This is a genomic window from Cryobacterium sp. TMT2-17-1, assembly GCF_004402765.1.
Lineage (GTDB): Bacteria > Actinomycetota > Actinomycetes > Actinomycetales > Microbacteriaceae > Cryobacterium > Cryobacterium sandaracinum.
Genome location: NZ_SOGC01000037.1, coordinates 1 through 57,671, shown reverse-complemented (window position 1 = coordinate 57,671; position 57,671 = coordinate 1). Strand labels below are relative to the sequence as shown.

Sequence of the window (57,671 nt, the reverse complement as noted above, 5' to 3'; positions counted from 1 at the left end):
GCTCCTCGACGTACTTGCCGTGGATGGGGTGGTCGATATCGAGCCCCTCCGTGTCGGCGAGCACCTTCAAGTCGGCGAGCGGGGTGGCCGGCGAGATCACGTAGCCCACGGCCGCGGACAGGCTGTCGTACATGCCGATGCGGTCCCAGTCGCCGCCCAGGTCGAATTCGGTGCCGTCGGCCCAGGTCACCACGTGCGAGCCGGCGATGGCGAACGCGGCATCCTGAATCAGTTTCTGGGTGAGGTCGGCGATCGAGTTGTAGTCGCCGTAAGCCTCGTAGGCCTCCAGCATCGCGAACTCCGGCGAGTGGGTGGAGTCGGCGCCCTCGTTGCGGAAGTTGCGGTTGATCTCGTAGACCCGGTCGATGCCGCCGACCACGGCGCGCTTGAGGAACAGCTCCGGCGCGATCCGCAGGAAGAGGTCGGTGTCGAACGCGTTGCTGTGGGTCGTGAACGGGCGAGCGGATGCGCCACCGTGCATGACCTGCAGCATCGGCGTCTCAATCTCGATGAAGCCCCGCTCCGTGAAGGTGTGGCGCAGGCTAGCGACGGTCTGCGAGCGCTGGATCACGCTGCGGCGGGCCTGCTCGCGAATGATCAGGTCGAGGTACCGACTGCGCACGCGGGTCTCCTCGCTGAGCGCGGTGTGCAGGTTCGGCAGCGGCAGCAGCGCCTTGGCGGCGACCTGCCACTCCGACGCCATGACGGAGAGCTCGCCGCGGCGGGAGGAGATGACCTCGCCGGAGACGAAGAGGTGGTCGCCGAGGTCGACGAGGTCTTTCCAATCGGCGAGGGATTCCTCCCCCACCGCCCCCAGGGAGATCATGGCCTGGATGCGGCTGCCGTCCCCGGACTGCAGGCTCGCGAAACAGAGCTTGCCGGTATTGCGCAGGTGCACGACGCGGCCGGCGAGGCCGACGATGACGCCGGTGACGGCATCCGCTTCGAGGTCGCCGAACTGCGCACGCACGGCGGGGATCGTGTCGGTGACGGGCACGGACACCGGGTAGGCGCCGCCGGCGGGACTGGTCGCGGCGGCGTTCAACCGTTCACGCTTGGCCAGGCGCACGACCTTCTGCTCGTTGGTCTCGGCCTCCGCCGCTGCGGCGGCCACGATTTCGGCCTCGGTCGGTGCTGGGTTCTGCTCGCTCATGCGGTTCTCCGTGGCAGGTGGCGGCCGGGCGATGCCCGGCGCTCCCGCGCGTGCTCATTGATGTGACGACGTGTTGATGAAAGGTCGGGCTGGTGAGGGTCTGGCTGGTGACGGTCGTGCGGGTGGTGCGGCCTAGGGAAGGTCCAGGGCCACGTTGTCGATCAGCCGGGTGTGACCGACCAGCGCGGCGACCAGCATGCGGGCCGGGCCGTGATGCTCGCCCCCGACCGGAAGGAAGGTCCGCGGGTCGACGACAACGAGATAGTCCAGTTTAACCAGCGGCTGCACGTCGATCCGCGCGTGGGCGGCCTGCAGTGCGGCGCCGACCCCCTGGGCGGCGACGGATGCTGCGGCCTCGAGCCCCGCGGACAGCGCCCGGGCGGCGGCGCGCTGCGCCGGTTCGAGCGCGCGGTTGCGGCTGGAGAGGGCGAGGCCGCCGTCTTCGCGCACGATCGGGACGACCTCGATGCGGGTGCGGAAGTTGAGGTCGGCCAGCATCCGTTCGACCAGGAAGACCTGCTGCGCGTCTTTCTGGCCGAACACGGCCACGTCGGGGCCGACGATGTTGAACAGCTTCGCGACCACCGTCAGCATGCCGTCGAAATGCCCGGGGCGCGCAGCGCCCTCGAAGAGGCTGCCGACCGCGCCGGCGACAACCCGGGTGGAAGCGGCGCCGTCCGGGTACATCAGCTGGCTGGTTGGCGCGAATACGAACGGCACGCCCTCCGCGGCCAGAGCCGCGACATCGGCCTCGAGCATGCGCGGGTAGCTGCCGAGATCTTCCCCGACCCCGAATTGCAGCGGGTTGACGAAGATCGACACCACGACGATGTCGCCGAGGCTGCGAGCCCGGCGAACCAGGGTCAGGTGCCCGGCGTGCAGGGCCCCCATGGTCGGGACCAGCACGATGCGTGGTCGCCCGAGCCCGGCCTCGCCGCGCCCGGCGCGCGCGCTCTCGATGCGGCTCTGCGCGTCGGTCAGGCGGCTCCGCAGTTCCTCGATGCTGCCGATGACTGCTGGTTTGGTGAGCACGTTCACTCGTCCTCCGGTGTGTTGCGGTTGTGTCATTCGTCGAAACCGTCCTGGTCGCGGGTGTCGAGCGCGTCCAGCGCGTCGAGCTGGGAGAGGTCGAGACGGTCGGGGCTGGTTCGGGCCAGCGCGTTCTCCATGGCGGACCGCATCAGCGGCGCGATCACCGCTCCGGGGTGCTCGATGCCGATGCCGGCCAGCAGCCCGGTGGCCTGCTCCACGATCGAGGTGGAGAACGCCGTGGCGGTGTCAACGGCCTCGGCATAGGCAGCCCGGTCGGCCTCCGCGACGATCACGGGCTCGCCGCCCATCTCCACGACCAGCGCCTGCCCGATCGGCAGCACTGGCGTGGGCGCCGTCACCGCGAAGTAGCTGTCGGCGAGGCGGGCCAGGTCGATGCTGGTGCCGGTGAAGCTCATGGCCGGGTGGATGGCCAGCGGGATTGCGCCACCGGCCAGCGCCGGGGCCAGCACCGAGGTGCCATACCGGGCCGAGGTGTGCAACACAAGCTGGCCGGCCTGCCAGGTTCCGGCGGCCGCGAGCCCGCTGACGAGGCTCTCGAGCTGGGCGTCGGGCACGGCGATGATGACCAGTTCGCTGCGCTCGACGATCTCGGGAACGGTGAGGATGGGCGCGCCCGGAAGAATCGCCTCGGCCCGGTCGCGGCTGGACTGCGAGATGGCGGAGATCCCGACGATCGCGTGGCCCGCGCCGGCGAGGGCGGCGCCGAGGATGGGGCCGACCCGGCCGGCACCGATGATGCCGATTCCGAGGCGTCCGGGACGCGGCGTCATTCGATGACTCCGTTCGGTTGCTTCCAGGTGGGTTGGGCCGCGGTCGGCTGGTCCTGGATCGGCTGGTTCCAGTGGTGGCTGGTGTCGGACTGGGCCGACGAGATGGCCCCGGAGGCGATCCGGTCGAAGAAAACCAGGGCCTCTGCGGCGGCCACCACCCCGAGGTAGGCGGAGACCGGCCCGGCGACGGTGTGCAGCCGGGCGGAGGCGAGGCGCAGCATCCGAGTCACGGGGCCCTGCGAGATGGCGACGCTCTGCAACCGGGCCAGCGGCACCAGCACCAGCTCCCGCGAGATCACGCCGCGCCGGAGCAGAGCGATGCCGCCCACGACGGTGTAGCCGGTGCGGCGCCACGAGAACGGATGCAGCCAGGCCGCCCGGCACGGCGCGTTCGTGAAGCCGTCGTCGCCGCCCTTCGAGCGGAGGCCCCGTTCGATCAGGGCCTGCTGCTCCGCCGAGTCGAACCCGGGCAGGATCAATTCGAGCACCCGGGCGACGTCGGCGAGCGTGCCCACCGGGAGGGTTGTGGTGTTGGCCTCGCCGGCGGCACCCTGGGTGCTGGAGTGGCCGGCCGTGTTGATGCGCACCTGCCACCAGCCGAACGGGCGCCAGAGCAACGGCTGCGAGACGCCGATCGCGTGGACCCGGCCCGGCGGCAGGGTCTCGTTGCTAGTAGTGAGCAGCCCGAAGCCGACCCGCACGCCGTCGGGGGTGCCGGCGATGCTGTAGCGCAGCGACTTGATGACCCTGGTGAAATAGAAGCTGACGCTGGCGATCAAGGTGGGGATGAAGGCTACGAGCAGCCAGTCGCTGCCGCCGGCGGTCACGCCGACGATCAGGGCGATTCCGGCGAGCACGACGAAAACCGTGAAGCCGCTGAACACGACGGATCCGATCAGCCGCCCGGGCGGAATCCGCACCACCGATTCCGGCGGGGCGGCGTCGGGGTCCAGCTCGGGCGCGAAGAGATCCCGGGCCCGGTCGGCGGCGGCGGTCGCGGGAGAGAGGGGTGACGCGGGAGCGAGACCGAGACGGGAGGTCTGGGCCAGCGCGGCATCCGGGGCGGGAACGACCTGCTGCCGCAGTCCGGACGCGAGGCGAAGGATGTCCCGTCGCAGCTGGTCGGCCAGGGTCGAACCCAGGTAGGCCAGTTGCACATTGGCGTCCTGACCGGCCACGCTGACTTCGAGCTTCGCGGCGCCGATCAGGCGAGGGATGAACGGGCGCACGATGTTGACACCCTGGATGCGGTCGAGGCGGGCCCGGCGGTTGCTGCGGAAGAGCATTCCGCTACGCACCTCGACGACCTCCCCGGTGACCCGGAAGGTGTGCATGCGCCAGGACAGGTAGAAGACCGCCAGGATCAGCACAAGCACGACCGCGACCGCGAGCAGCGCCCAGCCGACGACGCCGCGCTCGAGGATCGCGTCGATCGGGTCGCCGCCGTATCTCGGCACCCCGAAGAAGACGTCGATCAGCCGCTCGCGGAGGTTGGCGATGATGAAGCCGAGCACGGCGACGATGAAGATGCCGCCGCGCAGCAGTGGGCTGGCCGGATGCAGCCGGTGCCATTCCCCGTCGGCGAGCGTGGTCACAGCCCGGCCCGGCGACTCTCGGCCAGCTCCACGAGCCGGTCGCGCAGGCTCTCCGCGTCGGCCTCGGCGAGCCCCGGGATGAGCACCCCCGACGAGGCCGCCGCGGTCACGAATTTGAGGTCGGCCAGACCCAGCCAGCGCGCGATCGGGCCGCGCGTGATATCGACCAGCTGCATCCGCCCGTAAGGGACGGACACGAACCGGGTGAACATGATGCCCCGGCGGAAGAGCAGGTCGTCGCGTCGCAGTTGATAGCCGATGGCCCGCACCCGGCGCGGTTCGAAGGCGACACTGGCCCCGGTGATCAACACGATCGCGCCGATCACGTAGAGCGCCCACTGCACGTCGAGGAGCAGCCACACCGCCGCGGCCATGGCCGTGAGCACCAGTCCGAAGACGATCGTGCCGACCGTCTCCACCACCACATAACGCGGGGAGACGCGCTTCCACTCCTCCACGTCGGGGAGGTCCAGTCCTACAGCCGCGTCAGGCACGCACTTCTCCCTGCTCTTGATCGTCGTCATCGGGGGGAAGCGTGCAGAAGTGCTCGGCCACGAGCCCCAGGGTCAGAAGGATCCCGGCACCTACCGCCGTCCCGATTGCAGGCCATAACGATGTTACCGCCGGCACGACCGAGCGGGTCAGGATGTAGAGCACGATTCCCAGTCCGCCGCCGAGCAGCAGCGCCCCGCTCAGCGCCGACGCCTTCGCCAGCAGCGCCACCCGGATGGCCAGGAACGGGTTGACGTGTTTCCGCACCGTGCCGCGAATGGCCTGACGGATCGGCCAAGCCAGCGCCAGGACGCCGATCCCGATCGCGATCAACGCGATCGGCAGGGTGGCCGGGGGCAGGAACATCGCCGAGCCGCCGGCCGCGGCGGCCAGCTCGAGCAGGAACACGACGACCAGGCCCGCCAGACCCAGGGCGATCAGCGCCGACGGCTGCGTACGTTTCACCGGTTGCCGCCCGCGGACGGCAGTGCGGGGTACCGCTGCACGGTGGTGTTGATCGCGCCGAGCAGCGCGCGCACCGGGCCGCGGCCCGGCAGCACTGCGGCCGGGTCGAGGTCCAACCACGGGGCCAGCACGAAGTCGCGCTCGGCGGCCCGCTGGTGCGGGATGGTCAGGCGCTCGTCGTGCAGCGAGGCCGTTCCGAAGACGATGATATCGATGTCGAGGGTGCGGTCGCCCCAGCGTTCGACCCGCACCCGACCGTGGTCGTTCTCGATGGCGTTCACCGCGTCGAGCAGGGTGTGCGGGTGCCCGGTGTAACGGATGCCGACCACCAGGTTCAGATAGCGCGGTGCCTCGTCGTCGACGCCGCCGACCTTCACCGCGGCGGACTCGTAGACCGGGGAGACGCCGGTCAGCTCGAGCCCGGGCACCTGCTCCAGCGCGTCGATCGCCGCGGTGAGGGTGGCCATGCGGTCGCCGAGATTGCTGCCCAGGGCGAGCAGCGCCGGGGTCGCGTCGGTCATGCGCGCGTCCGCACGATCTGCACCGCGACATCCGTGAACGGTACGGAGATCGGTGCCTGTGGTTTGTGCACCGTCACCTGCACCGTGTCGGCGGCGTCGTGCGCCAGCACCGCAACGGCGATGCGCTCGGCGACGGTTTCGATCAGGTCGACCGGGTTGTGCCGGGCAGCATCCGTCACTTCCACGGCGAGCTCGCCGTAGTGGATGGTCTGCGTCACATCGTCGCTCGCGGCGGCACGCCGCAGGTCGAGCCAAACCGTTACGTCGATGACGAAGTCCTGTCCGTTTTCCCGCTCGAAGTCGTAGACGCCGTGGTGCGCGTTGACCCGCAGGCCGGTGAGCGTGATGGAGTCGCTTCTCATGGTCCCATTCTGGCGGAATCCGCCAGTGCCAGCACATTCAGCGCCGTTCGCGTCGCCGCGACGTCGTGCACGCGCACCGCCCAGGCGCCGGCCTGCGCGGCCAGCACGCTGACCACGGCGGTCGGCAGATCGCGTTCCAGCACGCCCGCGTCGGCCGGGAGCACCCCGGCGAGGAACCGCTTGCGAGAGGCACCGACCATGACCGGGAACCCCAGGTCGGCGAAGGCGTCCAGGTGGGCCAGCAAACGCCAGTTGTGATCGGGCAGCTTCGAGAAGCCGAGCCCTGGGTCGAGCACGATCTTCTCCGGCGGCAGGCCAGCCGCGGTGAGCATGTCGACCCGCGAAACCAGCTCGGCCCGCACCTCGGCGACGACGTCGCCATAGACAGCGAGGTCGTCCATCTTCGGGGCGTGCGCCCGCCAGTGCATGGCGACGTAGGTCAGCCCACTGCGTGCGGCGATGGATGCCATCTGCGGGTCCGCCAGGCCGCCGGAGACGTCGTTGATGATCTGCGCCCCGGCGGCGGCCGCGGCGGCCGCGGTGCTCGAATTGAGGGTGTCGACACTGATCGAAAGCCCCTGCCGGGCGAGTTCGCTGATCACCGGGATCACCCGGGACTGCTCCTCGGCGGGCGCGACCCGGCCGGCGCCGGGGCGCGTGGACTCGCCGCCCACGTCGATCAGGTCGGCTCCCTGGGACTGCAGGTCGAGGGCGTGGATGATCGCGGCATCCGTCGATGCCCACCGGCCGCCGTCGCTGAAGGAATCCGGTGTGACGTTGAGCACCCCCATGATCAGGGTGCGCGGCCGGGTCACCGGCCGGAGCCGATCAGGGCCATGATCTCGGCGCGCTTCACGGGTTCGGCGAGGGACCCGCGGCTGGCCATCGTGACGGTCGAGCTGGCGGTCTGGCGCGAACCGCGGGCGGTCACGCAGCCGTGCACGGCGTCGAGCACGACCAGTACGCCGAGCGGTGCGAGCCCGATTTGGAGCGCCTCGGCGATCTCCTCGGTGAGGCGTTCCTGCATCTGGGGCCGGGCGGCGATCGTGTCGACGACAGCCGGCAGCTTGCCCAGACCCACGACCCGTTCGTTCGGCACGTAGGCAAGGTGGGCGATGCCGAGGAAGGGCAGCAGGTGATGTTCGCAGACGGAGCGGAAGGCGATGTCGCGCAGGAGCACCAGTTCACCCGTGTGCGGGCCCACCGGGATCGTGTCACGCAGGTGGTCGACCGGGTCCACCGCCAGCCCGGCGAAGAGCTCACCGTAGGATTCGGCCACCCGGCGAGGGGTCGCCCTGAGGCCCGGACGGGCGGGATCTTCACCGATTGCGGCGAGGATCTCGGCGACCGCGGCTTCGATCCGAACCCTGTCCACTGCCACCCGGGGGCCTACGCGGTGGCAGGACGAGGGGTACGGGCCGGCGTGCGGGCCGGAGTGCGCGCGGCGGTCTCGCCAGCGGTACTGCCATCGGCGACTCCGCTCTCGATGAGGGCCTTGGGGGTCGGCATCGCGATGGGCGGCAGGTCGGAGACCGGACGCTTGTCACTGGACAGCCACTGCGGCCGCGGGGGCAGCTTGACGACGCCCGTGAAGAGCCCGGACAGCGCGTGCTGGTCGAGCGTCTCGTGCTCGAGCAGCTCGGCGGCCAGTTCATCGAGGATGGCCCGGTTCGTGATCAGCACCTGGTAAGCCTCGTCGTGCGCGTCTTCAAGCAGCTGGCGCACTTCGGCGTCGACGCTTTCGGCGACCCGCTCGGAGTAGTCCCGCTGGTGGCCCATGTCGCGGCCGAGGAAAACCTCACCGGAACCCTGCCCGAGCTTGAGCGGGCCGACAGCCGAGCTCATGCCGAACTCGGTGACCATCTTGCGCGCGGTCGAGGTGGCCTTCTCGATGTCGTTCGAGGCGCCGGTGGTCGGGTCGTGGAAGATGATCTCCTCGGCCACCCGACCGCCCATTGCGTAGGCGAGCTGGTCGAGTAGTTCGTTGCGGGTGACGGAGTAGCGGTCTTCGACCGGCATAACCATCGTGTAGCCGAGGGCGCGGCCGCGGGGCAGGATCGTGATCTTGGTGACCGGGTCGGTGTTGCGCATTGCGGTCGCCACGAGCGCGTGGCCGCCCTCGTGGTACGCGGTGATCAGCTTCTCTTTGTCACGCATGACACGGCTGCGGCGCTGCGGACCGGCCATCACGCGGTCGACTGCCTCGTCGAGGGCGCGGTTGTCGATCAGCTGCGCGTTGGAACGCGCGGTGAGCAGCGCGGCCTCGTTGAGAACGTTGGCCAAATCGGCGCCGGTGAAGCCGGGCGTCTTGCGCGCCAGCACCTCGAGGTCGACGCCGGGAGCCATCGGCTTGCCCTTGGAGTGCACCTCCAGGATGCGCTTGCGACCAAGCATGTCGGGCGCGTCCACGCCGATCTGACGGTCGAAGCGACCGGGGCGTAGCAGCGCCGGGTCGAGGATGTCGGGCCGGTTGGTGGCCGCGATGAGAATGACGTTCGCCTTGACGTCGAAGCCGTCCATCTCGACCAGCAGCTGGTTGAGGGTCTGCTCGCGCTCGTCGTGCCCGCCGCCCATGCCGGCGCCGCGGTGACGGCCAACGGCGTCGATCTCATCGATGAAGATGATGGCCGGGGCGTTTTCCTTGGCCTGCTGGAACAGGTCGCGCACGCGGCTCGCGCCGACGCCGACGAACATTTCCACGAAGTCGGAGCCCGAGATCGCGTAGAACGGCACGTTGGCCTCGCCGGCCACGGCCCGGGCGAGGAGGGTCTTACCGGTTCCGGGAGGGCCGTAGAGCAGAACGCCCTTGGGGATGCGCGCCCCGACGGCCTGGAACTTCGCCGGCTCCTTGAGGAAATCTTTGATCTCCTCGAGCTCCTCGATGGCCTCGTCGGCGCCCGCGACATCCGCGAACGTCACCTGGGGGCTCTCCTTGGATACCAGCTTGGCCTTCGACTTGCCAAACTGCATCACCTTGTTGCCGCCACCCTGCATGCCGGCGAGCATGAACCAGAAGAAAGCGCCGATCAGGAGCAGGGGCAGCATGATGCCGAGCAGCGACAGGATCCAGCTGGACTTCGGCACCTCGTCGGTGAAGCCGTCGGCCGGATTGGCAGTGGTGACGGCCGTGATGACCTCTTCGCCACGCGGGGCGACGTAGTAGAACTGGACCTCGCTACCGAGGTCTTTATCCGCCTTGGTCAGGGTGAGGTCGACGCGCTGCTCGCCGTCGACGATCGTGGCCTCGGAGACCTTCCCGTCTTTCAGGAACTCCAGTCCCTGTTGGGTCGGAATCTCTTTGAATCCCGACATGGTAATGAGACTCGACCCTACCCACACAGCAACAATCGCCAGGAGAATGTAGAGGAGCGGCCCGCGCAGTAGCTTCTTGACGTTCATCGTGGTGACAGGCTACCGTGACCGCGCTGGACGAAGACCGTGTGTTCGCCCAAAGCGCTACCAGGCTCAGCTGTAGATGTGCGGGGCGAGAACGCCCACCGAGCGCAGGTTGCGGTAGCGTTCGTCGAAGTCGAGACCGTAGCCCACGACAAACTGGTTCGGAATGTCGAAACCGAGGTATTTCACGTCGATGTCGACGCGAGCGGCATCCGGCTTGCGCAGCAGGGCGCAGATTTCAACGGATTCCGGGCCGCGAGACTTCAGGTTGGACAGCAGCCACGAGAGCGTCAGACCGGAGTCGATGATGTCCTCGACGATGAGCACGTTGCGGCCGAGCAGGTCGGTGTCGAGATCCTTCAGGATGCGCACGACGCCGCTGGACTGCGTGCCGGACCCGTAGGAGCTGACCGCCATCCAGTCCATCGTGATCGGGTGCACGAGTTCGCGCGCCAGATCGGCCATGACCATGACCGCTCCTTTGAGCACGCCGACCAGCAACAGGTCCCTGCCGGCATAGTCCGCCTCAATCAGGCGGCACAGCTCTGCGAGCCGGGTGCGGATCTGCTCCTCCTCGATCAGAATCTCGGTGAGGTCGCCTTCAATGTCGCGGGGTTCCATGGGAGCGGGAGGGTCCTTTACTCGGGGCGTGTCCAGGCGCGGTCAATATCAGCCAGCCGTCCTGCCGTATAACCCTAACGCCTGGCAGGTCAAGCGGCTTCTGCCCGTGCCAGTCGGTGACCAGGCGCAGCACGGCCATCGTGTGCACGCGTTCCAGGGACACCCCGAACTCCCGTTCGACCGAGAATCGGATGATCCGCTGGCGCACCGCGGGCGGATTCGTCTCGAGCCGGCTCGCGTCCAGCCGGATTCCGGCGCCGTCGGCAGAGTCGCTGAGCGGTTCACTCAGCTGCTCGCTGAGACCACGGGCCAGGTCGTCGAGCGCGCTCGAGTCCTCGCGCAGCTGCCCGGCCGTGCGCACGAGTGCTTCGGCCACGCCGGGCCCCAGCTCCCGCTCGAGTACGGGCAGCACGGTCTGGCGTACCCGCACCCGCTGGAAGCGGGGGTCGTCGTTGTGCGGGTCCTGCCAGGGGTGCAGGCCGGCATCCACGCAGAATTGCCGGGTCCGGGCGCGACGGATGCCCAGCAGCGGCCGCAGAATCGGCCCGCCGACCGGCTTCATTCCCTGCAGGCTTGTGGGGCCCGATCCCCGGGCAAGGCCGAGTAGCACGGTCTCGGCCTGATCGTCGAGTGTGTGCCCGAGGAGGATGTGGCTCGCGCCGGTCTCCCGCCGCGCCTGGTCGAAGGCCGCGTACCGAGCGGTGCGGGCGGAGGCCTCCGGACCGCCGGCATCCGTGCCGTGGTCGACCGTGACCCGAAGAACGAGAACCGGGTCGAGGCCGAGTTCCCGCGCCTGCCCGGCCGCGGCCGCCGCGACGCCGGCCGAGCCGGCCTGCAGGGCGTGGTCGACGATGACCGCCCCGGCGCGCAGGCCCGCGCGCGGCGCCTCGAAAGCGGTGGCTGCGGCCAGGGCGAGCGAGTCGGCTCCCCCGCTGAGGCCGACCAGCACCAGGCCGCCGCCGCGGGCCGGGCCGGCCTCGGTGAGCAGGGTGCGTACATGGCGGCGCACATCGGCGATCGCCGGGGTGAGCCTCGGGCGGCGTGGGGACTCCATCCAGTAACGTTATCGACAGACTGTGAACAAGGGAGAGACCAGGCCATGGCCGCATACGACGCAGTAATCGAAATCCCTCGCGGGAGCCGCAACAAGTACGAAGTCGATCATGAGACCGGGCGGGTGTACCTGGACCGGGTTCTCTACACGAGCTTCGTGTACCCGACCGACTACGGCTTCTTCGAGAACACCCTGGGACTCGACGGCGACCCGGTCGACGTCCTGGTCCTGATCGAGTTTCCCCTTTTCCCAGGGGTCGGCCTGTCGGTTCGCCCGGTTGGCGTGTTCAATATGACGGATGACGGCGGCTCAGACGCAAAGGTCATCGCGGTTCCCGCGGGCGACCCGCGCTGGGACTATATCCAGGACGTCACCGACATCCCGGAGTACACCCGCAAGGAGATCGAGCACTTCTTCGAGCACTACAAGGACCTCGAACCCGGCAAATGGGTCAAGACCGAGGGCTGGGGCGACGCCGCGGAGGCCGACCAGATCGTGCGCGACGGCCTCACGAAACTGGCGGAAGAGGGCCACTAGGACGCGTCTCCTGCAGTCCGGTGAGGATTGTCGGCAGAATCGATTCGTGACTCGTACTGCTGTGAGGGCGGGCGTGAGTGAGGTCGGGCTGCCGGGGCTCGTCCCGGGCCTGGATCACGCGCAGACCAGGGATGATCCCGCCGATGTCCAGCCATACCGGGCCCGCGTACCCGCCGGGATGCAGTCGCCCGGCGGGACATGAACCACCTTGGGCCCGGAGATTGCCGAAGGCAGCGTCAGCACCTCGCCAGTGGCCGGAAGACGACACATCGTTAGCGCCAGCGAAGCCATCACGTTCGCGTCGGCTATCGGCTTCCTGGACCAGGGCGTGATCCTGCACGGCACACAGAAGAACCACACGGTCACCCACAAAAGCATCACCCAATTCGAGATCCTCGGCGACACCGCTGAAGCACTACTGAAACAGCACCAATCCGTTGCGATACTTCCGGACTACCGCGCCCACAAGGCACCATCCCGCGCCGCAGCCATCCGAGCACTGTGCGAGAAAATGGCCCAGCGTCTCTCAACCGAGTGTCCGGCCTCCCGGGCGCCCGGGTTTGGCCACGTCGACGTCGAACACGGCCTGCCCTGCTCCTTCTGCGGATCGGCAACCCAGGCCATCACAGCCGATATCCACGGTTGCGGCCGGTGCACTCACCAGATCCGACCACCACGAAATCACGCACTGGCAGCCCCAGAATGGTGCGACTACTGCAACCCGTGAAGTGGCGACCCCACACGTGCTGCCGCCTCGTTCGTCCCCGCGCTCTTCGAGCGGCGACGCCGGGTTGCCACACCCGCAAGCTGTGGCGCGGACTTGCCACTCGCCACGACAAACCCGCCCTCACTTACCGGGGCGGAGCTGTCCTGAGCGCCATCGTGGTGTGGTGACACGAATTCGCAGACACGCCCCGGATGCCCGCGCACCCGACAACCCGGTGATCCGTTTCGCCGGTCAGCCGGGTCGTCCCACGTAGGGAGCCACGTCGCCCGCAGACCAGATGCCGTGGATGCGCACGGGCGAGGACGGGTTCGGAGCCTCGAGGATTTTGCCGCCGCCCACGTAGATAGCCACATGGTAGTAGTCGCCACCCCCGCCCCAGAACACGAGGTCGCCGCGCTGAACTTGATTGAAGGGCACCAGGCGACCCTCGTTGGCCATGGTGCGGTACTGGTTGGTGGCCGAGTGCGAGCCAATGTAGATGCCCGCCGCCGCGTAGGCGGCCTTGGTCAGCCCCGAGCAGTCCCAGACGTTCAGCCCGGAGCCGCCGAGCACGTAGCGGTCGCCGAGCTGCTGGGTGGCGAATGACAGCGCCGTGTCGACCGCTCCGGCGCTCGGGGCCCGGGCCGCCGTGGTCGGAGCCGCCGGGGCCGGAGTCGCAGGAGCCGCAGGAGCTGCCGGGGCCGGAGCCGCAGGAGCTGCCGCGGCAGCGGGCTGTGCCGCCTGGGCCGGGGTGACCGGCCGTGAAGCGGGCTGCTGTGCTGCGGGCTGGGCCGCCGGCTGCCGGGGCGTGCTCTTGCCGCCCGCGGCCTTCTGGGCGTCGGCTGCGGTCTTTTGGGCGGCCGCCGCCTGCGCCCGGGCGAGGGCCGCCGTCGCCGCCTCGGCATCTTGACCGGCTTGGTAGGCGCGTTCGGCCTCGGCCGTGGTGTCCTTCAACAGGGCCAGCTGCGCGAACAGCTCAGTGGAGCGCCGCTGCTCGGTCTCGTAGGCCGTCTCGGCGGCCTGCGCGGCCACATTCGCCGCCTCGTACCTGGCCAGCGATTCCGCGCTGAGCCGGGTGCGTTCCTCGGCAGCGGATGCCGCCTGCTTCCCGAGCGACTCGGAGGTGTTCTTATCCTGCAGTGCTTCGCGGTAGATCGTGTCCGACTGCTCACTCAGCTTGCTCGCGGTGCCGAGCCGTCCAAGCAACTCATCGGAGTTGTCGCCGTTGAGAAACAGGCTCAGCGACAGATCCTGGGCGCCGGTCTTCGCCAGGTGGGCTGCGATCAGGCCAGCCCGCAGCTTCGAGGTCGCGGCACGGGCCTCCGCCGTCTGGGCCTGCCTCGCCAGGCTCGCTTCACGGGCCGTGGCCGCTTCGAGGTCGTCCAGCGCGACCCGGTAGGCCTCCGCCACGATCAGCGAGGCTTTGGTGGCCGCCGCCGCCGAGATCTGCAGGCCCTGGAGCAGCTCGGTAATCGATTCGATCTCGGCCTGCTTGGTGGCCTCGCTGAGCTTGGCCTTCGCCACGTCGTCCCAACTGGGGTAGCCGGGCACGGCGAACGCCGCCGGCGCCGCGACGCCCACGGATGCCGAGACAGCTCCGAGGGCGACCGCCGCGAACAGACGGGAGGGCTTCTTGCGCCACCCCCGTCGGTCGGTGTCCCTAGCCAAGGGAAGCGCCCCGGTCCGACATGAACGGAACCGGGTTGATCTGGCTGCCGTTGGTGCGCACCTCGAAGTGGAGGTGGCAGCCGCTGGCCGCACCGGTCTCCCCAACGCTGGCGATGTTCTCCCCCGCGGAGACGCTCTCGCCGTTGGAGACGAAGATGCCGCCCGAGCGGATGTGGGCATACCCGGTGGAGATGCCGTTGGCGTGCTGGATCAAAACGAAGTTGCCGTAGGTTCCGTAGAGACCGGCGTAGACGACGGTGCCGCTGCTGGCCGCGTAGATTCCCGAGCCGCAGCCGGCGCCGAGGTCCGTGCCGCTGTGGAAGCCCTTGCTGCAGCCCTCGTTGCCGCAGATCTGCGCACGCGGGCCGTAGCCGTCCGTGATGCGCCCGCCGGATGGAACCGCCCAGCCACCGCCGCCGACTGAGCCGCCGGAGCTGCCGGAGCTGCTGGACGAGCCTCCCCCGTTGCTCGGCCTCGCGGCCGCTGCAGCTGCGGCCGCTGCGGCCGCCCGCGCGCTGGCCGCAGCGCGCTCGACGCGCACCCGTTCCGCTTCGATGGCGGCCAGTCGCGCCCGCTCGGCCACTCCGGCCTCGTAGCCGGCCGACGTAGTGGCCTGCGCATCCTGCATGAACGCCAGCTGGGCGTCGAGTTCGACTCTCTTCGCCTCCGACTCGGCCAGGGCACTGGCGGCCGCCTGCGCGGCGGCCTGCGCAGCGACGAGCGCTTCCTCGGCCGCGATGCGAAGCTTCTCGCGCTCGGCTTGGGCGACCTTGGCCTGGTCACCCAGAGACTCGGCCACGTTGGTGGCGGTCTGCGCCTGCTCGTAGACGCTGCTGCTGCGTTCGACGAGCTTACTCATGCTGCCCAGCTTGGACAGGAGCGCATCGGCGTCTTCGCCGCGCCCCTCGCCGTCGAGAAAGAGGTTCACGCTCAGGTCGGTGCCGCCGGTGCGGTAGAGCTGGGCGGCAAGTTGGCCGGCCTGGCGAGTCGCGGTCGCCGCCACCGCGGAGCTCGCGGCGGACTGCGCCTCGAGGTCGGCGGCGCGCCGGCTGGCCTCGTCGAACTTCTCTTGCGCCGCCTGCAGTTCCGCTCCGCGGGCCTCGGATTCGGCTTGGGTCTGCTCCACCTGGGTCTGCAGGTCGGCGATCAGACCCTGGATCTGGCTGACCTGCGCCGAGGCGGCGGCCGTGTTGGACTTGGCGTTCTGCACGTCCTGCCACGTTGGATAGTCGATGGCCTGGGCCGGGCCGGCCGGACCGATGAGGGAAACAAAGAGGGAGAGCGCAGCGACGAAACCGGTCGCCAGGCTGACACGGTGGCGGCGACTGCGCCTGCTGCCCGCGGATCCGTCACCCCCCTTTTCCGCTCGTGCTTCCCGGCTGAAGAGAACTGCCGTGCGCTTCATTACTCCCCGATCGGGCTCGTTACACACATCTGCTACTGCTTGAGACCGGCTCAGAGTAACAACAACAGGGTAAAAACACCCCCCTTGAATCTAGCGGCCCGTCAACCGAAACCTGGGAAATTCACGGGCTCAATGCCTGCGACACCCCCGGAAGGAACACTTTTTGCTCTCGATTTGAGATTCCCGGGCGGTAGACCGTATGCTTATGCGTCGGAAGCCATGAGGTTTATGGCGTCTCGGCCCCATCGTTTAGCGGCCTAGGACGGCGCCCTTTCACGGCGTTAACACGGGTTCGAATCCCGTTGGGGCTACGCATCCTGCAGGTCTGGGATGTGCAAGAATAAGCAAGTACGAAAACAGCTAGACAAAGTTCGACTCTCGTTAGATCTTCTTACGAGGCCCTGTAGCGCAGTTGGTTAGCGCGCCGCCCTGTCACGGCGGAGGTCGCCGGTTCAAGTCCGGTCAGGGTCGCACAGGCAACAAGCCCTTTCGACAGAGAGGGTTTTTTTCCTTGAAGCGGCTTCTCGAAGCCACTTCTGGCCCTGTAGCTCAGTTGGTAGAGCGTTCGACTGAAAATCGAAAGGTCACCGGATCGACGCCGGTCGGGGCCACTGAAGGTCATTCCCAGGCTTCTACTGGGGTGGCCTTCTTTTTTTTTTGCCTCGCAGCCCGGTATCCGTAGGCCGCCCGGGGAAGACTCCGGCTCGCAGCGCGTTCACCTCCCGAACCAAGCCCCCCCCCCCGAAGAGGTCCTAGTAGCTCGCGTCCAAACGGGGGTACATTCCGTGCTGTGACTCGCTGAGAAAACGTCAGATTGTTCGCAGATGTCGTGCGAGGATTCCCGGCAGCGGCGCACGCGGCAGCCACCGCGGCAGCACTTCTCCGACCTGTAACCCGAACTGCAGGGAATCACCGTGAATACGCTTCTTTGTCGTCGATTCCTCCGCCCCCCCGCGGAGCACCCGACCCTTTTCCTGCCACCCGAGGGGCCGTGATGGGAGTCGCGGCGTCGGCCGAGATCGATCCAAGCGCCGTGATCGGCCCCGGTTGCACGATCCGCCCGCTCGTGCAGGTGCGCGAATACGCGCGGCTCGGCCCCGAGTGCGTTCTCGCCCGCGGCGCCTATATCGGACCCGGCGTCGTGGTTGGGCGGCACTGTACGATCCAGGACTACGCGGTCATCTACGAGCCTTCCCTATTGGAGGACGGGGTTTTCGTGGGCGCCGCGGCGGTCTTCACCAATGACACGCATCCTCGGGCCGTGAATCCCGACGGAACGCTCAGGACCACCGACGACCGCGACCTCGTGGGGGTGACCGTGCGTACCGGCGCGTCGATCGGCGCCCACGCGGTCTGCATCGCCCCGCTCACGATCGGACGGTGGGCCATGGTGGCAGCCGGTGCGGTCGTCACCGAGAATGTCCCCGACTACGCCCTAGTGGTCGGCGTGCCGGCTCGGCGCACCGGCTGGGTCGGACGCAGCGGCCTGCCCCTGCGGGCCGAGGGAGACAACCGCTTTGTGTGTCCGGTCACCGGCGAAGATTACACCGAACACGACGGCATACTCACGCGCAACTGACCCGCCCGCTCTACAGCACCGCGTCGGCCGGCGCGAACGTGTCGCAGCTACCGGCGCCGTCGTCGAAGCCGGTCTGGAACCACCGCTGGCGCTGTTCGCTGGAGCCGTGGGTCCAGGCCTCCGGGTTGACCTGGCCCTGCATGGACTCCTGGATGCGGTCGTCGCCGATTGCGGATGCCGCACTGAGCGCATCTTGAATCTGTGCCAAGGTGATGGGCTTCAGGAAGGGCACTCCGCCGGTGTCGCGGGTGTCGGAGGCGGCCCCGGCCCAGGCGCCAGCGAAACAATCGGCCTGAAGTTCGACGCGCACCGCGTTGGAGCCGGCCCCGGTCTGTCCATCCTGGGAGGCTGCGAGGGTTCCATCGAGATTCTGGATGTGGTGGCCCCATTCGTGCGCCACGACGTACATTTCGGCGAGCGGGCCGCCCGACGAGCCAAAGCGGGTGCGCAGGTCGCCGAAGAACGCGGTGTCGATGTAGATGGTCGCATCCGGCGGGCAGTAGAACGGCCCGGTGGCGCTGGTGGCCCCGCCGCACCCGGTTCCGACGCTGTCGGTGAACAGCGCAACCGGCGGCCGCTGGTATTCGGCTCCGCGGGCGGGCAGTTCCTCAGCCTAGAATACGTCGAGGGACGCCGCCGCGCCCTTGATCCGGCACTCGACGTCCTCGTTCGCCTGGGCGCCGGTCGTGCACTCGGGCAGATTCGACACGCTGCCGCTGTCGACGGGCTGCGTGCCGCCGCCGGCCAGGCCACTCAGGTCGACACCCAGGAGCTGTGAGAGCAGAAAGAGGGCGATCGCACCCACGCCGCCGCCCACTGCGATTCCCGCGGTGCGGCCCCTTTTGCTGACCCGGCCGCCGCCGATGTTCGCGTTGTCGTTGAATGTCATGAGAAAAAGCTACCCGTCGAAGTGGTCCGCTGCCGCGATGATGGCGTCCGGGTTGTCGAGCTCGCTAATGGAACATTAGGTGCCCTGCGCACGATGTGCCCGCCCACCGAGATGAGTGAGCTCCGCCCGTCCCCCATTCGGGGTCCGAGCCGACTTGGGCGTTCGGGGGTATGGTCAGCTCGCAAGCAGTTGAAGATTTATCACTTGTTTGTTTGGTCGGGTTGTCTCGTTCCCTAGACAGGCTTTCCCGGGCGAATCCCATCCCGCTCTGTACACCCGAAATGCAGAGGATTCACGTGAAGACGTCCGCGACGTGTCGACCTATTCGTCGACCAATATTCACCGGCCCCACCCAGGCCGAGCGCCGAGCGCTCCACCGCCCCTTGCTGGCGGGGTGAGCAGACGGTGACGGACCCTCAACCGCGCCTGCCCTTCGCGGGGCGCCTTCCCACCGCCCAGCCGAAGCTCGCCCTGGTGCCGGCACCGGCGCTGAAGAACCCAGTCAGCGTCGACGCGAAGTCGTCCGGCCTGGTCTGGGCCAAACAGTTTCGGATGAAACTCTTGATGAGCGACGTGGGCATCGTCACGACCGCGGTCGCGACGGCCCTGATCGTCAGGTTCGGCGGTGAGGGTGCCCAAGCATCCGTCGGCGGATATCGGGCCGACTACTGGTTGGTCGCCCTGCTCATCATGCTCAGCTGGATCGCGACCCTGGGGGTCTTCCACACTCGGGACTCCCGCGTCATCGGGATCGGGGCCACCGAGTACAAACAGGTGATCAACGCGAGCGCGATCACGTTTGGCCTCCTCGCAATCGGTTTCCTGGCATTCCAGGTCGACGTCGCACGCGGCTTCTTCGTGCTCGCACTCCCCCTCGGCATGTGCGGCCTTGTGCTGGAACGCTGGCTCTGGCGCCGGTGGTTGCTGCGCCAGAGGCTTTTCGGCCACTACCTCGCGCGAGTCATCGTGGTCGGAAATCGAGCCGACGTCGAATACGTGGTCGGCCAGATTGAGAATGCCGGCGCCACCTACTACGTGGTGGGGGTGGCACTCGCGAGCGACTCGAAGTCCCCGGTGAAAACCGAAAGCCGAACGATTCCGGTGGTTTCCGACCCGGCACACGTCGCCATCGCGGCCGCCGATCTTGCCGTCGATACCGTGATCGTCGCCGGCCAGCCCAGCTGGGGGAGCGAGTACATCCGCACCCTCGGCTGGCAGTTGGAGGGGACATCCGCAGACCTGGTGCTGTCCAACCAACTCACGGATGTCGCCGGTCCGCGCATCCATTTCCGGCCGGTCGAAGGCTTGCCCCTGATCCACGTTGAGATCCCACAATTCGAGGGGACAAAGCACGTCCTCAAACGCTTCCTGGACATCGGCGTGTCCGGGATCGCACTCCTTGTCTTCTGGCCGCTCCTGGTGGCCATCGCGATTGCGGTGAAGCTCGACTCCCCGGGTCCCGTCCTCTTCCGCCAGGAGCGGTGCGGGCGCAATGAGCGCACCTTTCAAATGGTCAAATTCCGCTCCATGGTGCAGACGGCCGAGGACGACCTGGCAGGCCTGCTCGATCAAAACGAGGCATCCGGAGCGCTCTTCAAGATTCGCAATGATCCGCGCATCACCCGGGTGGGACGTGTGCTCCGCAAGTACTCGCTCGACGAGCTTCCCCAGCTCTGGAACATCCTGGTCGGGAACATGAGCCTCGTGGGCCCGCGACCGCCGCTTCCGGTGGAGGTCGAAGCCTACGAGATCCACGTGCACCGGCGTCTATATATCAAGCCGGGTCTGACGGGGATGTGGCAGATCAACGGCCGGTCGAATCTGAGCTGGGAGGACAGCGTGCGGCTCGACCTCTACTACGTCGAGAACTGGTCGCTGGCCGGTGACCTGATCATCATCTGGCGCACCTTCAAAACCGTCATGCGCCCGGTGGGTGCGTACTGATGAAGAATGCGAAAAACCGATCAACGGAGGAATCACCGTGACAAGGACAGTCGGCTACGCTGGCGGGGCTTTCGACCTCTTCCACATCGGTCACCTCAACATCCTTAGAAACGCGAAGAGCCAATGCGACTATTTGATCGCCGGCGTGATGTCTGACGAGATGCTCCTGGTGACCAAGGGTTCACTACCCGTCGTGCCGTTGGCCGAGAGGCTTGAGATCGTTCGCCACATCGCCTTTGTCAATGAAGCGGTAGCTGAAATCGCCGACAACAAGATGGATACCTGGCGCTCTCTTCGCTTTGACGTCTATTTCAAAGGCGACGACTGGAAGGGCACCGAGAAAGGTCGCCGTCTTGAGCGCCAATTCGCCGAGGTGGGCGTAGAAGTCATCTTTTTCCCGTACACCATCTCGACCTCGAGCACGGCCCTTCGCCTTGCGCTGACGGCCATGTCCACCAATGCGCCCGACAACCAACCGGTTCATGACTTCAGCAACAGCGAGCGATAGGACAACCATGATTCCGAAACGGGCACTCATCACCGGTGTAACCGGCCAGGACGGCTCCTACCTGGCCGAGTTCCTCCTGTCGATGGGCTACGAGGTGCACGGACTCAAACGCCGCTCATCGCAGCTCAACACACAGCGAATCGATCACATTTATCAGGATCCGCACGAGCGCAACGCGCGCTTCTTCCTCCATTTCGGGGATCTCTCCGACTCATCGAACCTCACCCGCATCATTCAGGAGGTGCAGCCGGACGAGATCTACAACCTGGGTGCACAATCCCATGTGGCCGTGAGCTTCGAAATGCCCGAATACACCGCTGACATCGATGCCCTAGGCACCCTGCGCCTGCTTGAGGCGGTGCGATTGCTGGGAATGACGGACCGGGTGAGGTTCTACCAGGCCTCGACATCTGAACTGTACGGACTGGTCAGGGAGACACCCCAGAGTGAGATCACGCCCTTCCATCCCCGTTCTCCGTATGCGGTCGCCAAGCTGTACGCCTACTGGATGACCGTGAATTACCGAGAGTCTTACGGGATGTACGCCTGCAACGGGATTCTTTTCAATCACGAATCCCCGCGTCGCGGTGAGACGTTCGTGACTAGGAAAATCACTCGGGCCCTCGCTAACATCGCCCAGGGTCTCGAGTCCGGCCTGTTCCTCGGAAACCTAAACTCTCTCCGCGACTGGGGCCATGCACGCGACTACGTTCGGCTCCAATGGATGATGCTCCAGCAGGACGCACCGGAAGACTTCGTGATCGCCACGGGAGTCCAATATTCTGTGCGCGAATTCGTCGAATGGTCGGCGAGCGAGCTCGGCATCACCTTGAGATTCGAGGGTGAGGGCCTGAATGAGATCGGCATCGTCGACAGCGTCGTCGGAGAACTCTCCCCTGCCGTTCGCCCGGGAGACGTCATCGTGCGAGTCGATCCCCGGTACTTCAGGCCAGCCGAAGTCGACACTCTGCTCGGCGACTCGACACGCGCGCGCCTGAAGCTGGGCTGGCTGCCGGAGATCAGCGTGCGGGAGATGTGCGCGGAGATGGTCGCCTCCGACCTGATGATCGCGCAGAAAACCGCCCTCCTGAAAAGTCACGGTTTTCCCTCCCTCGTGTCCCTGGAAAGCTGGTGAACCGCAACACCGGCGCTGCTGTCTACGTCGCGGGACACAACGGGATGGTGGGCTCGGCGATCGTGCGCAGACTCACGTCGTTGGGTTACGTCAACATCGTGACCGCGAGTCATTCGGAACTCGACCTCGTCGACCAGCGAGCCGTTCGGGCCTTCTTCGAGGGCAATCACATCGATCAGGCCTATCTCGCTGCCGCGAAAGTCGGCGGGATTGAAGCCAACGACTCCTCGCCGGCGGATTTCATCTACGACAACCTCCTGATCGAGGCCAACATCATCAAGTCCGCGCACGACTTCGGCGTTCCGAGGCTCCTATTCCTCGGCTCGTCCTGCATCTATCCCAAGTTTGCCCACCAACCGATGGCCGAAGACGCGCTCCTGACCGGCACGCTCGAAGCCACCAACGAACCGTACGCCATCGCCAAGATCGCCGGAATCAAACTGTGCGAGAGCTTCAATCGCCAGTACGGGCGGGACTACCGAAGCGTGATGCCCACGAATCTCTATGGTCCCGGAGACAACTATCACGCATCCTTCAGCCATGTCATCCCCGGTTTACTCAGGCGTTTCCACGACGCACGAGAAGGCGGGGAGGATAAGGTCGTCATCTGGGGCAGCGGCAGCCCGCGACGGGAATTCCTTCATGTAGACGATATGGCGGCGGCCAGCGTGCACATCATGGAACTGGACCGGGAGGTGTACCAGGCCAGCACTACGCCGATGCTGTCGCACGTCAACGTCGGGACCGGCTCTGACTGCAGCATCAACGACCTGGCATCGGCGGTCGCCAAAGTCACCCGCTTCACCGGCCGTCTGACCTTCGACAACAGCAAGCCCGATGGTGCTCCTCGCAAGTTGATGGACGTTACCCGCATCCAGGCGCTGGGCTGGAAGCCGACGATCGATCTCGAGGACGGCCTCGAAGACGCTTACGCCTGGTTTGTTTCCCATCAAGCAGATTTTCGCGGGCGGTGAGCGGGCAGATGAGGGTCACCATTATTGGACTCAACTATTCCCCCGAGCCGACCGGCATCGCCGTCTACACCGCTGGGCTCTCGGAAGCACTGGCCGCGACCGGTCACCCGGTCACTGTGATCACCGGCAATCCGCATTACCCGCAATGGCGGATCTACGACGGCTACGACGGCCACAACCGCGTACACGGGCGCGAGCATGCGCACGAAAGAATCAGAGGTGTCAATGTCACCAGGGCCCCTCACGGTGTGCCGTCGAAACCGCGTCTGTGGAACCGCCTGGGTATGGAACTCAGCTTCGGGATTCGGGCAGTGTTCAGCAAGTGGGACAAGCCCGACGTCGCCGTGCTGGTTACACCTGCCTTATTCTCCGTGGGCGCGGCAATGCTGCGCGCGCGCCTGGTCCATACCAACACCTGTATTTGGGTGCAGGACATTTATAGCCTCGGAGTGTCCGAAAGTGGAACAGGGGGCCGCCTGGCCACCTGGTTGCTCCGCGGGATCGAGCGGTCCATCCTCCGCAGTGCGAACACAGTCGTCGTGATCCACGAGCGGTTCAAGCGCTATCTGGTTGAGGAGCTGGCCATCGACGCCGACTCCGTAGAGGTCATTCGCAATTGGTGTCACACCGACTACCCGAACGGCCACCGTCGGGAAGATGTGCGCACCACTCGAGGCTGGAAATCGGATGATATCGTCGTTCTCCACGCGGGGAACATGGGTGCCAAACAGGCTCTCGAGAACGTTGTCCACGCTTCAGAGATCGCAGAGAAGCGGGGATCGAGAGTGAGATTCGTTCTCCTCGGCGACGGAAACAAGCGGCATCAACTCGAAGCCATGGGCGGAAACCGCCGTCTCGAATTCATCGATCCCCTACCCGAAGAAGCGTTCCAGGCGACCCTCTCAGCCGCAGACATCCTGCTCGTCAATGAGCGGCCTGGCTTGACGGAAATGTGCGTACCGAGCAAACTCACGACGTACTTCAACACGGGGTTACCCGTCATCGCGGCAACTGATGAATCCAGTGTCACCGCCGATGAGCTGGCGTTGGCCGGCGGCGGAATCAGAATCAACGCCGCGGTCCCCGGCGACCTTGTGGACGCGGCCGAGATGCTCGGTGGCGATGCGGAGTCTTCGGCCGCGTACGGGGCGGCCGGGCGGAAGTTCTCGGCCGACTTCCTGTCCTCAGACGCTGCAATCGGCCGGATTCGGCGAATTCTGGAGAAGGGAGCCGTTGACGGCGGTGTCGAGAGAAATCGGTTGGCGAGGCCGATTCTGACCGGGGCGACGGATGCAATCGAACCGCCGTGAAGCGGAAATGGACAGCCCGGAACGAATGGACATCAACTGACGAGGATTGACCTGAATTCGACCGGCGGTCCATCCTGGTAGTTCTTGCATAGCCAGAAATAGCCTCCCCGGTAGCTCGCATCATCGATGTCCATCGACCAGCCGTCACCGTCAAGTCGCAGGATCCGAATACTGTTTGCGAGGACTTCGATCTGGAGACGCACCCACTCCGAAGCCCGTGGTGGGGCGGTCAGCACCGCTCTCAATCGCGTGCCCTCGGTCGTCCCCGCGACCCGGCTGAACAATTCAAGGGAGCCGTTCGCCCGGAGAATCATGTGGTACCCGGACACATCGCTGGCCACCCTGACTCGGTAAGGGCGGTCGTCGGCGGCACCGAAGGCGAGCCCGGCGTGCTGCTCCTCCCTTGGAAGCGATTCCGGCCAACGGAGCTCGCACGTGATCCGGTATGATCCGGGACCCACCGGGCACATTGAGCCCATCAAGTAGCTCTGCACGTCCCGGTGGTCCAGTGCCACGGATGCGGCGCCCGCGTCGATCAGGGGCTGCACCAGAGTGCCCTCGTCAATGGTCCAGGGCAGGTCGCCGGCGGCCCGCAGCCCGGTTCCGAAGGCGTCACCCTGACTCCCAGCGGTCGTCCCGGTCACGTAGGGCAGATTAGAGCACATCATCCCGGCCACGCCGAGGTCGCTCATCCGGTCACGCATCGAGCGATAGTGCACCTCCCACGCGATAACCGGTTTGCCGAAGCCCACCAACACGGCCACCTGCGCATCCGTCGCCCTGTGTGACACCCCGAGCAAATCGAAACGAGGCGCAAGTTCATTTGCACGCTCGAAAAGTTCCGGAGTGAAGTATCCCCAGGTTGTGTAACCGTGCCCGTCGACCAGTGTGTATTGCGTTGCACCTGCCCATTGTTTCCAGACGAAATGCTCCGTGGAGTGCGAGTAGCTGTCCATGACCTTGAGCAGGGCTTCCGTATTCGTGCCTTGCTTGTCTTCGAGAAAGATCACGTGCGTTGTGGCGAAGGCATCCAGTACGTCGGCGAGCAACGGCAGCGGCTCCCGTTCTGCCGCAGGGCCGAGCCAGGCTCTCGCGTCGCTGCGAAGTTGCGACAGTTCCTCCCAGGTGACTTCCGCGATCGGGAGGTCGACACCCGTCATCCGTTTGGTCGTCAGATCGTGATGGCACACCAACACGCCGTCTGAGGTGGCGCTGACCGAGACTTCGATCGCTTTGGCCCCGCTGTCGATCACGCGGCTGTACGAATCGAAGCTGTGTTCGACCCAGTTGTCTCCGGAGCCACGGTGAGCTATGTAGAACGGTGTCGTTCCGAGGAGATCTCCGATTGCATATCGTGCTGCAGCAGTCGGGAGTACGGAGACCGGGGGAGCGGGCGTGGCTTGGCAAGCCGACAGCAGCAGTGTTGAGGCGCCGGCCAGGAGGAACTGTCTTCGGTTTATTGGCGGCAGGAACGGAGCGCGGCTGATGTCAGCCGTGCTCTGCACGTCGGTACCGCTGGACATTCAGCTCGCTGTGTAGGTCAGGGTGAGCAGCGGGCGATAGGTGACGTTGGTGCTGTTGGTCGACCACAGCCGGAGGTTGTCCGGGCCGGCACTGACCAGCGCGACGGACACCGTAGAACCAGAGAGAGCGCTCAGCTGCCCCGCATCGAGCGGGACCGAGTAAGCCGTGTTCGTCGCCGATGCGCCGGTGAGACTCCCCAGATCCGCTCCCAGACCGGTGGGTCGGTTGTTCCAGTTCACCGTGCCCTCCGTCCAATTCCCACTCAGCAGCTTAAATGTCTGGGCATCCACCGAGGCGGCGGTCGAGTCGGTCGAGGTTCGAATCCGCAGGGTCGCCCCGCTGAGCACAGTGCCCACCGGCGCAGCCGGGACTGCAAACTTTAGGTACGACTCGATCAGCGACGTGCCCGCCCCCCGGGACGACAACTGGCTATTAGACCCGAAGTTGGTCGTGGGAAGCACCTGGTACGTCGTCGAGTCTTCGCTGGCACCGGTCGTAAGGACCACCGGTCCCACAGGGGCGGCCTGAACCGTCGCCTCCGCGGCACCAGAGGCAGCACTCACATTGCCGGCGGCATCACGCGCCACCACCTTGTAGAAGTAAACCCCCGACGCCAGACCGGGATCCGAATACGACGCACCCGAGACATCCGCGATCTTGCTTGACGCATCAGCGACGAGCTCGGCCGTAGTCCCTCGGTACACCGAGTAACCCGTCACCGTGACATTGTCCGTCGACGCCGTCCAGGCCACCGAAACCGCACTCCCCGACACCGACGCCGTCAGACCAGTCGGAACGCTTGGTGCGACAGTGTCGGGGGTCGCCACCGTCGCGGGAACCGACGCGGTAGCCGGACTGGCGTTGCCTCTGGCGTCGTAGGCGATCACGACGTAATGATACGTACCGTCGGCGAGCCCCGGATCCGTATAGGACGAAGCTGTCACGTCGGCGATCTTGTTGGTGGCGTCAGCGACGAAGCCGGATGCAGACCCGCGGTGCACCGCGTAGCCGGTGACGCCGACATTGTCTGTTGACGGAATCCAGGCCAACGCGACGGAGCCGTTTGAGACGGTTGACGTCAGGCCGGAGGGAGCGCTCGGCGCCATGACGTCGGGAGCGGTGTTGGAGCCCAGCTCATAGTGAGCCGCGACGGCCGCCGCGCTCAAGGCCGACGGATAGACCGCCATCTCGTCGAGCGTGCCCGCAAAGTAGGGACTCGCGGGCTGCGAGGGCCAGCTGTTGAGGTTGCCACCACCGGCACGCCAGTAGCCGTCAAACGCCTGGTTGAAGTTGGTAGGGTTCGAGCCGACCTCTGTGCCATCCAGGTAGAGCTTCATCCCATCGGGTCCCTGCGTGCCCACTACGTGATGCCAGGCGTTGTTGTTGAATCCCGCCGGCGATTCGATGAGTTGGAAGCCCCCGACGTACACGCCGAAGATGATGCTCCCGGAATTGGTCATGTAGATCTGCTTGTCGTAATTCGAACCCTGCCCGGTTGCGACGTTCTCAAAGCCGACGATCTTCCCGCCGGATGCCGTGTCCGTCTTGAACCAAGCTTCCGTGGAGAACTGGGCAACCGATGAGCGTGCGGTCTTGGTCGCAATGCCGCCGTCCTGAGTTCCGCTGGTCTGCACGGCAGTCCCGACCTTGATCGCCTTCGGCTGCTGCAGCTGGACTGCAGCGCCGTAATCTCCTTCGCTCTGGGCGTCAGACGATGAGTCTTTCGCCGTGCTTCCAGAGGTTTCGTCGAGGCGCCAGTACACATCAGGCTCGTCCGTGTAGATCCTGGCTCCATACGCGTCTGTCGGGGTCGGCGGAACGGCGAGGGTTCCCCCAGCGAGAGTGTAGTGCTGGGCGATCTGCGCGGCGCTCAGGGCGGATGCATAGACCGCGGTGTCGTCTATCTGGCCGCCGAAGAAAGCGCTAGACGGCTGGCTGGGCCAGCCATTCAGGTTGTCGCCACCGACATGCCAGTTACCGCTGTATTGCTGGCTGGTGCTGGTGGCGTTCTGGCCCACCCGGACGCCGTCCACGAACAACTTCATCCCGGACCCGCTCTGGGTTGCCACGATGTGGTGCCACTTATCATCATTGTACGACGAGGCCGTCTTGATCGTTTCGGTGCGACCGATGTAGACACCGAAGGTCAGGCGACCCTGGTTATCCATGTAGATGTGTTTATCGTAATTCCCGCTCAGGTTCGTGTTGCCAGTCCCGGTGCTCGGCCGACCATCCCCGAATCCGATGATCTTCCCCCCTTGGGTGGATGTCGTCTTGATCCAGGTTTCGATCGAGTAAGTGGTGGGTGCCGGTTTCTGCTGGTCGCTCCAGATGTAGCCATCAGTCCCATTGAACGTAGCGGAGGTGTTGGTGTCACCGACGATCGCGCCAGGCGCCCGGTAGGTGACGCCGTTCTTGTATAGGCCGTTCAGGCCGGTGACCGTCGCACCGGACTTGTCCTGTGCCCAGGGACCGGAAACCTCATCCAGACGCCAATACAGCCTGGCTCCGTCCTGGATCACCTGAGTGGGATAGTCAACCCCCTTGGTGACGGCGCGGGCTGCTACTGACGCCGACAGCGGACTGGTGTTGACCCCGTCATTCGCCGTCACCCGGTAGGTGTAATTCGTGCCCGCGGCGACATTCGTGTCAACGACGGTCACCTGGGGACGGGTCCACCACAGGGAACTGGCAGAGCCGGTCCAGATTGGGGTCGCTCCGCCGTTCCGGTAGACGTTGTACGTCAAGGCACTGTCGTCAGGGTCGACCACGGTGCGGAAGCGAATCTGATTGGCGCCCGAAGTGAGCGCCTCGGCTGCAACGACCGGGGTGGGCGGCGCACCGACGTCATCCGGACCGAAGCGTGTGAGTCCCTGTTGGACTACGCCGTTGATGACAGTGAACTCACCGCCGTACCAGAGGTACTTCTTTCCCGTTGTGGCGCCGGTGGCAATGGTGAGAGCACGCGGGCCGATTCCTTCGCCCGTACCGTCATTGGAAGTCGGGAACCAGCCCAGCAAAGCCGCGTCCGAGGTGTTCTGTGCCATCAAAAACATCCGTCTCCCGTCAGGAAAGGCGTTGTTCGATGAGCAGTCGTGCGCGTGACTCGCGGAATACAGGGTGCCCTGGTATTCGAGCACCGCCTGCGTTGCGCCCAGGCAGTTGTCCCGCCAAGTCTGGTCGAGTGTGCTCCAATTGACGGCGAAGCGACCGTCGAAGACTCCGCCCCCCGTTCCTTCGTTGCCCCCGTAGAACGCCGTGCCGTCCGACCACAAGGTCTTGGTCACCGAGGTACGCGGGATGAAGCCGAGAGGGTAATTACGCACGTTTGCGCCGGTGGTCGCATCGACGACCGCGATGGAGTGGGAATCCTGGTCATTGACCGTGAAAAAGTCCCCACCGATGGCTACCCTGCTGCGGTCGGGAGAGACGGCCACGGCCCGCCCGACAGTGTCAGCCGCCGGGGCCCAGGGCAGAAGCGCGCCCGACGTCGCGTCCACCGCTGCAAAGCGCTTGCGCGCCTGGCCGCCGACGGTCTGGAACTCCCCAGCCAGGTACAGGGTGGACGAGGTGGCAGCCATGCCGCGGACGAGGGAAGACACCCCCGCCACCCGGAACGGCTTGACGGTGCAGGCGACCGGGTCGATCGCGGCTACCCGCGCGGCGTTCACCCCGCCGACGGAGGAGAAATTGCCCCCGATGTAGATGGTGTTGCCGTCGGGTGAGGCAACCACCGACCGCACGGTCGGCGTGGCCCCATTAAGGGTCATGGCGAACTGACAGCTGTCAGGGGCTCCTGTCTCCGCGTTGAAAATCGCAAGCGTTCCCTGGTTCCTCGGCACTCCCGCACCGCCGCTGGGCGGCCTGATCTCAGAAAATGTTCCGCCCGCCACGACTTTTCCGTGCACCGTTCCGACTCCGTAGACAACGCCGTTCGTCTGCCAGGTCGACAGGTTGTCCGCACTGAAGGCGACGCCGCCGGAGAGCGCCGACGCCGGTTGTGGCACGGGACTCGCTATGACGAGTCCGGCCACGACAGCCACGGTCGTGAAAATTGCGGCAAGCTTACGCATAGCTACCTATCCCTCGGGTGAACAGCCTCATCGCCGAAAAGCTCTGATGACCGCGAATGAACTATGGAATCCAGCCTCACGCGGCCTTGGAGCGCTTTGGGTAAGAAAGCATTGCTCACGTTTAGCGAAAAGTGGGATCGGCGGAAACGTACGCCCTGTGCGCCACACCCGCAATGCCCCGGAGGAGTGACGTCCGACGAGGGGCTAACATGTGCCGAGGACGGGGCACGCTGCCCACGCTCAATCAATCCGAGGATGGCCCGTGATGACACAGTTTCGTGAAGCTCACGCACAGCTTGCGAGTGCGCAGAAGGCACAGACCGGGGTGTCGCTGTACACGCGATACGTCAATCGACCGTTGGGGCGCGTGCTGGCCTCGGTGTGTTTTGGGCTCAGGATGACGCCCAATCAGGTGACCGGGCTGTCGGCCCTTGCGACCGGGGCGGGTCTTGTTCTCCTAATCAGCGGAGAACCAAGCCCGATCCGAGCCGTCGGCGTTGCGGTCCTCCTCGTTCTCGGCTTTGCGCTGGATTCGGCAGACGGTCAGGTCGCGCGCCTGACCGGCCGAGGTTCCCCCGCAGGCGAGTGGCTCGACCACGTCGTGGACGCCGGCAAGATCGTCGCCGTCCACGCAGCGATCCTCATCACGGCGTACCGCTTCTGGTCCACGGAGCCGATCTGGTATCTCGTGCCCCTCGCATTCCAGGTCGTGTCCGTTGTCACCTTCGTGGGTGGCCTGCTGACTGAGCTGCTCCTGCGCCGTTCAGCCAACGCAACCTCCACGACCTCGGCCATCGGCGAGGGCGGGGCTCGTCGCCCCTCGAGAGCCAGGGCCATTGCTCTGCTGCCGGCCGACTACGGGATCCTCTCGCTCAGCTTCATCCTCACTGGCTGGCCCGGTGCTTTCGTGGTGGTCTACAGCCTTCTCTTGGCCGCCAACGCGCTGATCATGGCGTTACTGCTCGGCAAATGGTTCCGGGCACTGTCTGCCCGCGGCTAAAGCGCGTCTTCCACCGTTTCTCCCGTAGCCGGGATGAAGACCCGACTGGTTCCCGTGGTCGAACGCTCGAACCACTCACCGTCGATCGGCCCGCGGAGCGCGGCCGGAACACCCGCCCATAGTCCGGGCAACCCGCCCGATCTCGCACGGGCGAGCACCGATCCTCCCGCCAGGACCGACCGATCCGGCAAGATAGCGCCGCCGAAGAGCAGACAGCGCGCTCCGACGAAACTCCGGGCTCCAATTCGCACCGGATATGCCGCCTGAGCATTTCGTCGAACGTCGATGCTGTGCGTCACAATCTTGGTTTCGTGCCCGGCGACACTGGAGTACTCGCCGATCACTATGGAGCCGGAGCAATCGAACTGATGCCGGCTCGTAATTTTTGAATGAGGCCCCATTTCCAGTGCCGCGCCGTCCGGGTAGAGCCGCTTGTACACGGGGTGGGATGAAAAAACGTTCAAGCGGCCGATGGTTGCGTGATCACCGATTGACACCCGGCGCATGTTCTTGAGCAGGTTCCATCGGCCTATCCGGCTGTTCGCTCCCATCGAGACCTGTGTGACCCGAAGGACGAGACAGGATCGCGCCATTGCGGTCGGATGAATGTCGTGGCCGATCGAGCGAAGGAGCCGGTTCTTAGCCGTGCTCGCCGGCAGCGCCCAAGCCAGCGCCCTCATCGCGTCTTTGATCTGACTCAAGAGCCGCTCACCCCGATTTCCGGAACCATTGTCACGTCGAGCGCATCCTCGCTGCGCTGGGCGATTGCGCGGCGCATGCCCATGAGTTCAAGCAGAAGCCTGAGCGAAAGCCCAGCGAAGATACCACAGAGCGCCCCCTCTGCCCCCCAGGACACGGCTCCGATCGCGACGCAGGGTAGACCGACCAGAGTTCCGATGGCCGTCGCCCCGGTCACCACATCGAGTCTGCGCAATGCCGCCAGGCAGGCCTTGCTGACGACCGCCTCGATCAGGCTCACTCCGGTGATCAGCGCCATCAGTATCAAGGTGACAAAGGACGGTTTGATCTGGCCGCCGCCGAGCCAACGCACCAGTTCCGGGGCTACGGCCAGCATGAGACCGGCGAGCGCAACCGCGAACACCACGGCGGCGACCAGCCCCGTCCTGACTCGGCGGACGAGGTCCTGCCTTCGAGCTTTGGGCACCCAGCCCTGGAGGATCGTGACGAATGGGCCGAGTCCCACGATCACCTGGCGCTGCACCTTCTCGACAACGGCGTAAACCGGCTGCGCGCCCGGGGCGATCAACGACACAATGACAATCGGGGTCGAGGTATACAGCGAGGAAAGCACGGTCGAGGTGACACCCAGCCGCTGCGAAGAAAGCACCATCCCTATCCGCCTGCGCGGAAGCGACCGGAGTCGACGGAGTCTCCACGGTTGCAGGATCCATATGGTGGAGGCCACGAATGCCGTCACCATACCGATCAGCTGCCAGAGCACACCCACGAGAGCACTCGACCCGTGAGTCATGTAGAAAATGCCGATGCCGGTCCCGAGAACCCGCGGGACGGTTTCGAAAACCAAGAGTCGGTACGGTTGCATGAGACCGACGAACCACCAGTTCGCGGTCAGTCCCACGGTCGCCGTGGACAGGGCACCGACTCCGGCGAAGATGGCGTAGTCGCGACCGACACCCCAGGCCACCGAAAAAACAAGAAGGCCGACGGGCACAATGATCAGCAGCTTGCAGATAACCGACTCCGCATATGCGGTGAGTCGCATGTTCGCGTCTGCCCTCGCCACGGAGGCCGGCCCGGAGAGACCCCAGCCGTAAGCCACGATAACCGCACCCACGCCGCCGATGGACTGGCCTGCCGCAATCATTCCCCACGCTGCCGCGCCGCTTGCCATGACCATTGAGGGGATGACCGCAAGCGAGACGACAGCCAGGAGCACCATCGAAATCGAGTATCCGACGATGGTGTTCATGCTGGCGCGAACGCGCCTCAGCCGTCTACCCCTCGGCGCACCTGCCTTCATCGGACCCTCATCTCGCCTGCCCACGCTCAGTTCGACGGGGTTGCATGCGAACAAGCTAGCAGCAACATGGTTCAACGGGATATCTAGCCGCTGATCGGTTGTCTGCGTACACTGACCGTCATGTCAGTCAGCGACGCGAGACCACCGATGGCCCAACCGTCAGGTCTCCCTCGCCGGAACCTGGCCGGATTCTCCGGCGCAGGCTACGAACGGGGGCGGAATTCGCTCTGGCAGATCGCCTGGCTTCTCCTCTCCGGACTCGTTGTTGTCCGGTGGTGGTGCCCGCCCCGTCTCCGCGTGGCGCTCCTTCGGCTTTTCGGCGCCACGATCGGTGACAATGTTTTGATCCGCCATCGCGTGCGCATCCACTGGCCATGGAAACTGGTCGTCGGTGACAACTCGTGGATCGGTGAAGAGGTCTGGATTCTGAATCTCGAGCCGGTGATCATTGGCAGTGACGTGTGCATTTCCCAGGGTGTCATGCTGTGCACGGGCAGCCATGACCGCACCTCGCAGACATTCGAATTCGACAATGCGCCGATTATCGTGGAAGACGGCGCCTGGATCGCGGCCAGGGCAACAGTTCTCCGAGGAAGCCGGATCGGCCATGACAGCGTTATCGGCGCGACGGCTCTGGTCTCCGGGACCGTGCCCGCCCGGGCACTTCTGCGAGCTCCGCGCGCGGAACGACCAGCACTCTCACAGAACCGGGACCAGACCTGAATGCGTGTGCTCTCCATCGTGACGCTCGTCAGTCCCAACGGTGAGTATGGAGGTCCCGTTCGCGTCGCGTTGAACCAGGCCAAAGCCCTCCGTGAAGCAGGCCACGACGTAGTGGTAGCCGGCGGCGCCCGCGGATTCGGCGAAGCGGCCCCCCATGAATTCGACGGGGTGCCGCTCCGTCTGTTCCCCGCCCGAACGATCATCCCAGGTATCGGTTTCGCCGGCCTGTGCGCACCCGCCCTGCAGCACTGGCTCAAGCAGGCCGCGCGCTCGTTCGACGTTGTGCACATTCATGCCGCCCGTGACCTCGTCACGCTCCCTGCGGCGCGCTGGTTGCGCAAGGCCGGGATACCGTACGTGGTGCAGACTCACGGAATGATCGACCCTTCAGACAGTCCATTGGCGATTCCTCTGGACGCGTTCGTCACCCGACCGGCTCTGAGGGGGGCGAAGGTGGTGTTCTACCTCACCGACCAGGAACGGAATGATCTCAGTGCCGTTGCGGGCACGGCGCTCAATCTGAAGCATCTCGCCAATGGCGTACCGGCGCCGGGGAGCGCGAACGGTCCCGCTGCGGGCACGGAAGTTCTCTATCTAGCCCGACTCGCCCGCCGGAAACGCCCGCAGCTCTTCGTGAAAATGGCGCTCGCACTCGCTGATGAATTCCCGACGGTGTCGTTCACCCTGGTCGGTCCCGATGAGGGAGAGGGGCCAGCGGTACAGCGCCTCATCGACGCGGCCGATAGTAAAGGCATACTGTCCTGGGAGGGACCCCTGGCCCCGGGTGCAACCAACGAACGGTTGTCGCGGGCCGCCGTATACGTTCTGCCTTCCATCGATGAACCGTATCCGATGTCAGTTCTCGAAGCCATGTCACTCGGCGTGCCGGTGGTCATCACGGATAGCTGCGGACTCGCTCCGGCGGTCACTGAGATCGGATGCGGAATTGTGGTGGATGACACTCTCGAGGCTCTCGTCGGCGCCGTTGCAACGGTTCTACGCGACGACGTTCTGACTCACAGCATGGGCCGCGCCGGCGCGCTGGCTAGCCGGAACCGGTTCGGGATGCAGGCGATCGCTGAAGCTCTGGCCACTTCGTACCGCTGAGCGAGTCACTTCTGGGGGGCCTGCCCGACTGTCGGACGAAAAGCAGACACGCCAACGCGACCGCCACCACTCCCGTCGCCTGGAGCAGTGAACCGCGCAAGAGAATTGTCATATAGACCGGAAAGATCGCGCCGACAATGGCCCAATAGCCCGCGGCATTGAACGCGGGGAGAAGTCGACTGTCCATGACACGCAGGGAGTAGCCCAGCAGGAGAAAACCCACGATAAGGACGCTGATACCTCCATTGACCAGGAATTCCGCCCAGAGCGGGGCAGAGAGGTTCTGAAAACTGTAGCCGCGATATTGGGCGAGCAGAATTCCCGTGTCCACAGGCTTGTCCGGCCAGACGCCTCGGGGCACCCAGAAGAGAACACTGCCGAGCGCCTGGCGCCCCGGCTCAATCAGCCCGTCAAGACCGTACGAAAATGCGTTGGCGACTTGCCAGAATGCGTCATAGTCAGGGTTCCCCTCGTACTCCCCGAAGAAACCGTTGCGCACCAAGTTGACTTCCGGGCGCCGGAAGGCATCCGCCAGAGGGAACAGAAAAATCAATCCGACGAGTGCTGCAGTCAGGGTCGCTCGAACACGCGCGACGGTGAGCAGGGCTCCCGCGAAAACGGCGAGGGCGAAGAGGACAGTGCCCAGGCTGTAGCGTGCACTGCTGACCGGATTCACGACGGTGAGAAGGAGTGCAATCCCGACAACGATCAGGCCGCGATAGGCCATCGACAGCGGCCCCGTCGTCCTCCGCCTCAGCTGCACGAGCGCACCGATGCCCACCAACAACGGATAGATAGCACCGGCGTACATGATCGAGCGCACCGCGGGATCCGTCCACGCCGCTGAACGCGCGGCAAAGGCTTGATCCCTGCTACCGAAAAGCGATCCCGCACCGACCCTGGAGATGAAATACAAGCTGAGTACGATGCCCGCGCCGACGAGCACCAGGGTCGGCCAGGTTCGCACCTGGGTCACCACCCGAACGGGGGCACTCCCCCGTTCTCGAATCCCGGTCGTCAGCTTGCTGCGCTCATGCCCGTAGGCACCCAATCGCCCGATTTCATAGCAGGCGACGCCGAGACAGACCAAGGCGGCCGTGGGGAGCTCGAGCGACTCGTCGATACCTTGCGTCGTCCGGGAGATGAGACCACTTCGGATCTGGACGGTTGGAGCAATCCCCATGAAGACGTAGACGAACATCCAGAAGAAGAAGTCGAACAGCATCGGACGGCCGACAACGATGATGAGGGCGAGTCGCAGACCCGCCCACACGACGAGGATCAGAGTCAGAATCCACGCCTGTCCTCTGCCGACGTCTGGCACCTGTACCAGGAGAGCCAGCGGCACGACAGCGGCAAGGATTGCACCGAGAACGGTGACCCCGAGGACGGTGCGAAAAGTCGTTGCCGACCCCGACGTCCCGACGGTTGCGCCGGGTCCAGGTTCCGTCACGAAAGCGCAGTTTTCACACGAACTGCAATTGCGGCATGACCTGCTTCGTTCACACTGACACCGTCACTTGCGACCATCGATGGATCGAGAACATTCGGTTCGAGCAGACTAACGTACGTGGCGCCGACGCGCGCCGCGGCGGCGCGAACCTCACTGTCCAATTCGGCTGCCCGACTATCGTCCATACCGTTGAGCGCCGCCGGGCCGACTACGACCAGAGTAGCATCGGGCACTCCGACGCGCAGGGCGGCAAGTGCGGCATTGATGGTTGCCACTGCTTCAGGCAGATCCACATTCGTGCCGGCCCGCTCCGCCGCCACCACGACGACGGAGGGATTCAGGCCGACGGTCTTGGCCACCAAGTCCTGGTAGCTCGGACACGGCGAGGGCCCACAGGTTCCGGGTGTGACTCCAAACGCGATGTCACCTTCTTTTGTCGCGAGATTGACCTCTTGCCAGCCCTTGTCTGCAGCGAGCCCAGTCGACCAACGGGTGGCCTGGCCGCTGACTCCGGCTCCCGAGGTTGATGCCCCACCGAGGAACACGGCCGTAGGAGCACGTGGAACGGCGGTGATGGTGGGGTATGGGTCTTTCGGCGCTCCTGCGTCTTCCGTGCCGACCGGTTGCAGCGCGAGGAGTGCAAGCCCGATGGCACCCACGAAAAGCACGGCGACGACGAGAAATTTCCACCACCGAGGCCGCATGAGACGTCGGGCTATCATGTGCTCATAGTGGCACGCATATGCCCCCCCTACGTGGGTCGCTGTGATAATGAGGTTCTTGATAGAGTCTCAGTATTGGCTGGTCAATCCGGTGCCGCTCGACACGGTGAAGGGCGAACGCGTGGATCAACGTGGATTCTGGAACCTCTTGCGATCTCGATGGGTTGCGCTCGTCACATTCACCATTCTTGGCGTCATCGCCGCTTCGGTCTACGTGCTGACCACCGAGCCTGAGTACTCCGCGGAAGCGGAGTTATTCGTTTCGGCAATCGGTAGCGATAGCACCAGTGACCTCGCGCAGGGCAGCAATTATTCACAACAGCAGGCCCGCAATTACAGCATCATGGCGACCCGCCAGATCGTCTTGGACCCTGTGATAACCGCGCTTGGATTGAAAACCACTGTCGGTGAACTTGGTGATCGGGTATCTGCCTCGGTGCCACTGAACACGTCTCTCATTTCGATCGCTGTCACGGATACCTCGCCGGACCGCGCCGCCGCCACTGCCGACGCGGTGGCGACGAGTCTGGTCAATACGGTGATCCGTCTGGTCCCGAAAAGGAGCGACGGCACTACACCACTACGCCTCGAGTCCGTGCAGAGTGCGACGACACCCACCGCGCCTTCCGCCCCCAGCCCGTCGATCGCACTGGCATCCGGATTGCTGGGCGGCTTCGTTGCCGGGCTCGGCTTCATTCTCCTGCGGGAGCTGACGAGCGCAAAAGTGAGAACCGCGGAACAGCTCAGGCAGTTCGGTCTGACACTTCTCGGGACGATTGTGTACGACCGCGGGAGTGTCAACAACCCGCTGGTCCCGCAACGAGGCTTCAGCCCCATTCGGGCCGAGGAATTCAAGCAGGTCAGAACGAACCTGCATTTCCTCCAGGCGAATGAGCGCCACAAGGTGTTCGTCGTCACCTCGTCCATTCCCGGCGAAGGAAAATCCGTCACGGCGGCGAACCTCGCCATCACACTCGCGGCCTCCGGCAGCCTGGTGTGTCTGGTCGAAGCGGACCTGCGGAGACCGTCCCTGGCCGACTATTTCGACCTCGAGGGATCGGTCGGTCTTTCGACTATTCTGGCCCACGACGCCGACGTGGATGATGTCCTCCAATCCTGGGGGCCGGACGGCCTCCAGATCCTGTTGTCAGGGCAGGTTCCCCCGAACCCGAGCGAACTGCTTTCCTCCACACACGCCCAACAGGTTTTCGCCTCGCTGCGCGACCGGTTCAACGTCGTCGTCATCGACTGCCCGCCTCTCCTGCCCGTGACTGACGCAGCTATCCTCGGAAGGTATTTCGGCGGGGCAGTTCTCGTCGTCGGGTCGGGAAAGGTCGAAACGCGGGAACTCCGGAAAGCCGTCGAGAGCCTCAAAACGGCAGGGACTCCGCTGCTCGGCGCGATCCTGAACCTGGCACCCGCTCGGCTTCTCGGTCGAAATCGAGGCAGGTATTACATGCCGCACACGGCGGCGGAGCAGGAGCCGTCACGTCAGGAACAACCCGTCCGCAGCCACGAGGAAGAAGTCGCACTCCGCAAACGGTAGCGATGTCACACGATCTACTCGACACAAAAGGGTGCTGCCGACCCGCAGGCAGTTCGGCAGCACCCGGCTATATTCCGATGATCCTGGTTACTGGGTCCTGCTGCTTGCGGCGTAATACTGCAGATCCTGCACGACAGGGCGCGCAACGACTGTGTACGGAGAGGTGACCGCGGCGATCTGCGCCCCGTTCCGGTCTGCACTCGCACCGACCGTGCCCAGCGCCAGCGGGAACGTCCTGCTTGATTCTCCTGCCGGCGCCTCGAACGATGTCTTTTTTCCTCCGATTGAGACCGTGACCGTCGCCGGTGCCGTGAGGAATGTGAGCACTCCGACGGTATCCCGAGGCTTCATGGCTGTTCCGCTCAACGTGGGCGACATGAGCTGCTGCGGCGTGGTCGGCGTCGCTGCATAGGGCTGAATCCGGTGCGTCAAGTAGATCGAGTCGTTGACGATAGCCGGCGCCGAGCCCTTCTTGAACTGGCTCAGGTAGTACGCGTTGATATCCAGGAAGGCCTCGCCGTGCGCTGCCGAAGGAGCAAACGACGTCCCCTCGGAGTAGTCGTTCCACGTGACCAGTTGCACCAATTCAGAACCGTTCGACAGCGCCCGTTTCCAGGACGCCTTCAGGGTTTCCGTATTGCCGGCTTCGTCATAGAGGTAGCTTCGGGGCCGGACGTCCTGGACGGCAACGGGAGACATCCACTTCACGCCGAGTGCTCGTGCCTTCGCCGCGTAGTCGGGACCGTTCTCGATGGTCACCGGCGTCCGGGTTCCCCAGTTGCTCAACGCATAACTGATCGGTGCAAAACTCTTCAGGTTCTCGTCACTGGCATTAAGGAATACGGCGATGAACGCCGTCTTGATTCCATACTGCGAAGCCAACGTCGACTTCAACTGCCCCCACCAGACCGCGTTCTGACGCTCGGCGGCGAAGGAGGAGAGAACGAATTCGCCTGTACTCAGACGATAGGTGGCCGGGGACTTGTATAATTCGGCAAGTTTCGCCGCGATTGTCGCGATGCTGGCCTTTCCAGCGCTGGCCGTCATATCCAGGTTCGGGACAATGGTGAAGTTTCTGCCGGACTGCTCCGCGCCCTGCACCAAATCGAGTGTTCGCTCCCAGTTGAGGCCGGACAGACTCATGATGTCGACGGTGAAGCCATCGATACCGGCATCTGCCGCGTCGGTGACTTCCTCTTTCATATCAGTGAGTTTCCAATCCCCCGAACGCGGAGCGCGAGCCTCAGGGCGGTCGCGCAGCAATCCGCCGTAGTTGGCGTGGATGCCTCCCTCGCCCTGCGAGGTGAGGTAGTTGATCGCATAGTAATCCGATGCGGGTGCCTTGTTCTCGATGGAGATGGGGTACGGCGGAAAGTAGTGTGCAAAGACCTTTTTGCCGGTGGTGTTCGACCCGGGAACCGCGAATGACAGGTTGTCGGATCCGGTCGCCGAGCCGGTGGCCGAGCCTGTCGCCGAGCCGGTGGCCGAGCCGGTCGCCGAGCCGGTCGCCGCGCCGGTCGCCGAGCCGGTCGCCGCGCCGGTCGCCGAGCCGGTTGCCGCGAGGACGAGCTTCAGCGTGGGGCGCGCCTCCCCTTTGCCTACGAACGAGGTGCTGACAAACTTCTGGGCGAAGCGCACCTCGAACGCAGTCGACCCGGACAACGCTGTACCGTTCAGACCCGAGAGCGGCACAGAAATTGTCTGTCCGGTCAGAGCCCGAACCGATGCCCCACTCAGTTCCGTGTCGATGTGGGCCGGGCGGTTCGACTCAGTCAGAGACGACGCGCTCCAGTCCGAGGAGACCGGATAGACCTGCACGCCAGGTGCGGTAGAGGTGGTGCTGGCGACTTTCAAGTCCAATGTCGCCGACACGACGCTCATGCCCGTGTACTGTGCCGTGTCGAATTTGAGGAAGGTCTTGTCAGCCAGCGACGTGGCGCTGACGTACGGCGTGGCGTTCTGGGGTGTGCTGGGTTCGCGGATAGTGGTCCAGGTGGCCTCCCCCGCTTTCACTGCGATCGGGGCAGCGGCGACAGCCTGGGGAGAGGTCACCGCCGACGCGGGCGACGGAACGAAAGCCGATAGGGCCAGCACTGTCGCCGCAAGGACGGCCGTGAGTTGCCATAGCTTGGCGAGACGTAGCTTGCCATTGGGGTGCCGGTTCAGGAATTTGATCGGGGATTTTTGGGCAGCATAAAGATCAGACATACAACATCTCAAGATTGTGCGCGATCGAGAGCGCGAGGGATGTGACCCCCGAAGAGGGGCCACCTGAGCAATATTCGAATGCTATCGAAGGGTAGTGCGATTACCAAATATGACGAGAGTGTCAAGGGCCTGGACAGACCACCGGCAGGGATTATTTCGACGGGAGCGAGCACATATTCAGGACCGCCGTCCGACCGGTCTGGGCCTGCTGTCGCCGGGATTCTCCCGGCCGGCCTCAGGCCGCGAAGCGGTCCGTGGCCTCGATGATCGCGTCCAGGTTGCCGGGCTCGTCGAAGGAGTGACCGGCATCCGGGATCAGCCTGAAATCGGCCTCCGGCCAGTTCTGGTGCAGCTCCCAGGCTGTGAAGGCGGGGGTGCACATGTCATAGCGGCCCTGCACGATGACGCCGGGGATGTCCTTCAGACGGTCCGCGTCGCGGATCAGCTGGTTCGGTTCGAACCAGCCGGAGTTGGTGAAGTAGTGGTTCTCGATCCGGGCGAAGGCCACCGCGAACGCCGGCTCGGTGAAGCGCTCGATCGTGTCGGGCTGCTGCAACAGCGTGATTGTGGAGGACTCCCAGGTAGACCAGGCCACGCCGGCCCGCTCCCGCACGTACTGGTCGGGGTCGTTCAGCAGTCGCTTGTAGGCCTCGATCAGGTGGCCGCGCTCCTCCACCGGAACCGGGGCGATGAAGCTCTCCCAGAGGTCCGGGTAGATCGCCGACGCGCCGCCCTCGTAGAACCAGTCGAGTTCCATCGGGCGCAGCGTGAAAATGCCCCGCAACACGAGTTCGGTGACCCGGTCCGGGTGTGTCTCGGCGTACGCGAGGCTGAGGGTGCTGCCCCAGGACCCGCCGCAGACCAGCCAACGCTCGATCCCGAGGTGCTCGCGCAGTTTCTCGAGGTCGGACACGAGGTGCCAGGTGGTGTTGGTGGTGAGGTCGGCGTCCGCCGCGCTCGCGTGCGGCGTGCTCTGACCGCAGCCACGCTGGTCGAAAAGGATGATGCGGTACTTCTTCGGGTCGAAGACGCGGCGTTGCTTCGGGCTCGATCCGCCGCCCGGCCCTCCGTGCAGGTAGACGGCCGGCTTGCCGTCGGGGTTGCCGGATGCCTCCCAGTAGATGGTCTGCCCGTCACCGACCTCGAGGAGTCCGGTTTCGTAGGGTTCGATCTCGGGGTAGAAGGTGCGCATACCCCCGAGCCTATTCGAGCCGGTGGGCCAGAATGACGACCTGCACTCGGTCACGCAGCTCAAGCTTGGCCAGGATGCGTCCGACGTGGCTCTTGACGGTGGACTCGGACAGGAAGAAACGTTCGGCGAGCTCCGGGTTCGACAGACCCTCCGCGACCGCGAAGAAGACCTCTCGCTCCCGCTCGGTGAGCAGGCCGAGTCGGCCGGCGTCGGCATCCGCTTCGGTACCGTCGGCCTCCCGATCTGCCCCCGGAAGCTTCGCTCCGAACAGGTCCAGCATGCGCCGGGTCACCCGCGCCGAAACGGAGGCGTCGCCCGAGGCCACGGCCCGGATTGCCGCGGTGAGTTCAGCGGGCTGGGCGTCTTTCAGCAGGAACCCGCGCGCGCCCGCGCGCAGGCCACCGAACGCGTACTCGTCGAGGTCGAAAGTGGTGAGAATGATGATCCGGCTGTCGGGGCACGCGGCGGTGATCCGCCGTGTGGCCTCGATGCCGTCGATTCCGGGCATCCGCACATCCATCAGGATGACGTCGGGATGCAGGTCGGTGGCGAGTGCGATCGCCTCGGCGCCGTCGCCGGCCTCGGCCACCACGGTGAAATCGTCCTCGGCCTCGAGCACCATCCGGAAGCCCGTGCGCAGCAGCGCCTGGTCGTCGACGAGCAAAATCCGGATCGGCGTCATGCCCGTTCCCCCGTCTCGTCGACCGTCATCGTCGCGCGCACCTGCCAGCCGCCGCCGGGACGGCACCCGGCCACGAGGGTGCCGTCGTAGAGCGCGACGCGCTCGCGCAGCCCGATGATGCCCCGCCCGGCAGCCGACGACGGCAATGTGGCCGACGCGTTCCGGCCGTCGTCGGCGATGACCACCTCGAGCCGCCCCGGTACCCGGATCAGTCGCACGGTCACCGCGGTCGGATGCGCCGAATACCGCAGCGCGTTGGTCAGCGATTCCTGCACGATCCGGTAGACCGTCAACTGCAGACCCTGGCTCCCGGGAATGCGCCCGGTGAGTTCCAGCCGGGCGGGCAGTCCGGCGGCGTGGAACGATTCGACCAGGTCGACGAGCTGGTCGGCGCCGGGTTGGGGCCGGAGGGGGATATCCGTCCCCTCGGGGTCGCCCTGCTCCTGAGGACCCTCACTCAGCACGCCGAGCAGCCGGCGCATCTCGGACATCGAGCCGCGGCCGGTCCGGGCCACCTCGCGCAGCGCAGCGCGCGAACGTTCCGGGTCTTTGACGAGCAGCGCGTCGGCGCCGTCGGCGAGCGCGACCATGACCGAGAGGCTGTGCGCGATGATGTCGTGCATTTCCCGGGCGATGCGCCCGCGTTCGGTGATGCGGGCGAGCTGGGCCTGCTGGTCGCGCTCTCGGGCCAGCTGTGCGGCCAGTTCGACCAGCGCGGCCACATAACGCTTGCGATCGCCGACCGTGACACCGATCAGGGTGGCCGCGAGCATGAGGACCGCGGATTGGGAGGCGACCGCAAGCCAGGATGCGTAGCTGCTCGCGCCCAGAAAAGCACCTAGGGCGCCGATGCCGATCGCCACGGCGAGGCCGAACCAGGCGCTTCGCACGCCACGGTAGACCGCGGCAGTGTAGAGCGCGATCAGCACGGGCAGGGTGTCGCCCTGGCCGGGGAACGCGACGACCAGTCCTGCGCAGGTCACCCCGAGCACGAGAAGCGGGGCATGCCGCCGGACCAGCAGTGCGGCCGTGATGACCATCACCACCGCGGCGGTGATGAGGGCCTGCGGCGGCAGGCCGGGCCCGGCCTGCCGTGTCAGGTCGATCAGGAAGACGACGGCCATCGGCACGAAATAGGCGCTCGCGACCAGCGCATCGCTGAGCCACGTATGCCGCGCCCAGAACCGCCCGGCCACCCCCGGCGGTGTCGGCAGACGCAGTTCGCCCTCGGTCGGCACAAGCGGCCGACCGAGGGCGAGGAGTGATTCGGTCATTCAGAGGACTTTACGCGTCCCTCCGCTTCAACACCACAGCGGCACCGACCAAGCTGACCGCGAGCCAGCCGAGCAGCACCAGCAGGTTGACCCACCATTCGATCGGCACCGGGCTGAACGACATCAACCCGAACATGTTGATGCCCGCGTTCGACACCAGATACGGCAGCACCGCGGCGGCCCACGGGGCAGCGATCACCTGGAACACCATCGGGAGCAACAGCACGATGCCGAGCACGACCGCGATGCCGCCGGCCCCGCTGCGCACGATGGTGCCGATGCCGAGGGCGAAGACCGCGATCAGGGCCAGGTAGAGCGCACCGCCGAGTACCGGCAGGAACACGGCTGGATCCGCGAAGCTGACGCCCAAGCCCTGCCGGGAAAGCACCAGCGACGCCACCAGATAGGAACCGAGGTTGGCGGCCAGCCCAACCACGAAGGTCGTGACGAACAGCACGGCGGCCTTCGCCGCAAGGGCGGGCAGCCGGCGCGGCACCGCTGTCAACGTGGACCGAATCATGCCGGTGGAGTATTCGCCGCTGATGGTCAGCGCGCCGAGGACGGCCACGATGAGTTGGCCAAAGAACACCCCGAATGTCGCGGTCTGGGCGATGAAAGTCGCCTGGTCGGCCGCGGGGATCATCGAGGCGTCCGCACCCTGCAGGTCGAGCGTCGAGGACATGACCGCCGCGAGGGCGAGCGAAACCAGTACGAGCAGGGCGTACGACCAGGCCGTCGAGCGCACGCTGCGCAGCTTGATCCACTCCGACCGCAGCAGGCCCGCCGCGCTCAGGCCGTGCACAGCGGATGCGGCGCCGGGCACGGTGCCGTCCGCGGCCGGGGAGGAGGAAGCAGCGGGCGCGGGCGTCTTGGTCGCGGTTGTCTCGGTCATCGTCATGCCTCCTGCAGTTGCGCGGAGCCGCTGGCGCGGTACTCCACCTCGTCTTGGGTCAGGGCCAGGTAAGCCTCTTCCAGTGACGCGCTCACGCCGGTCAGCTCGTGCAGCACGATGCCCGCGGCGGCGGCCTGTTCGCCGATGTCACCGGCCGAAATACCGGCTACCTCGAGCAGGTCCTGCTCTCCGGTGGTGACGGTGACGTCGGGCTGGGCGAGCAGGGCCGCAAGCTGGGCGGACTGAGGGGTGCGCACGCGCACCCGGTGCGTGCCGGCCATGCCGATAATCTCGGAGACCGGGGCATTCACGATCACCTTTCCCCGGCCCAGCATGATCAGGTGGTCGGCCGTGAGAGCCATTTCGCTCATCATGTGCGAGGACAGCAGCACGGTTCGGCCCTCCGCGGCGAGGTACCGCATCAGCTGGCGCACCCACTGCACGCCCTCGGGGTCGAGCCCGTTGACGGGCTCGTCGAGAATCAGCACCGCAGGGTCGCCGAGCAGCGCCGCTGCGATGCCGAGGCGCTGGCCCATGCCGAGGGAGAAGCCGCCGACGCGCGTGCGGGCGACGGCTCCAATCCCGGTGAGCTCGATCACCTCGTCGACCCGGGCGGCCGGGATGCCGTGGGTGGCCGCCAGGGCCAGCAGGTGGTTGCGGGCCGAGCGGCCGGTGTGCACGGCCCTCGCGTCGAGCAGCACGCCCACCTCGCACAGCGGCGCCCGGTGCTCGCTGTAATGCTTGCCGTTGACCATGACCGATCCGGCGGTCGGCCGGTCCAGTCCGACGATCATGCGCATGATGGTGCTCTTGCCGGCGCCGTTCGGACCCAGCAGGCCGGTCACCTTGCCGGGCTGCACGGTGAAGTCGATCGCGTCGACCGCGGTCTTACCGCCGTGCCGTTTGGTCAGGGACTGTGCCTGAATCATCCGTCTCCTCATTGTACATCGGTGGGGCCGGTCTCACCGTGTGAAATCGGCCCGTCATCGACGCTACGGGGGACGGATGCTGCACGCATCGGCCCAGCGGACGCTTGTGCGCCCGCCGGCCTCGTACCTGGGTACGACACGAGGGTGCCCGTTCCGGTAGAGAGCGGCCGGCGGAACGGGCACTCTCCACCGGATCGGGGCTACCTCTTGGCGGGAGTCTTCTCGGCGCGGGGAGCGGTGCCGTTGGCACGCTGGGTTTGGTAGTAGTCCCTGGCCTCGTTCTGGCGCTCCTGCTCGGCACCGCTGGCGATTGCCGACCGGAGGTGGTCCTGGCTGTAACCGAAGGCGTCGACCAGGTCGACGGAGTGGGGGCGGAGCCGGGCGATGATGCGGTCGATGTAGGCCGTGACCGACTGTGCCCGCTTGGCCGACAGGCGCCCGTGGATCAGGTACCAGGCCAGGTGCTTCTCCACCAGTCCGAGGCCGAACAGGTCGCGCAGCCAGGTCAGAACCTGCTTCGTGCCGGCGTCTTCAGCGGTCTCGACCGCCCGGGTGAACGCCTCCCACTGCAGCAGCTCGCCGTGCGAACGGGCCGCCTCGATCAGCTGGTCCTGGTTGGCGTTGAAGAGGGCCGCGGCATCCTTCGGTGCCAGCTTGCCGGCCGAGCGAAGCTTGCCCGCGATCTCGGCGATCATGGTTTCGACCCGGTCGGTGAGCAGCTCCCGCTGCACCATGGTGTCGCGGAGGTGGCCCACGGAGCGAGCGGTGGAGCCGAAGTCGGAGACCGCCTGGCCCAGGGTGCGGAGCCCGGTACCGTGGTAGGCGCGGCCGGCAGCTTGCTGCACGACGTAGCGGGCGAGCACGCCCGGGCCGGCTGAGGCGAACTTGCGGCTGTAGTCGGTGAGCAGACGCTTCGCGACGAGCTGCAGGAGCACGTTGTTGTCGCCCTCGAAGGTGGCGAAGACGTCCAGGTCGGCGCGCAGGCCGACCAGCCGGTTCTCGGCGAGGAATCCGGCGCCGCCGCAGGCTTCGCGGGCCTCCTGCAGGGTGTCGAGAGCGTGCCAGGTCGAGAGCGGCTTGAGGGCGGCGGCGAGGGTTTCGAGGTCTTGCCGGTCGGCATCCGTGTCGGCCTGGCCGCTGAAGACCTGATCGAACTTGACCAGGAACTCGTCGTGGGCGAACGTGTGCGCGTAGGTCGTGGCCAGGCGCGGCAGCAGACGGCGCTGGTGGCGCTGGTAGTCGAGGATGACCTCCTCGTCGGTGTCGCTACCGGCGTTGAACTGGCGGCGCTGGCTGCCGTAGGTGATGGCGATCGTGAGGGCCATCGCCGAAGCCTGGGTGGCGGCGCCGTCGAGCGAGACGCGGCCCTGCACGAGGGTGCCGAGCATGGTGAAAAAGCGGCGGCCGGGGCTGGAGATCGGGCTGGTGTAGGTCCCGTCCTCGGCGACGTCGCCGTAGCGGTTGAGCAGGTTTTCGCGGGGAATGCGCACCCCGTCGAAGTGGAGCCGCCCGTTGTCGATGCCGTTGAGGCCGCCCTTGAGGCCGTCGTCCTCGCCACCGATGCCGGGGAGGAAATCCCCGGACTCGTCGCGGATCGGCACCCAGAATGCGTGCACTCCATGGTTGACGCCTGCCGTGATCAGCTGGGCGAAGAGAACGGCGGCGATGCCGTCTTTCGCGGCGTTTCCGAGGTAGTCCTTCCACGCCGCGCGGAACGGGGTGTCGAGAACGAATTCCTGCGTGGCAGGGTCGTAGGTCGAAGTCGTGCCGATGGCCGCGACATCCGAGCCGTGTCCGGTCTCGGTCATCGCGAAGACGCCCGGGACCTGCATGGTCATGATGCCCGGCAGGTAGGCGTCGTGGTGCTTCTTGGTGCCGAGGTGCAGCACGGCCGCGCCGAACAGACCCCACTGCACGCCCGCCTTGATCTGCAGGCTGGGGTCGGCGGTGACGAGTTCCTCGAACCCGGCGATGTTTCCGCCGTGGTCGTCGGCGCCGCCCAGGTGCGTCGGGAACGCGCGGTGCACGTGCCCGTTCTCGGCCAGGATCAGGAGCTGGCCCAGCACGCGTTCGCGGTGCTCGGCCATGGATTGACCCTCGATGCGCTGCAGTTCGGGCTTGGCCGTGAGCTCGCGCGCCCGCAGGCGCACGTCGGCCCAGGTGCCGAGCAGCTGCCGGTGCAGCGACTCGATGTTGACCGTGGGGGCACCGGCCTGGCCGGCGATCATGACCGGGCCGGTGTCGACGCCGGGCGCCACGGGGGGCGTGACGGCGACGGTCGTGGCCAGGGTCGCGTCCGTCTTCTTGTCCGTCTTGGCGGGGATCTTCTCCGTCTTGGCGGGGGTAGTGCTGTTGGAGCGCTGAGCAGTGTCAACCATCATTGGTCCTTCGTCTTCGCGCGAACTCGAAATTTTCTTACACGTTAGGCGGCTCTCACGAAGCGGGGAAATAGTGCGTGACGGGCCTACAACGAAGGATGCTCCGCCCGGCATTCGTCTTGTAGGTTTCCACAGCGGTATAGGGTCTGACGGCACCGTTACCCACAAACGGGGCACCACCTCTGCCGGAGCGACGGCCCGGCCGCTCCTAACGAATTCGACGGAGATTTTGCCCTAGAAGCCCTAAAACAAGCCCAAAACGTGGCTTTAGCTCAAAATCTCCGTCGAATTCGTTGGGGCACAGGTGGTCGGGGTGCGGGCGGTGACGTGGAAGAGGTGCCAGTGGCGAGGGCCGAATGCGGACTGACCGGGGCGGTCGTCTTCGACGAGGCCGACGACGTGCAGACCGGCCAGGAGCGCCTCGACCTGGCCGCGATCATGGAAGTTCATGTCTGCGCGGCCGGCCCATTCATCGTGGGGGCCGAAGAATTCTCCGGCGAACCAGGCGCCGGGCTTCAGCGCCGCGCGGATGCCCGCCCACAGGTCGGGGAACACTGCGGGGTCGCAGAAGGGCAGGGAAAACCCCGCATAGACGAGGTCTGCGGCGGGCAACTCGGGGAGATCCTCGAAGCGGGTTCGGTGAAAGACCAGGCGGGACTGCTCCGCGGCGCGAAGGCCCGTCCGGACCCTGGCCTCGGAGCCCGGGTCGGCGTCGAACGCGTGTACGGTCCAGCCGGCGGCGAGCAGGTGCCGGGTCTCGGTGCCCGCACCGCAGCCCAAGTCGATCGCAGTGCCGGGTGGGGCGGGTGGCGCGTCGGCGCAGAGGTCGAGGGCACGGAGGTCGAGGGCACGGAGGTCGAGGGCACGGAGCAGCACCGCACGCGGTGGGCGAGCGGCCTGAGCGTTGAAGTACTCGGTCCAGTCCATGACTCAGTTCTACCCGGTCCTGCGGGATGCCGCGGGTTGGGTCCGGGACGGGAGGCGTCAGGTTCCGGCGGACACGACCTCGAGGAGGGCGGCGCCGTAGGCGTCGAGCTTCTTGGCACCGACGCCGGAGATGCCGTCGAGGTCGGCCAGGGTGGCCGGCTTCGTCGCGGCGATCGCCAGCAGGGTTGCGTCGCCGAAGATGATGTAGGCCGGCACGCCCTGCTCTTTGGACTGGGCGAAGCGCCAGACCCGCAGCGCCGCGAACAGGGTCTCCTGCTCGGGGCTGAGATCGGCCGCGGCCGCCTTCGCGGCGCTCTTGCGGGCCCCGGCCGCGGGGCGGGCGGCCCGTTCGGGCTCGGTGCGGAGCTCCACTGTGCGGCGGCCAGCGAGGACCTCTGCGGCGGCATCCGTCAGCACCAGGGTGCCGTATTCGCCGGAGGTGGCCAGGAAACCCTGGGCGAGGAGCTGCCGCACGACGCCGCGCCACTGCTGGTCGCTGAGGTCGGCACCGATGCCCCAGGTGGCCAGCTGGTCGTGGCTGTGCTGAGTGGTGCGCGGGGTCACCTTGCCGCGCAGGATGTCGATGAGCTGCCCGGCGCCGAAGCGCTGATTGCGCTCGCGCAGCAGGCGCACCACGGTGGAGAGCAGTTTCTGGGCGGGGACGGTGCCGTCCCAGCCGACGGGGGGTTCGAGGCAGGTGTCGCAGTTGCCGCACGGCTCGCTGGACTGGCCGAAGTAGCGCAGCAGGTTGACCCGGCGGCAGGTGACGGTCTCGCAGAGCGCGAGCATGGCGTCGAGGTGGGCGGAGAGCTTGCGCCGGTGGCCGAGGTCGCCGGGCGACTCGTCGATCATGCGGCGCTGCTGCACGACGTCTTGCAGGCCATAGGTGAGCCAGCCGGTGGAGGGCAGGCCGTCGCGGCCCGCGCGGCCGGTCTCCTGGTAGTAGCCCTCGACGGACTTGGGCAGGTCGATGTGGGCGACGAAACGCACATCCGGTTTGTCGATGCCCATGCCGAACGCGATCGTGGCGACGATGATGACGCCCTCCTCACGGAGGAACCGGGACTGGGTGCGGGCGCGCAACCCCTGGTCGAGGCCCGCGTGGTAGGGCAGCGCGTTGAGCCCGTTCTGGCGCAGAAATTCGGCGGTCGCCTCGACGGTCTTGCGACTGAGGGCATAGACGATGCCGGCATCCGAGGGGTGCTCGGCCTTGATGAAGGCCAGGAGCTGCTTGCGCGGCTCGGCCTTGCCGACGATGCGGTATTGGATGTTGGGCCGGTCGAAGCTGGCGACGAAGTGCCGGGCATCGCCCATCTGTAGCCGGGTGGTGATCTCTTTATGGGTGGCGTCGGTGGCCGTGGCGGTGAGAGCGATGCGGGGAACATCGGGCCAGCGGTCGGCCAGGTCGGACAGGGCCAGGTAGTCGGGCCGGAAGTCGTGCCCCCACTGCGACACGCAGTGGGCCTCGTCGATGGCGAAGAGGGCGATGGTACCGCGGTCGAGGAAACGCTTGGTGGCCTCGGAGGAGAGTCGCTCGGGGGCGACGTAGAGCAGGTCGAGGTTGCCGGCGAGGTAGTCACGCTCGACCGTGCCCCGAGCGGCGGAGTCCTGGCTGGAGTTGAGGAACGCGGCGCGCACGCCCACGGCGGTGAGCGCGTCGACCTGGTCTTGCATGAGGGCGATCAGCGGCGAGATGACGATGCCGGTGCCCTCCCGCACGAGCGAGGGGATCTGATAGCACAGGCTCTTACCTCCACCGGTGGGCATCAGCACGACGGCGTCGTTGCCGTTGATGACCTGGTCGATGATGGCGGCCTGCTCGCCGCGGAAGGAGTCGTAGCCGAAGACCGTGCGCAAGGCCGCGCCGGCCGTCGCGAACTTCGCGGTGGCGCGGCGGGGCGGGGTTGCGGGTACGCGAAGGGCGGATGCGCCGGCACGAGCGCGGCCTGCCGGGCCCGCCAGGCCCGGGGCCGGTTCCCACTCCCTGGCTCCGCCGGCATAGCCGTCGGGCGGTGGCGGGGCGTCGAATTCGTCGGGTGGTTCGAACTCGTCAGGATTCCACGGTATTTCGGCGTTCCAACTCACCCGGCAACTCTACCTGCGCCCTCCGATGGTGCGGGTCGGCTACGCGGGCTGGTCAGGCTGCTCGGGCTGATTCGGTGGGCGACGCGCGCTTCGGCGGATGGCGAGGAGGGTTCCAGCCACAGCGAGGAGGACGGCACCGAGGGCGGCGGCGATCCAGACGGCGACGAGGGGGGCTTCGGCGAGGGCGACGGTGCTTGTGTCGGTGGAATCCGGGAAAGCAGCATCCGCGGCGGCGTCCGCGGTCTCGGCGCAGACCGGCTTGGCCGGGGACCCTTCAGCCAATGCCTGGTCGGCGGCCGGTTGCCAGGTGAAGGTGAAGTCGCCGGACACCGGATGCCCGTCGGTCGAGACCACCTGCCAGGTCACCGTGTACTCGCCCGGCTGGCCCAGCTGGGCCTTGGTCTCGACGGTCGGGCCGAGCAGGCTGATACAGCCGTCACCGTAGTAGAGAGGCGTGGCCACACGCGCGGGCCCGCTGATGAGCATCCCGCTGCCCGCTCCCCCGCCGAGGTCAAGCAGGGCGTCGTTCGTCGTCACGGTGAACAGCGAAGGCTGTTCAGTCACGACGGCCCCGCTGCCGGGGAGGACCCGCCCACGGAGTTGTGGGCCGACGCCGGGGCGGCGGACCACCACGGCGGCGCGGCCACCACGGCGGCGCCCAGCGCGAGCGCTGCCCACTGCCGCGCCCTGTTCCCTCGTTTCACAGCGATCTGTCTCCCCGCCTCACACAGTTGGGGGTTTAGGATACCGGCCACTCGCTAAGCTCGTTTTCTATGCTTACCGCGGTCCTCGGCCTCACCGGCGCACTCATCTTCGGGAGTGCCGACTTCCTTGGCGGGCTCGCCGCCAAGCGCATGAGTTCCCTGCTCGTGACGGCCGTCGCCGCGGCATCCGGGCTCGTGGCCCTGCTGCTCGCCCTACCGTTTGTGGTGGGGGTCTGGTCGCCGTCGGCCGTGCTGTGGGGCGGATTGTCCGGAGTCAGCGGCGCAATCGCGATCTCGCTGCTCTACACCTGCCTCGCGATCGGGCCGATGAGCATCCTCTCGCCGCTCACGGCCGTGGTGTCGGCGGTCGTGCCGATGACGGTGGGGCTGGCCGGCGGCGACCGCCTCGCCCCGATCGGCTACTGGGCGCTCGGCCTGGCGCTCGTGGCGGTGGTGCTCGTGGGTTTCGTGCCCGAGCGCGGCGCCGTGCGGCCGAGCCTGCTCGGCGTGCTGATGGCCCTCGGCTCCGGCACGATGATCGGCGCCTTCATGGTGATGATCGACCTGACCCCGGCGGACAGCGGGCTCGTGCCGCTGGTGATGAACCGCGCGGTTAATGCGGCGATCATGTTCTCCGTGGTCGGGCTGCTCGCCCTGCTCGCGTTGCGGCGGCGACGTTCACTGGTGACGACCGCGCCGATGACGGGCTCGTTCAGACCGGTGACGGATGCCGCGCCGCAGCCCCGCTCGACGCTCACCATCGGGCTGCGGCTGGCCGTGGCCTGCGGCGTGATCGACGTCGTGGCCAATGTGTTGCTGCTGCTCGGCATGCGCGCCGGAGACCTCAGCGTGATGAGCGTACTCACGGCAATGTACCCGGCCGGCACGATCCTGCTCGCCGCCGTGGTGCTCCGGGAACGGATCGCGCCGGTGCAGTGGTTGGGCCTCGCGCTCGCCCTCGGCGCGGCCGGGATGCTCGCGCTGGCCTGACGGACCGGGCGCCGACTGGCATCCTTTCACCGCCGACACCGTCACCCACTCGTTACGAACGACTGCCTCGGGACCCTTGCCGCGCGCGGCGATGCCACGGTACTGTCAGGCCCACACCTGAATTAGTGAACGACTGGTCGGTCACTAATTATCTGTTCCTCTGAAGGAGATTCCAATGAAGAAGTCTCGTCTGCGTTTCATCGCGCCGATTGCCGTTATCACAGCCCTTGCGCTGGCCGGATGCAGCACCTCGAACCTGGGGGGAACGGCCAAGGACGACCCTGCAGCGGAGGCCGGCCCGATCAAGATCGGCGCGGTTCTCGACGTCACCGGCGTCGGCGCCAGCCTCGGCGTGCCGGAGCAGAACACGCTCACAATGCTGGCCAAGCAGCTCAACGACGACGGCGGCATCGACGGCCGCGACGTCGAGCTCACCATCATCGACAATCAGTCGACCGAGGACGGCGCGGCCAAGGCCACGAGCAAGCTGATCGAGAGCGACAAGGTCGACATCATCATCGGTGCCTCACGCACCGGGCCCAGCCTGGCCATGCGCCCCATCGCGGAAGCCGCGAAGATCCCGATGATCTCCGTCGCGGCCAACGTGGCCATCGTCGAGGGCTCGAAGTGGGTCTTCAAGACCGCGCAGAACGACGTGGTCGTGCTCGAGCGCATCCTCGACGACGCCGAGGCGAAGGGATACACCAAGCTGGCCCTCGTGCGCGACGCGAGCGGTTTCGGCGAAGGGGTCGCGGAGTACATCACAGACCTCGGCGCCGAGCGCGGCATCACCCTGGTCATGACGGAGGCCTTCGAGCCGAGCGCGACCGACTTCACCCCGCAGATGACCAACGTGCGCGGCTCGGACTCTGACGCCGTCATCATCTGGGGCATCAACCCCTCGGCCGGCCTGGCCCAGAAGGCCTATGTACAGCTCAGCGTGAACAAGCCGGTCTACCACTCGCACGGCATCTCGAACCAGGCATTCTTCGACGCCGCCGGTGACGCCGCCAACGGCGTCATCGCCCCGATGGGCCGCCTGCTCGTCGCCGACCAGCTGGCGGCCGACAACACCCAGCGCGAGGTCATCGAGCAGTTCCAGGCGGACTACAACGCGGCCTACGGCGAGCAGCCGTCCGGTTTCGCGGGCCACGCGTTCGACGCCTGGCACATCGCCGTCAACGCGATCGAGGCCGCCGGCACCGACGCGGATGCCCTGCGCGGCGAACTCGAGAGCGCCCAGTGGACTGGGATCTCCGGAGTCTTCCAGATGACCGCGAAGAACCACTCCGGCCTCGACGCCACCGCCCTCATCCTGGCTGAGGCCGAGGATGGTCGCTGGAACCTCCTCAAGGACTGATCGTGCTCACTGATTTCCTGCAGTTGACGGTGGCAGGGCTTTCACAGGGCTCTGTGTACGCCCTGCTCGCCGTCGGCCTGATCGCCGTCTACACGGTTCGCCACGTCATCAACATCGCCCAGGGCGAGTTCGCGATGCTGGCCGGACTGGGGAGTGCCTGGCTCGCCGCGGCCGGGATGCCGCTCCTTCTCGCGATCCTGGTCGCCATCCTCTCGGTGACCCTGGTGGCCATTGCGATGGAACGGCTGATCATCGCACGGGTGAAGAAGCTGACCCCGCTCACGTCCATCATCCTGACCCTCGGCGTCTCGACTCTGCTGCAGGCGATCATGCTGCTGGCCTGGGGGCCCGAGGCCAAGGGGGTGCCCCTGTTCCCGGGGACCAACATCCTGATCGGCGGGGTGAGCATCCGTTCTCAGGAATTCTGGATGATCGGCGCCCTCGTCGTGGTCGGCGGCGGAATTGTGCTCTTCTACGAGAAGTCGCGCTGGGGCAAGGCCCTGCGGGCGTGTGCGGAGCAGCCCGTTGCGGCGCGCATCGTGGGGATCTCACCGGTCACCGCGTCAGTGCTGGCCTTCGCGATTGCGGGTTTCGTCGGGGGTGTCGCCGGCGTGGTGGCTTCCCCGATCTACCTCTCGCTCTGGTCGGGCGGCGTACTGCTCGGCCTCAAGGGCTTCGTCGCCGCCGTCCTCGGCGGCTTCGTCTCCTTTCGTGCCGCGATCGTCGGGGCTCTCCTGCTCGGCGTGATCGAGGCCTACGTGGCCGGGTACGTCTCGTCCGGCCTGAGGGACGGCGCCGCCTTCCTCATCCTCATCCTTGTGCTCGTCGTTCGCCCCCAGGGCCTCGTTCTCAAGCCCACAGCGGTCAGGGTGTAGCGAAATGACACATGCAACCACACCTACCCTCGCCGGGACGCGCTCCCTCCGCACGCGTTTCTGGACGAACAACAAGAGCACGCTGATCGGCTGCGGCGTGCTCGTCGCGCTGATGATCGTGGTCCCTTTCACGGCCAGTTCCTCGGTCATGAACATCGTCGTGTTCGCCATGATCTTCGCCCTGCCGGCCATCGGGCTCAACCTGCTGATGGGTCTGGCCGGGCAGGTCAGCCTCGGGCAGGCCGCGTTTTTCGCGATCGGCGCGTACACCCACGCAATCCTGCTGACCAAGCTCGATCTGCCCGGCCCGGTCGCGGCCACCGTCGGTGTTCTCGCCGCGATGCTGGTCGCCCTGCTCGTGGGCCTTCCGCTGATGCGCCTGCGCGGCCACTACCTCGCGCTGGCGACGCTGGGGCTCGGCTTCATCGTGATGATCGGCGTGCGCGAATGGGATGTCACCGGACGAACCACGGGCATCTACGGCATCTCGCGACCCACGGTGCTCGGGATCCCGATCGACAACAGCGGCTTCTTCCTCTGGTTCGTGACGCCGTTCGTGGTGATCGGGCTCATCCTGGCCCTCAACCTCACCCACAGCCGCGCCGGTCGCGCCCTCTCGGCCGTCAACGACTCCGAACTCGCCGCCGAGAGCCTCGGCGTCAACACCTATGCGCTGCGGCTGAAAGTCTTCGTGCTCTCCGCCGGCTTCGCGGGCCTCGGCGGGGTGTTCTACGCCTATCAGGTCGCGATCGTGAGCCCCGCCACCGCCGAATTCCACCTGTCGGTCTCGATCCTGCTGATGGTCGTCATCGGGGGCCTGGGATCGGTCTGGGGCGCCGTCGCGGGCGCCTTCCTCGTGCAATTCCTCGGCGAGGGCATGCGCGACGTCATCCCGGCCATCTTCCCCGGCGCCACCGGAGAGGTGCAGTTGCTCGGTTACGGTATCGTCCTGATCCTGGTGATCCTGCTCCTGCCCGGCGGCCTCCACCAGGCGGCGACCACGCTGTGGCAGAAGTTGCCGTTCGCCGGGAAGCGCCCACCCGGCGACGCGCATGCGCACGTCCCGGAGGACGACACGACGATCCCGCAGCTCCCGGCGGTCAGCACCCCGGTCGCGGCCGGTGAGCCGATCCTCGTCCTCGAGGGACTGAGCAAACGATATGGCGGCGTCGTCGCCGTCAACGATGTAAACCTCACCGTGCCGGCCGGCAGCATCCTGGGTCTGATCGGCCCCAACGGTGCCGGCAAGACGACCTGCTTCAACATGATCTCCGGAGCACTGACCCCAAGCGAGGGCACCGTCACGTTCCTCGACCAGGTGATCTCCGGCCGCAAACCGCACGTCGCCGCCGCGCACGGGCTGACCCGCACGTTCCAGAACCTGCAGGTCTTCACCTCGACGGATGTCGTCGGCAACGTGTACATGGGCAGGTACCGCAAGGGAAGCGCGGGCGTCCTCCGCGGAATGCTGGGGCTGCAGTCGGGTGAGCAGAGCGCCCACCGCGCCGCGTCCTACGAGATCCTGCAGTCGATGAAACTCTCGGATGCCGCGGACGACTCAGCCTCGGATCTGTCGTTCGGCAAGCAGCGAATCATGGAGGTCTGCCGGGCTCTGGCCGCCGAGCCGGCCCTGCTCCTCCTCGACGAGCCGATGGCCGGCCTATCCGGCGCTGAGCGCGAGGTGATGGCCGAGCTGCTGCGGCGGCTGCGGACCGCCGGGCTCACGATTGTGCTCGTCGAGCACGATGTGGCGCAGGTCATGTCCCTCGCCGACCATGTCGCGGTGCTCGACGACGGTGTGCTCATCGCCTACGGCGACCCGGAGTCCGTGCGCAATGACCCCGCCGTGGTCGTTGCCTACCTGGGCACGGACCTCGACGAGGCCGAAGCGGAACTGAACGAATTGGAGGAGCACGCATGACGCTGATCGTTTCCGGACTGGACGCCGGCTATGGCAAGCTCGCGGTGCTGCACGAGGTCAGCTTCGAGGTGGCGCGTGGGGAGATCGTGGCTGTGGTGGGCTCGAACGGGGCCGGTAAGACGACCCTGCTGCGAGCCGTCAGCGGCCTCATCCGGCCCACCGGGGGCAGCGTGACTCTCGAGGGTCGCACGATCACCGGGAAGCCCACGGAGAAGATGGCCGGATTCGGCCTGACCCATGTGCCCGAGAACCGGCTGTGCTTCCCGACCCTCTCGGTGCGTGACAACCTCATGCTGGGTGCCTGGACGAAGAAGGGCCACGGCGACGTCGACTCGATCCTCAAGCTGTTCCCCCGGCTGCGCACCCGGATGGGTCAGGCCGCCGGAACCCTCTCGGGTGGCGAGCAGCAGATGGTGGCCATCGGGCGCGGCCTGATGGCGAACCCGACGGCGATCATGCTGGACGAGCCGTCCATCGGCCTCGCGCCGAAGGTGGTCGCGGAGATCATGGACGTGCTCTCCCGGCTCTGCGTCGAGGAGCAGCTCGCGGTTCTCCTCGTGGAACAGAATGTGCGCGCCTCGTTCAAGATCGCGCACCGGGCAGTGGTCATGCACCGCGGACGGGTGGCACTCACGGGAACCCCGGCCGAACTCGTGGAACTCCCCGAGGTGCACAACGCCTACCTGGGTGGCGCAGCCGCGTAGCGGCATCCGTTGCCCGCTCCAGGAGCGGCACGCAGGTGTTGCGCCGCTAAGCGCGTGGCGTGCCAGCCGCGCAGCGGCGTAGAACCCGCGCCGCGGACCTGGTCGGCAAATGCTGCGGATGTGGTCGCTGCGGGCGACCGCGGCGACCGGCCCTAACGAATTCGACGGAGATTTTGGCTCTCCTGCTTCATCTGTGGGTGTTTCGGAGCGCCTTAACGGCCGCACGCCGCTTCCTGTCTAGGTTTCTGACTGTCTAGGAACAG

General features: G+C 66.3%; 50 protein-coding genes and 3 tRNA genes (1 of these 53 running past the window's edge). 20 read left to right on the top strand and 33 right to left on the bottom strand.

What is annotated here, in order from left to right; translation table 11 throughout:
- The 13 genes from lysS to tilS all read right to left on the bottom strand — a co-directional run.
- Positions 1-1,153, bottom strand: partial view of a lysine--tRNA ligase gene (gene lysS, locus E3O47_RS10145; RefSeq protein ID WP_134420409.1) — the 5' portion only. Its footprint begins 383 nt before the window's first position; 1,153 of the gene's 1,536 nt are visible here — the first part of the coding sequence; the start codon lies at positions 1,151-1,153; the stop codon falls past the left edge of the window.
- 132 nt (positions 1,154-1,285) lie between these two features.
- Complete coding sequence (panC, locus tag E3O47_RS10140) at positions 1,286-2,185, bottom strand: pantoate--beta-alanine ligase (RefSeq protein ID WP_233191489.1); 900 nt, start codon at positions 2,183-2,185, stop codon at positions 1,286-1,288.
- A gap of 32 nt (positions 2,186-2,217) precedes the next feature.
- A complete protein-coding gene (locus tag E3O47_RS10135; RefSeq protein ID WP_104102442.1) occupies positions 2,218-2,976 on the bottom strand; it encodes a Rossmann-like and DUF2520 domain-containing protein in 759 nt (252 codons plus the stop codon).
- The gene (locus E3O47_RS10130) at positions 2,973-4,571 is read right to left on the bottom strand and encodes a PH domain-containing protein (protein ID WP_134420407.1); all 1,599 of its coding nucleotides are present in this window, start codon (positions 4,569-4,571) and stop codon (positions 2,973-2,975) included. Before E3O47_RS10130 ends, E3O47_RS10135 begins: the two co-directional genes overlap by 4 nt.
- Positions 4,568-5,065 carry a PH domain-containing protein gene (locus tag E3O47_RS10125; RefSeq protein WP_233191491.1) on the bottom strand — a complete coding sequence of 166 codons (498 nt, stop codon included), beginning with the start codon at positions 5,063-5,065 and terminating at the stop codon, positions 4,568-4,570. The genes E3O47_RS10130 and E3O47_RS10125 overlap by 4 nt, the downstream gene beginning before the upstream one ends.
- On the bottom strand, positions 5,058-5,528 hold the full coding sequence (locus tag E3O47_RS10120; RefSeq protein WP_104102450.1) for a DUF3180 domain-containing protein: 471 nt from the start codon (positions 5,526-5,528) through the stop codon (positions 5,058-5,060). The genes E3O47_RS10125 and E3O47_RS10120 overlap by 8 nt, the downstream gene beginning before the upstream one ends.
- Positions 5,525-6,049: a 2-amino-4-hydroxy-6-hydroxymethyldihydropteridine diphosphokinase gene (gene folK / locus E3O47_RS10115; protein ID WP_104102453.1), complete on the bottom strand. Its 525-nt coding sequence runs from the start codon at positions 6,047-6,049 to the stop codon at positions 5,525-5,527. Before folK ends, E3O47_RS10120 begins: the two co-directional genes overlap by 4 nt.
- Entirely contained in the window at positions 6,046-6,411 is a 366-nt protein-coding gene (gene folB / locus E3O47_RS10110) for a dihydroneopterin aldolase (RefSeq protein WP_104102455.1), read from the bottom strand. Before folB ends, folK begins: the two co-directional genes overlap by 4 nt.
- Positions 6,408-7,202, bottom strand: coding sequence for a dihydropteroate synthase (gene folP, locus E3O47_RS10105; RefSeq protein ID WP_104102712.1), 795 nt, complete (start codon positions 7,200-7,202; stop codon positions 6,408-6,410). Before folP ends, folB begins: the two co-directional genes overlap by 4 nt.
- A gap of 20 nt (positions 7,203-7,222) precedes the next feature.
- On the bottom strand, positions 7,223-7,792 hold the full coding sequence (folE, locus tag E3O47_RS10100) for a GTP cyclohydrolase I FolE (protein ID WP_134343455.1): 570 nt from the start codon (positions 7,790-7,792) through the stop codon (positions 7,223-7,225).
- 8 nt (positions 7,793-7,800) lie between these two features.
- Positions 7,801-9,810, bottom strand: coding sequence for an ATP-dependent zinc metalloprotease FtsH (ftsH, locus tag E3O47_RS10095; RefSeq protein WP_134401787.1), 2,010 nt, complete (start codon positions 9,808-9,810; stop codon positions 7,801-7,803).
- Between the two features lie 66 nt (positions 9,811-9,876).
- Positions 9,877-10,428: a hypoxanthine phosphoribosyltransferase gene (hpt, locus tag E3O47_RS10090; protein WP_104102464.1), complete on the bottom strand. Its 552-nt coding sequence runs from the start codon at positions 10,426-10,428 to the stop codon at positions 9,877-9,879.
- Complete coding sequence (gene tilS, locus E3O47_RS10085; protein WP_134420405.1) at positions 10,409-11,482, bottom strand: tRNA lysidine(34) synthetase TilS; 1,074 nt, start codon at positions 11,480-11,482, stop codon at positions 10,409-10,411. Before tilS ends, hpt begins: the two co-directional genes overlap by 20 nt.
- A gap of 45 nt (positions 11,483-11,527) precedes the next feature.
- Between tilS and E3O47_RS10080 the strand changes: the two genes are divergently transcribed.
- Together E3O47_RS10080 and E3O47_RS10075 are read left to right on the top strand one after the other, a co-directional pair.
- Positions 11,528-12,019, top strand: coding sequence for an inorganic diphosphatase (locus E3O47_RS10080; RefSeq protein WP_104102469.1), 492 nt, complete (start codon positions 11,528-11,530; stop codon positions 12,017-12,019).
- 208 nt (positions 12,020-12,227) lie between these two features.
- The gene (locus E3O47_RS10075) at positions 12,228-12,746 is read left to right on the top strand and encodes a DUF6671 family protein (RefSeq protein ID WP_134420403.1); all 519 of its coding nucleotides are present in this window, start codon (positions 12,228-12,230) and stop codon (positions 12,744-12,746) included.
- A 231-nt stretch (positions 12,747-12,977) separates the two neighbouring features.
- On the opposite strand, the gene E3O47_RS10065 is transcribed toward E3O47_RS10075, so the two are convergent.
- Together E3O47_RS10065 and E3O47_RS10060 are read right to left on the bottom strand one after the other, a co-directional pair.
- Positions 12,978-14,393, bottom strand: coding sequence for an NlpC/P60 family protein (locus E3O47_RS10065; protein WP_134420401.1), 1,416 nt, complete (start codon positions 14,391-14,393; stop codon positions 12,978-12,980).
- The gene (locus tag E3O47_RS10060) at positions 14,386-15,798 is read right to left on the bottom strand and encodes a M23 family metallopeptidase (RefSeq protein ID WP_134372744.1); all 1,413 of its coding nucleotides are present in this window, start codon (positions 15,796-15,798) and stop codon (positions 14,386-14,388) included. Before E3O47_RS10060 ends, E3O47_RS10065 begins: the two co-directional genes overlap by 8 nt.
- Positions 15,799-16,036: 238 nt before the next feature.
- On the opposite strand from E3O47_RS10060, the gene E3O47_RS10055 reads away from it, so the two are divergent.
- From E3O47_RS10055 to E3O47_RS10040, 4 genes are all read left to right on the top strand, one after another.
- Positions 16,037-16,109: transfer RNA gene (locus E3O47_RS10055), tRNA-Glu, on the top strand.
- Positions 16,110-16,195: 86 nt separating this feature from the next.
- Positions 16,196-16,269 (top strand) — tRNA-Asp (locus E3O47_RS10050).
- A 67-nt stretch (positions 16,270-16,336) separates the two neighbouring features.
- A tRNA-Phe gene (locus tag E3O47_RS10045) sits at positions 16,337-16,409 on the top strand.
- A gap of 383 nt (positions 16,410-16,792) precedes the next feature.
- Positions 16,793-17,377: an acyltransferase gene (locus tag E3O47_RS10040; protein WP_134420399.1), complete on the top strand. Its 585-nt coding sequence runs from the start codon at positions 16,793-16,795 to the stop codon at positions 17,375-17,377.
- Between the two features lie 10 nt (positions 17,378-17,387).
- Here the strand turns inward: E3O47_RS10040 and E3O47_RS10035 are convergent, their stop codons facing one another.
- Together E3O47_RS10035 and E3O47_RS16875 are read right to left on the bottom strand one after the other, a co-directional pair.
- Positions 17,388-17,981 (bottom strand): neutral zinc metallopeptidase, encoded by a 594-nt coding sequence (locus E3O47_RS10035; protein ID WP_347232587.1) that lies wholly within the window; start codon positions 17,979-17,981, stop codon positions 17,388-17,390.
- A gap of 9 nt (positions 17,982-17,990) precedes the next feature.
- Positions 17,991-18,266 carry a hypothetical protein gene (locus tag E3O47_RS16875; RefSeq protein WP_134415621.1) on the bottom strand — a complete coding sequence of 92 codons (276 nt, stop codon included), beginning with the start codon at positions 18,264-18,266 and terminating at the stop codon, positions 17,991-17,993.
- 405 nt (positions 18,267-18,671) lie between these two features.
- On the opposite strand from E3O47_RS16875, the gene E3O47_RS10030 reads away from it, so the two are divergent.
- Genes E3O47_RS10030 through E3O47_RS10010 form a run of 5 tightly spaced genes read left to right on the top strand, consistent with a single transcriptional unit; the run spans position 18,672 to position 24,137 of the window.
- Positions 18,672-20,210 carry a sugar transferase gene (locus E3O47_RS10030; protein WP_241986166.1) on the top strand — a complete coding sequence of 513 codons (1,539 nt, stop codon included), beginning with the start codon at positions 18,672-18,674 and terminating at the stop codon, positions 20,208-20,210.
- Positions 20,211-20,247: 37 nt separating this feature from the next.
- Positions 20,248-20,718, top strand: a complete 471-nt coding sequence (locus tag E3O47_RS10025) for an adenylyltransferase/cytidyltransferase family protein (protein WP_104102482.1) — start codon at positions 20,248-20,250, stop codon at positions 20,716-20,718.
- A 10-nt stretch (positions 20,719-20,728) separates the two neighbouring features.
- Complete coding sequence (gene gmd, locus E3O47_RS10020) at positions 20,729-21,853, top strand: GDP-mannose 4,6-dehydratase (protein ID WP_241976914.1); 1,125 nt, start codon at positions 20,729-20,731, stop codon at positions 21,851-21,853.
- Complete coding sequence (locus tag E3O47_RS10015; RefSeq protein WP_104102488.1) at positions 21,850-22,827, top strand: GDP-L-fucose synthase; 978 nt, start codon at positions 21,850-21,852, stop codon at positions 22,825-22,827. The genes gmd and E3O47_RS10015 overlap by 4 nt, the downstream gene beginning before the upstream one ends.
- Positions 22,828-22,835: 8 nt before the next feature.
- A complete protein-coding gene (locus tag E3O47_RS10010; protein ID WP_134420397.1) occupies positions 22,836-24,137 on the top strand; it encodes a glycosyltransferase in 1,302 nt (433 codons plus the stop codon).
- A gap of 32 nt (positions 24,138-24,169) precedes the next feature.
- On the opposite strand, the gene E3O47_RS10005 is transcribed toward E3O47_RS10010, so the two are convergent.
- Together E3O47_RS10005 and E3O47_RS10000 are read right to left on the bottom strand one after the other, a co-directional pair.
- Positions 24,170-25,660 carry a glycerophosphodiester phosphodiesterase family protein gene (locus tag E3O47_RS10005; protein ID WP_134401791.1) on the bottom strand — a complete coding sequence of 497 codons (1,491 nt, stop codon included), beginning with the start codon at positions 25,658-25,660 and terminating at the stop codon, positions 24,170-24,172.
- Entirely contained in the window at positions 25,661-29,734 is a 4,074-nt protein-coding gene (locus E3O47_RS10000) for a LamG-like jellyroll fold domain-containing protein (protein WP_134420395.1), read from the bottom strand.
- A gap of 397 nt (positions 29,735-30,131) precedes the next feature.
- Between E3O47_RS10000 and E3O47_RS09995 the strand changes: the two genes are divergently transcribed.
- Positions 30,132-30,734 carry a CDP-alcohol phosphatidyltransferase family protein gene (locus tag E3O47_RS09995; protein WP_241976903.1) on the top strand — a complete coding sequence of 201 codons (603 nt, stop codon included), beginning with the start codon at positions 30,132-30,134 and terminating at the stop codon, positions 30,732-30,734.
- Here E3O47_RS09995 and E3O47_RS09990 read toward each other — a convergent pair.
- Positions 30,731-31,435, bottom strand: a complete 705-nt coding sequence (locus E3O47_RS09990) for a DapH/DapD/GlmU-related protein (protein ID WP_104102499.1) — start codon at positions 31,433-31,435, stop codon at positions 30,731-30,733. The genes E3O47_RS09995 and E3O47_RS09990 overlap by 4 nt on opposite strands.
- Positions 31,432-32,685: a hypothetical protein gene (locus tag E3O47_RS09985; RefSeq protein ID WP_134420393.1), complete on the bottom strand. Its 1,254-nt coding sequence runs from the start codon at positions 32,683-32,685 to the stop codon at positions 31,432-31,434. Before E3O47_RS09985 ends, E3O47_RS09990 begins: the two co-directional genes overlap by 4 nt.
- Before the next feature lie 171 nt (positions 32,686-32,856).
- On the opposite strand from E3O47_RS09985, the gene E3O47_RS09980 reads away from it, so the two are divergent.
- On the top strand, positions 32,857-33,459 hold the full coding sequence (locus E3O47_RS09980; RefSeq protein ID WP_241986164.1) for a putative colanic acid biosynthesis acetyltransferase: 603 nt from the start codon (positions 32,857-32,859) through the stop codon (positions 33,457-33,459).
- Positions 33,460-34,566, top strand: coding sequence for a glycosyltransferase (locus E3O47_RS09975; RefSeq protein WP_134372759.1), 1,107 nt, complete (start codon positions 33,460-33,462; stop codon positions 34,564-34,566).
- Here the strand turns inward: E3O47_RS09975 and E3O47_RS09970 are convergent.
- Together E3O47_RS09970 and E3O47_RS09965 are read right to left on the bottom strand one after the other, a co-directional pair.
- Positions 34,505-36,019 (bottom strand): hypothetical protein, encoded by a 1,515-nt coding sequence (locus tag E3O47_RS09970; RefSeq protein WP_104102509.1) that lies wholly within the window; start codon positions 36,017-36,019, stop codon positions 34,505-34,507. The genes E3O47_RS09975 and E3O47_RS09970 overlap by 62 nt on opposite strands.
- Complete coding sequence (locus E3O47_RS09965) at positions 36,016-36,378, bottom strand: hypothetical protein (RefSeq protein ID WP_104102512.1); 363 nt, start codon at positions 36,376-36,378, stop codon at positions 36,016-36,018. Before E3O47_RS09965 ends, E3O47_RS09970 begins: the two co-directional genes overlap by 4 nt.
- Positions 36,379-36,832: 454 nt before the next feature.
- Here E3O47_RS09965 and E3O47_RS09960 point away from each other — a divergent pair, with 454 nt between their 5' ends.
- Positions 36,833-38,287, top strand: coding sequence for a polysaccharide biosynthesis tyrosine autokinase (locus tag E3O47_RS09960; protein WP_166785374.1), 1,455 nt, complete (start codon positions 36,833-36,835; stop codon positions 38,285-38,287).
- An 87-nt stretch (positions 38,288-38,374) separates the two neighbouring features.
- On the opposite strand, the gene E3O47_RS09955 is transcribed toward E3O47_RS09960, so the two are convergent.
- The 10 genes from E3O47_RS09955 to E3O47_RS09910 all read right to left on the bottom strand — a co-directional run bounded on the left by E3O47_RS09955 (position 38,375) and on the right by E3O47_RS09910 (position 51,484).
- Complete coding sequence (locus E3O47_RS09955; RefSeq protein WP_134420391.1) at positions 38,375-40,495, bottom strand: endo-1,3-alpha-glucanase family glycosylhydrolase; 2,121 nt, start codon at positions 40,493-40,495, stop codon at positions 38,375-38,377.
- Between the two features lie 235 nt (positions 40,496-40,730).
- The gene (gene pip, locus E3O47_RS09950) at positions 40,731-41,687 is read right to left on the bottom strand and encodes a prolyl aminopeptidase (protein ID WP_134401799.1); all 957 of its coding nucleotides are present in this window, start codon (positions 41,685-41,687) and stop codon (positions 40,731-40,733) included.
- Between the two features lie 10 nt (positions 41,688-41,697).
- Complete coding sequence (locus tag E3O47_RS09945) at positions 41,698-42,369, bottom strand: response regulator transcription factor (protein ID WP_134372774.1); 672 nt, start codon at positions 42,367-42,369, stop codon at positions 41,698-41,700.
- Entirely contained in the window at positions 42,366-43,643 is a 1,278-nt protein-coding gene (locus E3O47_RS09940; protein ID WP_241986162.1) for a histidine kinase, read from the bottom strand. Before E3O47_RS09940 ends, E3O47_RS09945 begins: the two co-directional genes overlap by 4 nt.
- Before the next feature lie 10 nt (positions 43,644-43,653).
- Complete coding sequence (locus tag E3O47_RS09935; RefSeq protein WP_166785015.1) at positions 43,654-44,535, bottom strand: ABC transporter permease subunit; 882 nt, start codon at positions 44,533-44,535, stop codon at positions 43,654-43,656.
- Between the two features lie 2 nt (positions 44,536-44,537).
- Positions 44,538-45,464: an ATP-binding cassette domain-containing protein gene (locus E3O47_RS09930; RefSeq protein WP_134420389.1), complete on the bottom strand. Its 927-nt coding sequence runs from the start codon at positions 45,462-45,464 to the stop codon at positions 44,538-44,540.
- 200 nt (positions 45,465-45,664) lie between these two features.
- On the bottom strand, positions 45,665-47,692 hold the full coding sequence (locus tag E3O47_RS09925) for an acyl-CoA dehydrogenase (RefSeq protein WP_241986171.1): 2,028 nt from the start codon (positions 47,690-47,692) through the stop codon (positions 45,665-45,667).
- Between the two features lie 417 nt (positions 47,693-48,109).
- Positions 48,110-48,769, bottom strand: coding sequence for a class I SAM-dependent methyltransferase (locus E3O47_RS09920; protein ID WP_134420385.1), 660 nt, complete (start codon positions 48,767-48,769; stop codon positions 48,110-48,112).
- A 57-nt stretch (positions 48,770-48,826) separates the two neighbouring features.
- Entirely contained in the window at positions 48,827-50,854 is a 2,028-nt protein-coding gene (gene recQ / locus E3O47_RS09915; RefSeq protein WP_241986160.1) for a DNA helicase RecQ, read from the bottom strand.
- 39 nt (positions 50,855-50,893) lie between these two features.
- Positions 50,894-51,484 (bottom strand): copper resistance CopC family protein, encoded by a 591-nt coding sequence (locus tag E3O47_RS09910; protein WP_277870372.1) that lies wholly within the window; start codon positions 51,482-51,484, stop codon positions 50,894-50,896.
- A gap of 143 nt (positions 51,485-51,627) precedes the next feature.
- Here E3O47_RS09910 and E3O47_RS09905 point away from each other — a divergent pair, with 143 nt between their 5' ends.
- The 5 genes from E3O47_RS09905 (at position 51,628) to E3O47_RS09885 (ending at position 57,408) form a co-directional block, all read left to right on the top strand.
- Positions 51,628-52,548, top strand: a complete 921-nt coding sequence (locus E3O47_RS09905; protein WP_134372789.1) for an EamA family transporter — start codon at positions 51,628-51,630, stop codon at positions 52,546-52,548.
- A 175-nt stretch (positions 52,549-52,723) separates the two neighbouring features.
- Positions 52,724-53,908, top strand: a complete 1,185-nt coding sequence (locus tag E3O47_RS09900) for an ABC transporter substrate-binding protein (RefSeq protein WP_134341841.1) — start codon at positions 52,724-52,726, stop codon at positions 53,906-53,908.
- Positions 53,909-53,910: 2 nt separating this feature from the next.
- Entirely contained in the window at positions 53,911-54,783 is an 873-nt protein-coding gene (locus E3O47_RS09895; RefSeq protein WP_158250302.1) for a branched-chain amino acid ABC transporter permease, read from the top strand.
- Between the two features lie 4 nt (positions 54,784-54,787).
- Positions 54,788-56,704 (top strand): ATP-binding cassette domain-containing protein, encoded by a 1,917-nt coding sequence (locus E3O47_RS09890; RefSeq protein WP_134420381.1) that lies wholly within the window; start codon positions 54,788-54,790, stop codon positions 56,702-56,704.
- Positions 56,701-57,408, top strand: coding sequence for an ABC transporter ATP-binding protein (locus E3O47_RS09885; protein WP_134401808.1), 708 nt, complete (start codon positions 56,701-56,703; stop codon positions 57,406-57,408). Before E3O47_RS09890 ends, E3O47_RS09885 begins: the two co-directional genes overlap by 4 nt.
- Positions 57,409-57,671: the final 263 nt, after the last annotated feature.

What these genes read in the sequence shown, in the direction of transcription:
- E3O47_RS10135 (WP_104102442.1), bottom strand. Translation starts at nt 2,976, where the DNA reads ATGACGCCGCGTCCCGGACGCCTCGGAATCGGCATCATCGGTGCCGGC.
- folK (WP_104102453.1), bottom strand. Translation starts at nt 6,049, where the DNA reads ATGACCGACGCGACCCCGGCGCTGCTCGCCCTGGGCAGCAATCTCGGC.
- folB (WP_104102455.1), bottom strand. Translation starts at nt 6,411, where the DNA reads ATGAGAAGCGACTCCATCACGCTCACCGGCCTGCGGGTCAACGCGCAC.
- folP (WP_104102712.1), bottom strand. Translation starts at nt 7,202, where the DNA reads ATGGGGGTGCTCAACGTCACACCGGATTCCTTCAGCGACGGCGGCCGG.
- ftsH (WP_134401787.1), bottom strand. Translation starts at nt 9,810, where the DNA reads ATGAACGTCAAGAAGCTACTGCGCGGGCCGCTCCTCTACATTCTCCTG.
- hpt (WP_104102464.1), bottom strand. Translation starts at nt 10,428, where the DNA reads ATGGAACCCCGCGACATTGAAGGCGACCTCACCGAGATTCTGATCGAG.
- tilS (WP_134420405.1), bottom strand. Translation starts at nt 11,482, where the DNA reads ATGGAGTCCCCACGCCGCCCGAGGCTCACCCCGGCGATCGCCGATGTG.
- E3O47_RS10080 (WP_104102469.1), top strand. Translation starts at nt 11,528, where the DNA reads ATGGCCGCATACGACGCAGTAATCGAAATCCCTCGCGGGAGCCGCAAC.
- E3O47_RS10060 (WP_134372744.1), bottom strand. Translation starts at nt 15,798, where the DNA reads ATGAAGCGCACGGCAGTTCTCTTCAGCCGGGAAGCACGAGCGGAAAAG.
- E3O47_RS10040 (WP_134420399.1), top strand. Translation starts at nt 16,793, where the DNA reads ATGGGAGTCGCGGCGTCGGCCGAGATCGATCCAAGCGCCGTGATCGGC.
- E3O47_RS16875 (WP_134415621.1), bottom strand. Translation starts at nt 18,266, where the DNA reads ATGACATTCAACGACAACGCGAACATCGGCGGCGGCCGGGTCAGCAAA.
- E3O47_RS10010 (WP_134420397.1), top strand. Translation starts at nt 22,836, where the DNA reads ATGAGGGTCACCATTATTGGACTCAACTATTCCCCCGAGCCGACCGGC.
- E3O47_RS10005 (WP_134401791.1), bottom strand. Translation starts at nt 25,660, where the DNA reads ATGTCCAGCGGTACCGACGTGCAGAGCACGGCTGACATCAGCCGCGCT.
- E3O47_RS10000 (WP_134420395.1), bottom strand. Translation starts at nt 29,734, where the DNA reads ATGCGTAAGCTTGCCGCAATTTTCACGACCGTGGCTGTCGTGGCCGGA.
- E3O47_RS09995 (WP_241976903.1), top strand. Translation starts at nt 30,132, where the DNA reads ATGACGCCCAATCAGGTGACCGGGCTGTCGGCCCTTGCGACCGGGGCG.
- E3O47_RS09985 (WP_134420393.1), bottom strand. Translation starts at nt 32,685, where the DNA reads ATGAACACCATCGTCGGATACTCGATTTCGATGGTGCTCCTGGCTGTC.
- E3O47_RS09980 (WP_241986164.1), top strand. Translation starts at nt 32,857, where the DNA reads ATGTCAGTCAGCGACGCGAGACCACCGATGGCCCAACCGTCAGGTCTC.
- E3O47_RS09975 (WP_134372759.1), top strand. Translation starts at nt 33,460, where the DNA reads ATGCGTGTGCTCTCCATCGTGACGCTCGTCAGTCCCAACGGTGAGTAT.
- E3O47_RS09955 (WP_134420391.1), bottom strand. Translation starts at nt 40,495, where the DNA reads ATGTCTGATCTTTATGCTGCCCAAAAATCCCCGATCAAATTCCTGAAC.
- pip (WP_134401799.1), bottom strand. Translation starts at nt 41,687, where the DNA reads ATGCGCACCTTCTACCCCGAGATCGAACCCTACGAAACCGGACTCCTC.
- E3O47_RS09945 (WP_134372774.1), bottom strand. Translation starts at nt 42,369, where the DNA reads ATGACGCCGATCCGGATTTTGCTCGTCGACGACCAGGCGCTGCTGCGC.
- E3O47_RS09940 (WP_241986162.1), bottom strand. Translation starts at nt 43,643, where the DNA reads ATGACCGAATCACTCCTCGCCCTCGGTCGGCCGCTTGTGCCGACCGAG.
- E3O47_RS09935 (WP_166785015.1), bottom strand. Translation starts at nt 44,535, where the DNA reads ATGACCGAGACAACCGCGACCAAGACGCCCGCGCCCGCTGCTTCCTCC.
- E3O47_RS09930 (WP_134420389.1), bottom strand. Translation starts at nt 45,464, where the DNA reads ATGATTCAGGCACAGTCCCTGACCAAACGGCACGGCGGTAAGACCGCG.
- E3O47_RS09925 (WP_241986171.1), bottom strand. Translation starts at nt 47,692, where the DNA reads ATGATCGCCGGCCAGGCCGGTGCCCCCACGGTCAACATCGAGTCGCTG.
- E3O47_RS09920 (WP_134420385.1), bottom strand. Translation starts at nt 48,769, where the DNA reads ATGGACTGGACCGAGTACTTCAACGCTCAGGCCGCTCGCCCACCGCGT.
- E3O47_RS09905 (WP_134372789.1), top strand. Translation starts at nt 51,628, where the DNA reads ATGCTTACCGCGGTCCTCGGCCTCACCGGCGCACTCATCTTCGGGAGT.
- E3O47_RS09900 (WP_134341841.1), top strand. Translation starts at nt 52,724, where the DNA reads ATGAAGAAGTCTCGTCTGCGTTTCATCGCGCCGATTGCCGTTATCACA.
- E3O47_RS09890 (WP_134420381.1), top strand. Translation starts at nt 54,788, where the DNA reads ATGACACATGCAACCACACCTACCCTCGCCGGGACGCGCTCCCTCCGC.
- E3O47_RS09885 (WP_134401808.1), top strand. Translation starts at nt 56,701, where the DNA reads ATGACGCTGATCGTTTCCGGACTGGACGCCGGCTATGGCAAGCTCGCG.